Origin of the sequence: Bartonella sp. AA126HLJHH (assembly GCF_042197425.1) — a bacterium.
GTDB lineage: Bacteria > Pseudomonadota > Alphaproteobacteria > Rhizobiales > Rhizobiaceae > Bartonella.
Genome location: NZ_JBHIRU010000014.1, coordinates 1 through 55,942, shown reverse-complemented (window position 1 = coordinate 55,942; position 55,942 = coordinate 1). Strand labels below are relative to the sequence as shown.

General features: G+C 40.5%; 60 protein-coding genes and 1 pseudogene. 9 read left to right on the top strand and 52 right to left on the bottom strand.

The features are described 5' to 3' along the window. From ACFIQC_RS07495 to ACFIQC_RS07440, 12 genes are all read right to left on the bottom strand, one after another. Positions 1 to 692 (bottom strand): DUF4815 domain-containing protein (locus ACFIQC_RS07495; protein ID WP_375706962.1); only part of this gene is annotated, 692 nt, incomplete at its 3' end. 1 nt (position 693) lies between these two features. Further along, a complete protein-coding gene (locus ACFIQC_RS07490) occupies positions 694 to 1,800 on the bottom strand; it encodes a phage tail protein (protein WP_375706961.1) in 1,107 nt (368 codons plus the stop codon). Next, complete coding sequence (locus tag ACFIQC_RS07485; protein ID WP_375638668.1) at positions 1,800 to 2,681, bottom strand: baseplate J/gp47 family protein; 882 nt, start codon at positions 2,679 to 2,681, stop codon at positions 1,800 to 1,802. Before ACFIQC_RS07485 ends, ACFIQC_RS07490 begins: the two co-directional genes overlap by 1 nt. Then, entirely contained in the window at positions 2,674 to 3,054 is a 381-nt protein-coding gene (locus ACFIQC_RS07480; protein WP_375633729.1) for a GPW/gp25 family protein, read from the bottom strand. Before ACFIQC_RS07480 ends, ACFIQC_RS07485 begins: the two co-directional genes overlap by 8 nt. 3 nt (positions 3,055 to 3,057) lie before the next feature. Further along, positions 3,058 to 3,258: a hypothetical protein gene (locus tag ACFIQC_RS07475; protein ID WP_375681057.1), complete on the bottom strand. Its 201-nt coding sequence runs from the start codon at positions 3,256 to 3,258 to the stop codon at positions 3,058 to 3,060. A 12-nt stretch (positions 3,259 to 3,270) separates the two neighbouring features. After that, positions 3,271 to 3,864 (bottom strand): baseplate assembly protein, encoded by a 594-nt coding sequence (locus ACFIQC_RS07470; protein WP_375682931.1) that lies wholly within the window; start codon positions 3,862 to 3,864, stop codon positions 3,271 to 3,273. Continuing rightward, positions 3,861 to 4,382: a hypothetical protein gene (locus tag ACFIQC_RS07465; RefSeq protein WP_375662569.1), complete on the bottom strand. Its 522-nt coding sequence runs from the start codon at positions 4,380 to 4,382 to the stop codon at positions 3,861 to 3,863. Before ACFIQC_RS07465 ends, ACFIQC_RS07470 begins: the two co-directional genes overlap by 4 nt. Further along, complete coding sequence (locus tag ACFIQC_RS07460; protein WP_375633726.1) at positions 4,379 to 4,873, bottom strand: phage virion morphogenesis protein; 495 nt, start codon at positions 4,871 to 4,873, stop codon at positions 4,379 to 4,381. The genes ACFIQC_RS07465 and ACFIQC_RS07460 overlap by 4 nt, the downstream gene beginning before the upstream one ends. A gap of 1 nt (position 4,874) precedes the next feature. Next, positions 4,875 to 5,297: a gp436 family protein gene (locus tag ACFIQC_RS07455; protein WP_375612327.1), complete on the bottom strand. Its 423-nt coding sequence runs from the start codon at positions 5,295 to 5,297 to the stop codon at positions 4,875 to 4,877. 15 nt (positions 5,298 to 5,312) lie between these two features. After that, positions 5,313 to 6,278, bottom strand: coding sequence for a capsid protein (locus ACFIQC_RS07450; RefSeq protein ID WP_375633725.1), 966 nt, complete (start codon positions 6,276 to 6,278; stop codon positions 5,313 to 5,315). A gap of 12 nt (positions 6,279 to 6,290) precedes the next feature. Beyond that, on the bottom strand, positions 6,291 to 6,632 hold the full coding sequence (locus ACFIQC_RS07445) for a hypothetical protein (protein WP_375693678.1): 342 nt from the start codon (positions 6,630 to 6,632) through the stop codon (positions 6,291 to 6,293). Continuing rightward, positions 6,629 to 7,627 carry a phage protease gene (locus ACFIQC_RS07440; protein ID WP_375693679.1) on the bottom strand — a complete coding sequence of 333 codons (999 nt, stop codon included), beginning with the start codon at positions 7,625 to 7,627 and terminating at the stop codon, positions 6,629 to 6,631. The genes ACFIQC_RS07445 and ACFIQC_RS07440 overlap by 4 nt, the downstream gene beginning before the upstream one ends. Before the next feature lie 202 nt (positions 7,628 to 7,829). On the opposite strand from ACFIQC_RS07440, the gene ACFIQC_RS07435 reads away from it, so the two are divergent. Further along, positions 7,830 to 8,147, top strand: coding sequence for a hypothetical protein (locus ACFIQC_RS07435; protein WP_375706960.1), 318 nt, complete (start codon positions 7,830 to 7,832; stop codon positions 8,145 to 8,147). Positions 8,148 to 8,312: 165 nt separating this feature from the next. Here the strand turns inward: ACFIQC_RS07435 and ACFIQC_RS07430 are convergent, their stop codons facing one another. The 22 genes from ACFIQC_RS07430 to ACFIQC_RS07325 form a co-directional block, all read right to left on the bottom strand. Further along, complete coding sequence (locus ACFIQC_RS07430) at positions 8,313 to 9,518, bottom strand: phage minor head protein (RefSeq protein WP_375629070.1); 1,206 nt, start codon at positions 9,516 to 9,518, stop codon at positions 8,313 to 8,315. Continuing rightward, complete coding sequence (locus tag ACFIQC_RS07425) at positions 9,511 to 11,091, bottom strand: DUF935 domain-containing protein (protein WP_375629072.1); 1,581 nt, start codon at positions 11,089 to 11,091, stop codon at positions 9,511 to 9,513. The genes ACFIQC_RS07430 and ACFIQC_RS07425 overlap by 8 nt, the downstream gene beginning before the upstream one ends. A 12-nt stretch (positions 11,092 to 11,103) precedes the next feature. Continuing rightward, entirely contained in the window at positions 11,104 to 12,726 is a 1,623-nt protein-coding gene (locus tag ACFIQC_RS07420; protein WP_375706959.1) for a hypothetical protein, read from the bottom strand. After that, entirely contained in the window at positions 12,719 to 13,300 is a 582-nt protein-coding gene (locus ACFIQC_RS07415) for a phage protein Gp27 family protein (RefSeq protein ID WP_375706958.1), read from the bottom strand. Before ACFIQC_RS07415 ends, ACFIQC_RS07420 begins: the two co-directional genes overlap by 8 nt. Beyond that, positions 13,263 to 13,619 (bottom strand): hypothetical protein, encoded by a 357-nt coding sequence (locus ACFIQC_RS07410; protein WP_375637064.1) that lies wholly within the window; start codon positions 13,617 to 13,619, stop codon positions 13,263 to 13,265. The genes ACFIQC_RS07415 and ACFIQC_RS07410 overlap by 38 nt, the downstream gene beginning before the upstream one ends. Continuing rightward, the gene (locus tag ACFIQC_RS07405; protein ID WP_375607966.1) at positions 13,616 to 13,930 is read right to left on the bottom strand and encodes a DUF2730 family protein; all 315 of its coding nucleotides are present in this window, start codon (positions 13,928 to 13,930) and stop codon (positions 13,616 to 13,618) included. Before ACFIQC_RS07405 ends, ACFIQC_RS07410 begins: the two co-directional genes overlap by 4 nt. Further along, positions 13,927 to 14,169, bottom strand: coding sequence for a hypothetical protein (locus tag ACFIQC_RS07400; protein ID WP_375646427.1), 243 nt, complete (start codon positions 14,167 to 14,169; stop codon positions 13,927 to 13,929). The genes ACFIQC_RS07405 and ACFIQC_RS07400 overlap by 4 nt, the downstream gene beginning before the upstream one ends. Continuing rightward, positions 14,135 to 14,473, bottom strand: a complete 339-nt coding sequence (locus ACFIQC_RS07395; RefSeq protein ID WP_375613746.1) for a hypothetical protein — start codon at positions 14,471 to 14,473, stop codon at positions 14,135 to 14,137. Before ACFIQC_RS07395 ends, ACFIQC_RS07400 begins: the two co-directional genes overlap by 35 nt. Continuing rightward, complete coding sequence (locus ACFIQC_RS07390) at positions 14,466 to 14,753, bottom strand: hypothetical protein (RefSeq protein WP_375693657.1); 288 nt, start codon at positions 14,751 to 14,753, stop codon at positions 14,466 to 14,468. The genes ACFIQC_RS07395 and ACFIQC_RS07390 overlap by 8 nt, the downstream gene beginning before the upstream one ends. Further along, positions 14,750 to 15,331 carry a glycoside hydrolase family 19 protein gene (locus ACFIQC_RS07385; RefSeq protein WP_375613744.1) on the bottom strand — a complete coding sequence of 194 codons (582 nt, stop codon included), beginning with the start codon at positions 15,329 to 15,331 and terminating at the stop codon, positions 14,750 to 14,752. The genes ACFIQC_RS07390 and ACFIQC_RS07385 overlap by 4 nt, the downstream gene beginning before the upstream one ends. Before the next feature lie 87 nt (positions 15,332 to 15,418). Then, complete coding sequence (locus ACFIQC_RS07380) at positions 15,419 to 15,826, bottom strand: helix-turn-helix domain-containing protein (RefSeq protein WP_375613743.1); 408 nt, start codon at positions 15,824 to 15,826, stop codon at positions 15,419 to 15,421. Positions 15,827 to 15,832: 6 nt separating this feature from the next. Next, on the bottom strand, positions 15,833 to 16,450 hold the full coding sequence (locus tag ACFIQC_RS07375) for a regulatory protein GemA (RefSeq protein WP_375613742.1): 618 nt from the start codon (positions 16,448 to 16,450) through the stop codon (positions 15,833 to 15,835). A 10-nt stretch (positions 16,451 to 16,460) separates the two neighbouring features. Next, positions 16,461 to 17,084: a DUF3164 family protein gene (locus tag ACFIQC_RS07370; protein WP_375613741.1), complete on the bottom strand. Its 624-nt coding sequence runs from the start codon at positions 17,082 to 17,084 to the stop codon at positions 16,461 to 16,463. Between the two features lie 14 nt (positions 17,085 to 17,098). Further along, positions 17,099 to 17,350, bottom strand: coding sequence for a hypothetical protein (locus tag ACFIQC_RS07365; protein ID WP_375627417.1), 252 nt, complete (start codon positions 17,348 to 17,350; stop codon positions 17,099 to 17,101). Continuing rightward, positions 17,347 to 17,610 carry a hypothetical protein gene (locus ACFIQC_RS07360; RefSeq protein ID WP_375672104.1) on the bottom strand — a complete coding sequence of 88 codons (264 nt, stop codon included), beginning with the start codon at positions 17,608 to 17,610 and terminating at the stop codon, positions 17,347 to 17,349. The genes ACFIQC_RS07365 and ACFIQC_RS07360 overlap by 4 nt, the downstream gene beginning before the upstream one ends. Beyond that, positions 17,607 to 18,638: an AAA family ATPase gene (locus ACFIQC_RS07355; protein ID WP_375613740.1), complete on the bottom strand. Its 1,032-nt coding sequence runs from the start codon at positions 18,636 to 18,638 to the stop codon at positions 17,607 to 17,609. The genes ACFIQC_RS07360 and ACFIQC_RS07355 overlap by 4 nt, the downstream gene beginning before the upstream one ends. Positions 18,639 to 18,984: 346 nt before the next feature. Next, complete coding sequence (locus tag ACFIQC_RS07350) at positions 18,985 to 20,964, bottom strand: transposase domain-containing protein (RefSeq protein ID WP_375706957.1); 1,980 nt, start codon at positions 20,962 to 20,964, stop codon at positions 18,985 to 18,987. Further along, entirely contained in the window at positions 20,961 to 21,419 is a 459-nt protein-coding gene (locus ACFIQC_RS07345) for a hypothetical protein (protein ID WP_375681125.1), read from the bottom strand. The genes ACFIQC_RS07350 and ACFIQC_RS07345 overlap by 4 nt, the downstream gene beginning before the upstream one ends. Beyond that, entirely contained in the window at positions 21,416 to 22,363 is a 948-nt protein-coding gene (locus ACFIQC_RS07340; protein WP_375637261.1) for a ParB/RepB/Spo0J family partition protein, read from the bottom strand. The genes ACFIQC_RS07345 and ACFIQC_RS07340 overlap by 4 nt, the downstream gene beginning before the upstream one ends. Further along, positions 22,363 to 22,761: a hypothetical protein gene (locus tag ACFIQC_RS07335; RefSeq protein WP_375675574.1), complete on the bottom strand. Its 399-nt coding sequence runs from the start codon at positions 22,759 to 22,761 to the stop codon at positions 22,363 to 22,365. Before ACFIQC_RS07335 ends, ACFIQC_RS07340 begins: the two co-directional genes overlap by 1 nt. Beyond that, positions 22,745 to 22,885 carry a hypothetical protein gene (locus tag ACFIQC_RS07330; protein ID WP_273755279.1) on the bottom strand — a complete coding sequence of 47 codons (141 nt, stop codon included), beginning with the start codon at positions 22,883 to 22,885 and terminating at the stop codon, positions 22,745 to 22,747. The genes ACFIQC_RS07335 and ACFIQC_RS07330 overlap by 17 nt, the downstream gene beginning before the upstream one ends. A gap of 73 nt (positions 22,886 to 22,958) precedes the next feature. Then, positions 22,959 to 23,252 (bottom strand): helix-turn-helix transcriptional regulator, encoded by a 294-nt coding sequence (locus ACFIQC_RS07325; protein WP_183194530.1) that lies wholly within the window; start codon positions 23,250 to 23,252, stop codon positions 22,959 to 22,961. 151 nt (positions 23,253 to 23,403) lie between these two features. Here ACFIQC_RS07325 and ACFIQC_RS07320 point away from each other — a divergent pair, with 151 nt between their 5' ends. After that, positions 23,404 to 23,934, top strand: coding sequence for a helix-turn-helix domain-containing protein (locus ACFIQC_RS07320; protein WP_375706956.1), 531 nt, complete (start codon positions 23,404 to 23,406; stop codon positions 23,932 to 23,934). Positions 23,935 to 24,015: 81 nt separating this feature from the next. After that, complete coding sequence (locus ACFIQC_RS07315) at positions 24,016 to 24,534, top strand: helix-turn-helix domain-containing protein (protein WP_375706955.1); 519 nt, start codon at positions 24,016 to 24,018, stop codon at positions 24,532 to 24,534. A gap of 538 nt (positions 24,535 to 25,072) precedes the next feature. Here ACFIQC_RS07315 and ACFIQC_RS07310 read toward each other — a convergent pair. Further along, positions 25,073 to 25,273: a helix-turn-helix transcriptional regulator gene (locus ACFIQC_RS07310; RefSeq protein ID WP_375632493.1), complete on the bottom strand. Its 201-nt coding sequence runs from the start codon at positions 25,271 to 25,273 to the stop codon at positions 25,073 to 25,075. 1,027 nt (positions 25,274 to 26,300) lie between these two features. Between ACFIQC_RS07310 and ACFIQC_RS07305 the strand changes: the two genes are divergently transcribed. Together ACFIQC_RS07305 and ACFIQC_RS07300 are read left to right on the top strand one after the other, a co-directional pair. After that, positions 26,301 to 26,963: a lysozyme gene (locus ACFIQC_RS07305; protein ID WP_375612387.1), complete on the top strand. Its 663-nt coding sequence runs from the start codon at positions 26,301 to 26,303 to the stop codon at positions 26,961 to 26,963. Then, on the top strand, positions 26,960 to 27,187 hold the full coding sequence (locus tag ACFIQC_RS07300) for a hypothetical protein (protein WP_375618608.1): 228 nt from the start codon (positions 26,960 to 26,962) through the stop codon (positions 27,185 to 27,187). The genes ACFIQC_RS07305 and ACFIQC_RS07300 overlap by 4 nt, the downstream gene beginning before the upstream one ends. 1,798 nt (positions 27,188 to 28,985) lie before the next feature. On the opposite strand, the gene ACFIQC_RS07295 is transcribed toward ACFIQC_RS07300, so the two are convergent. Beyond that, positions 28,986 to 29,315: a hypothetical protein gene (locus ACFIQC_RS07295; protein ID WP_375612385.1), complete on the bottom strand. Its 330-nt coding sequence runs from the start codon at positions 29,313 to 29,315 to the stop codon at positions 28,986 to 28,988. Positions 29,316 to 29,657: 342 nt separating this feature from the next. Here ACFIQC_RS07295 and ACFIQC_RS07290 point away from each other — a divergent pair, with 342 nt between their 5' ends. Further along, positions 29,658 to 29,783 (top strand): hypothetical protein, encoded by a 126-nt coding sequence (locus tag ACFIQC_RS07290; RefSeq protein WP_375612384.1) that lies wholly within the window; start codon positions 29,658 to 29,660, stop codon positions 29,781 to 29,783. 1,158 nt (positions 29,784 to 30,941) lie between these two features. Here ACFIQC_RS07290 and lldD read toward each other — a convergent pair. Then, entirely contained in the window at positions 30,942 to 32,093 is a 1,152-nt protein-coding gene (gene lldD, locus ACFIQC_RS07285; protein WP_375612383.1) for an FMN-dependent L-lactate dehydrogenase LldD, read from the bottom strand. A 1,149-nt stretch (positions 32,094 to 33,242) separates the two neighbouring features. Continuing rightward, positions 33,243 to 34,331 (bottom strand): 2'-deoxycytidine 5'-triphosphate deaminase, encoded by a 1,089-nt coding sequence (locus ACFIQC_RS07280; RefSeq protein WP_375621066.1) that lies wholly within the window; start codon positions 34,329 to 34,331, stop codon positions 33,243 to 33,245. 238 nt (positions 34,332 to 34,569) lie between these two features. Here ACFIQC_RS07280 and mutL point away from each other — a divergent pair, with 238 nt between their 5' ends. After that, complete coding sequence (gene mutL / locus ACFIQC_RS07275) at positions 34,570 to 36,423, top strand: DNA mismatch repair endonuclease MutL (RefSeq protein WP_375630303.1); 1,854 nt, start codon at positions 34,570 to 34,572, stop codon at positions 36,421 to 36,423. 109 nt (positions 36,424 to 36,532) lie between these two features. Continuing rightward, complete coding sequence (locus tag ACFIQC_RS07270) at positions 36,533 to 36,769, top strand: DUF2093 domain-containing protein (protein ID WP_375608064.1); 237 nt, start codon at positions 36,533 to 36,535, stop codon at positions 36,767 to 36,769. Between the two features lie 19 nt (positions 36,770 to 36,788). Here ACFIQC_RS07270 and lpxK read toward each other — a convergent pair whose 3' ends face one another. The 8 genes from lpxK to ACFIQC_RS07230 form a co-directional block, all read right to left on the bottom strand. After that, a complete protein-coding gene (gene lpxK / locus ACFIQC_RS07265; protein WP_375706954.1) occupies positions 36,789 to 37,829 on the bottom strand; it encodes a tetraacyldisaccharide 4'-kinase in 1,041 nt (346 codons plus the stop codon). Further along, positions 37,819 to 39,141 carry a lipid IV(A) 3-deoxy-D-manno-octulosonic acid transferase gene (waaA, locus tag ACFIQC_RS07260; protein WP_375640980.1) on the bottom strand — a complete coding sequence of 441 codons (1,323 nt, stop codon included), beginning with the start codon at positions 39,139 to 39,141 and terminating at the stop codon, positions 37,819 to 37,821. The genes lpxK and waaA overlap by 11 nt, the downstream gene beginning before the upstream one ends. Before the next feature lie 1,370 nt (positions 39,142 to 40,511). Further along, positions 40,512 to 40,757, bottom strand: coding sequence for a DUF4170 domain-containing protein (locus ACFIQC_RS07255; protein WP_375621070.1), 246 nt, complete (start codon positions 40,755 to 40,757; stop codon positions 40,512 to 40,514). A 46-nt stretch (positions 40,758 to 40,803) separates the two neighbouring features. Further along, complete coding sequence (locus ACFIQC_RS07250) at positions 40,804 to 41,610, bottom strand: 3'(2'),5'-bisphosphate nucleotidase CysQ (protein ID WP_375612376.1); 807 nt, start codon at positions 41,608 to 41,610, stop codon at positions 40,804 to 40,806. Next, positions 41,597 to 42,928: a TldD/PmbA family protein gene (locus ACFIQC_RS07245; protein WP_375706953.1), complete on the bottom strand. Its 1,332-nt coding sequence runs from the start codon at positions 42,926 to 42,928 to the stop codon at positions 41,597 to 41,599. The genes ACFIQC_RS07250 and ACFIQC_RS07245 overlap by 14 nt, the downstream gene beginning before the upstream one ends. Before the next feature lie 1,199 nt (positions 42,929 to 44,127). Then, positions 44,128 to 44,577 (bottom strand): hypothetical protein, encoded by a 450-nt coding sequence (locus ACFIQC_RS07240; RefSeq protein WP_375621073.1) that lies wholly within the window; start codon positions 44,575 to 44,577, stop codon positions 44,128 to 44,130. A 543-nt stretch (positions 44,578 to 45,120) separates the two neighbouring features. Next, on the bottom strand, positions 45,121 to 45,687 hold the full coding sequence (gene rsmD / locus ACFIQC_RS07235) for a 16S rRNA (guanine(966)-N(2))-methyltransferase RsmD (RefSeq protein WP_375706952.1): 567 nt from the start codon (positions 45,685 to 45,687) through the stop codon (positions 45,121 to 45,123). Further along, positions 45,668 to 47,068, bottom strand: coding sequence for a pseudouridine synthase (locus tag ACFIQC_RS07230; RefSeq protein ID WP_375693286.1), 1,401 nt, complete (start codon positions 47,066 to 47,068; stop codon positions 45,668 to 45,670). Before ACFIQC_RS07230 ends, rsmD begins: the two co-directional genes overlap by 20 nt. 269 nt (positions 47,069 to 47,337) lie before the next feature. Between ACFIQC_RS07230 and ACFIQC_RS07225 the strand changes: the two genes are divergently transcribed. Then, positions 47,338 to 47,784: a nucleoside deaminase gene (locus ACFIQC_RS07225; protein WP_375632591.1), complete on the top strand. Its 447-nt coding sequence runs from the start codon at positions 47,338 to 47,340 to the stop codon at positions 47,782 to 47,784. Between the two features lie 649 nt (positions 47,785 to 48,433). Here the strand turns inward: ACFIQC_RS07225 and ACFIQC_RS07220 are convergent. The 6 genes and pseudogenes from ACFIQC_RS07220 to ACFIQC_RS07195 all read right to left on the bottom strand — a co-directional run. Then, on the bottom strand, positions 48,434 to 48,925 hold the full coding sequence (locus ACFIQC_RS07220; RefSeq protein ID WP_375612104.1) for a hypothetical protein: 492 nt from the start codon (positions 48,923 to 48,925) through the stop codon (positions 48,434 to 48,436). Positions 48,926 to 49,103: 178 nt separating this feature from the next. Next, positions 49,104 to 52,019 (bottom strand): isoleucine--tRNA ligase, encoded by a 2,916-nt coding sequence (gene ileS / locus ACFIQC_RS07215; protein WP_375706951.1) that lies wholly within the window; start codon positions 52,017 to 52,019, stop codon positions 49,104 to 49,106. Between the two features lie 248 nt (positions 52,020 to 52,267). Next, positions 52,268 to 54,055 (bottom strand): porin, encoded by a 1,788-nt coding sequence (locus ACFIQC_RS07210; protein ID WP_375706950.1) that lies wholly within the window; start codon positions 54,053 to 54,055, stop codon positions 52,268 to 52,270. A gap of 684 nt (positions 54,056 to 54,739) precedes the next feature. Then, complete coding sequence (locus ACFIQC_RS07205; protein ID WP_375608402.1) at positions 54,740 to 55,099, bottom strand: hypothetical protein; 360 nt, start codon at positions 55,097 to 55,099, stop codon at positions 54,740 to 54,742. Between the two features lie 176 nt (positions 55,100 to 55,275). Further along, on the bottom strand, positions 55,276 to 55,677 hold the full coding sequence (locus ACFIQC_RS07200; RefSeq protein ID WP_375630831.1) for a hypothetical protein: 402 nt from the start codon (positions 55,675 to 55,677) through the stop codon (positions 55,276 to 55,278). Beyond that, positions 55,674 to 55,942, bottom strand: a pseudogene (locus ACFIQC_RS07195) (hypothetical protein); the annotation flags it as partial. The pseudogene ACFIQC_RS07195 and the gene ACFIQC_RS07200, both read right to left, overlap by 4 nt.

The window sequence follows — 55,942 nt, the reverse complement described above, 5'->3', positions numbered from 1 at the left end:
TTGCGTTTAAAGCCATTGATATTGGCTTCTCCTTCTTGAATACTAAACACTTGGCAACCGTTATTGGCTCCCAATGCACTTACACGGCAGCCACTCACGATATAATGCCCATGGGCGCGGTCGTACGTCGCAATAGCTTGCATGGCGGGTTCAAGCAATGAGGGGGATTTTTGATCAATCAGAACACCATCTTGTAAGATATAAACCGGAAAGAAAGCCCCTTGCTGCGCATCCTCTTTTAGTGCCCAAACAAGCTTTGCTGTTTCGCGTGCCGCTCCAGGCTCTCCTTCTGCTAAGGTGCCAGGGACTTGCCCCAAGAGCTCTGGATCATCTTCGTGTGTTATCCATTTTTTTTGCAGCTTCACACCAATTTCCAAGCGCCCAATCATAGCAACATTGTTGAGTACAGCGGGTGCAACGGGGAAAATATCGCCTGCGATATAAATCTTGCCATCCGTTAAAGTGACGGTCCTTGTCTCTTTGTTGACAAAAGCATCAGCCCGTTCAACGCGGTCTCCTTCTTGTGCCACAAGGCGCCCCAATCGGTCATGCCGTCCCCTTATAATGGTTTGAACTTCATTCAGTTCACCACTTTGAATAAAGGGACGCGTGCCATAAAAGACAACACTTTGTTGTTCCTCTTTGCCGCGAGATCTGTCAATTGCAAAGGGTAAACCACTTTCATGCTTCATATTAAAACCTCAATAAAATCTTGAATTGTTCGCGAACATCGGCACGCAAAGGAATATTGATAGGCGTTTTGAGTATCTCTACACCGCCATTTAGCTCATCAGCCCCTAACCAAAGTTTGCCAAGAGGGGTTTGTTGTGCAAGACAGCCATGAACGAGAAGGGAAACAGCGGCGGCTTGTTTGTCCTCAACATCTTCAAAATCTGTGCGGGCTGCAAGAAACAACAGAGTGCCTGTTGTAGAAGGGTTAAATCTGTTGCCACAATGGTTGTAAACACCCTCTAAAACCTGCTCTACAGGCTGGACAATGTTGCATCGGCGATACCCAATCAGAGTATTGTTTTCGTCTCTTAAAGCCAAATAAAGGGGACGATTTTGGAACCACTCTGCCATGAGTATATCGCGTTCATGTTTTTTGACCGAACACCACGGAAAATTTGCCATGTCCCATGGATAATCGATTTGTTCCCAGCTTAACTCTTCATCCCCATCATCTATCCAATTACCAATAAGCCTGCCTTCTTCTCTTGTGAGCGTGTGATTGATCTCTGTTGTGCGCCCAAAGGAAAACAAAGTGCCCCCAGCTGTTAAGCGAACACCGCTTTCATACTCCAACATGCTGTCATCAAGGCGTGACATATTGCATTCAACAGCTTGCACATTATAACCATAGGTCCCACGGCGAAAATCAGAGCGCAAACTTTTGGAAAGATCTGTGATTGCTTCAATGGCTTCAAGGCTTTTGCGTTCAGGCAACTGATCAAAATCAAGTTGAAAGGAATTCCACCATGCTCGCCCCGTCCAGGCGGGTTGAAAGCGTGCCGAAATCCCTAGCCATTCAAGCCCTATCTCTATTGCCGCAAGGGAGCCGCGAATATTTTGCCATGCAAGACCCTGATCAATTAAATCATAAAGGTTAGAGAAATAAGGGGTTAATTCTTGTAAGCCATATTCGTCTATTAAAAAGGGCAACCAAGAAGGCGGACGCGTGATAAATTTCGCGCGAGGTATTTCTTCGAGTGCCATTTTAACGTGAGGGTCAAGAGCCATTGCTTCTGCAAAACAACGTTCAAACAAGCTCGAATTTGGGGGCAAAAGTGAGGAAAGCATCAATAAGCACGCCCCCGTTCAGACAAGACAATATCCCCTAGTGCGACGGCTTCATCCGGTGCGACCAAAATATCCTCACAAGGTTGCGTTATGTTCACATGGTGAACGCCCTCAACCATCAAGCGGCTTAGTATCCAACTTAAAGACAAATCACGCCCAAGCCTCCATGCACGCGCCCATTCTGCTCTTAAATTCTGCTCCGCTCTTTCCAAAACAAAGGAGCCTTCATCCGGTAACAACCAAAAATCAGCAGAAACATTGATCATCCGCTGTACCGCGCTTTTCACAAGGATGTGGTCATTGGTCATTTTAACATGGGGGGCATCAAGGGCGGCTTGCACCTTGGCAATTAAAGCTTCATCTGCCACCCCTGATGGGCTATCACTAAAAAGAGCCACATGAATAATCGGGCTTTTACCCTCACGATAAACAAAAGCATCTTTGACATGGATATCGCTTGAGAGGGCAAAATATTGATAACGTGGCGCTGTGCCCCCTGTGGAATGTCCTTGTCTATTCAAGCGAATGCGGCGGCGAAACCGCTCATCATCTTCATCCAAAAGGCGCGTGACCCCATGAAAATCCCCCAAATGATCTAAACTTGTTCCACGCGCAAATGTGAGTAAATTATCCCGCGCCACTTCATTAATTCGCTGGCGCAATAGAAACTCTTCATAAGCCGCCGCTTGCAATTGAATGACCACGGGATCATAAGCCGTCTTTTCCACATTATAAGGAATATGATGCGCTGCAAAAAGCTCAGTCAAACGCGTGATCTTTTGCTCTAAAATTGCTTCAACAGAAAGCTCTTCAATAATTTGTGGCAGAGGGAGTTGTGGAGGGGGAATCTGTGAAAAGGATAAAGGTTCAAACTCAGTCATCACCAACCTCTAAATTGATGCTCATTGGCTCTTTGTGTGACCAATCCCCCAAATGCCCATTGGGATAAAAAACACCCGTTAAAACAAAATGGAATGTGCCTTCACGCGTTGCTTTTGTCAGATCAATCCTCTGCAACGAGAACCCAGGCTCTCCACACTCTGGATCATCGAGTGCTTCAACAATTGCTTGATAAAGCTGCATCATCGTCGCAGGATCAGCATTGGCATCTTGGAATGCTCCAACATCACATCCATAATGACGACGCAAAACCCGTGTCCCAATTCTTGTCGTCAGACATTTACGAAGTGACTGTTGACAATGCGCAAAGCCATATAAAAGAGAGCCATCCTTTTCGCTCATCCCGCACCGCATGGCTTATGCCCCTTTGCTTGTCTTTGTGGTAGAGACCGTTGGGGCCGCAGCAACAACAGGGACTGGTTTTTCAGCGATCTGACCAAGCAGCAACGGATATTTAGCCGCTTCCTCACTTAAACAAATTTCCTCACCCTTGCCCGGTGAACGCTTGCCTGCAACAAAATCGGCATTGGTTAAAATAACATAAGTGTTCTCACGCATGATAAAACTCCTTTAAAGAGGGGAAGAGGTTGTGGAGGGACCCATTTTGACCCCACCGTGTTTGTGGCTTGCGCCAACAGATTTTTGATTATGCTGTAAATCTTCTGCTTGAATATGCACACTGCCCGTTAATTCAACACGGGTTGATTGATGAGAAAGCACCAAACCTTTTTCACTCAAATGAATTTGATTTTCCCCATGGGAGAGAATAAGTTCATCTTTTGTCATCCGCAAAGCGCCACCGGCATAACAGAGCGCCAACTCTTGCGGCGAGCGTGCGGGATTAGGCGCATCCTCACTATAGCTATCGCGCACCACCAGAGAGGCAGAGCCAATTTCGCCATGGGGATTTAACAACCGCACCGGATCACCAACATGGAGGGGCATATTGCTTGAGAGAGCGCCAGAAGCTTCTTGCGCTTGCAACCAAGGCGATAAAACCGCTTGTCCATTGGAACCCTGTTCGGAAAGTTTCACCCGCACCCTATGGCCATCAACTTGCACAACCCGCCCGATCATGTGCTGGTTGGCAAGACAGCGTTCAAGCGCATCAAGACGCTTCATGATTTGTCGAAAGGTATCACTTAAGAGATGTGCATCATTCATGCCCCCACCTCATTGTCCCATGAAATCAAACCACTTTTGAGTTGTCCCTCATCACAAAAAATATCCTGTCCCAACTGATGCAAATCTTGGTGCCATTCCACCACGCTTATCGATACACCACGCTGCTTAATCGCCGCAGAGATAATCGGTTCAATTTGCACCTCACGCGGGGCACTCAAATGCGTTAGTCCCCACAATTGCCCGCTATGACAAAGCACCGCAATGGCTTCTGCTAAAAGCCAACTGGAAACATCACGCTCTTTACCTGTGGTAATAATAAAAGCCCCTAAATGAAGATCAGCACTCATCTGTCCACTTGCTACAGGATTCAAACGGCTTTCTAACACCGCAACCCGTATTGCTGGAGCCACCAGCATCTGTGTTTCAAGCTCTTCTAAGTTAAAACGTCCAAATTGACAGCCGCAATCACGCACATCCGGTAAAGCGCCTTTAAGGCTTCTTATCACCGCTTCACGAAACTGATTAATGCGCCCAGCATTTTTAATCGTTTGACTCATGCAAAGACCCTTTCCAGCCAGTCTTCTGTCGCTTTGACAATTTCCACTTTATTGTGCTCTGAAAGCCCCAAATAAGGGCGTGCGGGCATGGTCACTTGATGCACACAAACAAAGCGGTGTGCATTGCCGCTTTTAAGAAAAAAGCGCAGTGTCTTGCCATTTTTCGGGTGAATAACCCCACCTAATTGATGAATCCGCGCATAAACCAACCCAGAGCCCACAATCACCTGTTCTGGTGAAGCTTTCATATCAATGGAGCGTGAAAGCGCCCCACTGGCATAAAGAATGGAGGTGCGGGCATGATTGTTTTTCCACTTCTCTCCTTGAGCAGACATTTTTTCACTTTGAATCCGCCGCCTTGTGCTTTCTTGAATGAGACGCCCAACCCCTTGTGCCAAAGTCCCCATCGAGCGATCAGCTCCCTTTTGCAAAAAGGATAAAGCCGCTTCAAGCCCTGTCTCTTTAATCTCAATATGGGTTGCAACAGACATATTATCTTCCCATCAAACGCGGCTTGGCATGGAAGAAAGCCCCATCACGCACGGGACCATCTTCGCTCATAATTTTAGGTTCATCTATGCCTAAACCCGCTTTGCCTTCGGCAATACGTTTCAGCAAATCAACCGCCTGTTTGTAACGATCTTCAATAGTCGTGGTCAGTGCCGTATGGCGTATGGCTAAATTATAAACAGCAATATTGACACAGATCATACCCAGAGCCGCTGGCTGTCCAGCAATGGGGATTGAGTAGCGATGAGACAAATGCACATCAATCTCACCACTTGCCTGTTCGAGCGCGCGGGCAATGGCTTGCTCTGAAAAAACTGGATCAGAGTTCTCATCCATCCCACACAAATCATCCAAGAAGTCATCACCCCAGAGCTCTTCAATCAATGTTTTGCTTGCATAAGCCATGTTTAAAAGTTTCCCTTAGACAACTTCTTGCAACAAAACACCGGCATCTTTTGCGGCAACCAATTCACACACACGTTCCCCCACACGCACCCGTTTGCCGCCTGATAAGCCGATATCTGGATCTTGGATCACTCCAGACAAACGTTCGCCCAACTGGGCGCTAAAACCCCAACTGATCACCGAACCATCTGCCTGTTGTTTGGTAGGGTCAATATAAAGCAGTGCAATCTTATTGCCCCACACGCGTGCCAATTGTGCCGAACGCCCTTTACGTGCCAAATTCACTTGCGATTCACCAATGAGTAAACGATCGGGGTGTATTTCCATCAGATCAGCAAATTGCGCCTTGGTGACAAAACCATCAGCAGTGCCACCCCCTTTAACAGCTTTGATGATTTTGGGATGACGTTTGAGTTTTGACCAAACAACTTTGCCCATAACAATGGTGTTGGGCGTATAGACGAGACTTTTATCCATGGCCTCATCTAAAACAGCATAAGGATCAGATTTCTCATAATCGCTAAATTTATTCTCACCTTTAAGTGTTATCACCCGCTCTGGTGCATAATTTTCACTTCTTTGCACAAGCGCTGCAACACGCACTTCACGCCCCAATTCTAGCAAATTGGCAAGTCCCTCTACAGCTGTCTTTTCGGGGTTATAACGAGAGCGCTTTTCTGCTCGTGCGCGTGCCGCTGCTTCAATATCTGAATTGGGGATAAGATCATCAAGTCCGTAATCTTTGACACTGGCTTCCCGTTCAAAGGCAGAAAATTCCACCACATTCGGGCGCCCTTTCCGCCCTATCTCAAGCTCAGGCACGGTAAAATTTTCCGCTAAGGGAAATTCACTATATTTAAACACCTCACTTAAAACACAAACGCGTGGCAAAACTCTATCGCCAATAAGAGAACCTGCTGGATTGCGATAACCAATAGCAATAGCGGTGAGTGTTGGATCAATGGGAAAAGGTCTGTTCATTTTATGCCTCGATTAATTAATTTTAAAAGAAATAACATCACCAGCAGAACCATCACTCATGGCAATACCAATGGTGCGATCTGCTGCTTCTGCCCTTATGGCGTGCCCCTTTGGGTCAGAGGTCAAAAAATCACCAAAGGAAACATTGCCTCCACAAACCACTTCGCCCCAACCACATTGGCCAACATCAATCATCTCACCAGCCTTGGCACTCAATGACCCAGCAGTCCCTAATAATTTATCACCCTTACCAGAAGCCGTTGCCACCATTCCATCACCGCGCGCTGCAATAATGCAATAAGGTGAAATCACATCTATGGCGCGAAAAGATTTAATTAAAATCATCGTACTCATGATTGGCGCTCCTTTTGTTCGCAAATATAATCAACTGCTTGGCTAATGGTGATGTCGAAACCTTTTTGCTTCTGCTCTTCCTTATAATGGCGTGCCGCAACAGCAACCTCTTCTGGCGCAAGCTTTGGTTCTTGCGCTAAAGCACACACTTCTAAAGGGCTTGTTGAGGCAAGCGCCGGCAACTTCTCGACCAAACTTTTAAAATGTTCCACACCCCCTTCAAGGCTACAGAGTGCACGATATTCCTCGCGAGCAGCCGGCAAAATCTTGCCCTCTTCAATGGCCTTGTCTAAAAGGCTCTCAATAGCTGTATTTTTCTGCTCTTCTTGCAAAAGCGCTAAATCTTCTTGCATCTTTGTTAATTGGGAATTTAATTCCGCGCGTTCTTTTTCGCGCGCTTTAAGCGTTGCTAAAATCTCATCCGCTTTAGCATCTTCTGCCAGTGATAGTGCACTGGCAATGGCTGTCAAATCCATCATTTTCTCCGTCAAAGTTATAGGGGAAGGCTGTTCACGGCTTAAAGCCGTCATGACAAGGGCTGGACGGTTCACCAAACCAGCACCGGCTAAATTTAAAATTTCACCTTTCTTGGAATGGCGAAACTCAGGTGAAAGATAGCGATATTCTTGGGAAACAATCTTTTTAGCGGCCATATCGGTCCATTTAACACGCCCCCAAATCGCACCATCCCGCTCTGCTAATTCTTCAATCCAGCCACTTGCAGGTGCTTCTAGACCATTTCTCGCACGGTGATGTTGCCCATGCTCATAATCAATCACAAGCGGTCCTTTATTGGCTGCAAAGGCTTTTAAAATAGTTTGCGGGTTATAATGCCATTGTCGTCCATCACGTGCCTTCACATGGGGCGCTTTGGGCAACAACTCTACCCATTCAGGCGCTTGGCTAACGGTAGCGTCTTGGCAAAGATCTATTAACGCAGCATGAAATGTTTCTGCATCCCCATCTTTTTGATCTTCGTGAAATTCCTGTTCCATACATTGCCTATTGCTTTACAATTGTCATTGGCAATACAATGCATGAAACTTACTCCCACTATAAGTCTGACACTGTCAGTCAAAAGAGCATTTCTCAAAAAGCACTCTTTTCCCTATTATTCTCCTTGTGAGAGAAACCCCCGTGCCAAACCATCCCATAAAATCGTTTTCAAAGGCACTTCAAAGGCGATAGAGCGCCGTCGTGAAGTTAGAGGTACAATTTATCGTCTTATACAAAAAAAGCCCCTCTCAAGCCGTTTTTTTAAAGATTGCTTTTTGGCTTAAAAACATTATATCATTGGAGGTAAGGCGTGAGCCAGTTTTGCCAGGACGGTTTTACCGGATCTGCGAGGAGTTGACCGCCCTCCACGCCTTCTCTTTTCACAAACACCAACAGAGCTTTACGGTGTTTTCTTTACAACAACCGTTCATCCTTCTTTTCCCTTTTAAAGAAAACACCCCCAAACACTCTTATAAAATTGTTTTCAAAGACACTGGCGACAGAGCACCATTTTTTTAAAGATTGCTTTTAAACTTTTAAACTGTTACATTATCCGCGAGGCGTGAGCCAGTTATACCAGGACGGTTTTACCGGATCTGCGAGGAGTTGACCGCCCTCCACGCCTTCTCATTTTCCTCGCCTCTTTTCCATTAAGAACAAAAGACTTTCTTCCTGTTGTTTTCTTTACAACAACCTCTCGCCCTTTTTTTCAGCCGCATCCAATAAGCGTCCAATTTCTCTAGAGCTTTTTTTATGCATGGAGGTCAACCACCATTCTTGTTTGCTTGCCACGAATTTAACTGCTAAGCGCCACCATACCCCATCATTTTCACCCAAAAACACAACGCTCGGTACACCTTTTCGCCTGATAATGCCATGGGGGCGGATGAGCGTTTGAATGGCGCCCCGAAAATCATCCAAGCGAAGATCACGCGCTTGATGCTCTAACAAAATATGTTTCACACTGTCTGCGGATAAGCGAATAAGAGAATTTTCCGCTGCAAAAACATCACGCACCTTTTGGATCATTGGGGCAATGGGAATAAATCCACGCGGCATATGTCCTTCAAACATGGCTTCCAAAAGTGGTGAACCCACAATATCTTCAATGGCAATGCGTTTGTCATTGTCCCCCATCACAGAGACTTTATCACTCAAAAAATTGCTTAAGTTTTGCGCGCGATGTTTCCCAGGGTTCAAATGCCAACCAGGATCAATCCCCTTTGGTATCTTCTCAATTTTCCCCGTTCGCTTATTGTGCCAAACCTGCTTTTCAACATGAAGTGGCTCTGCCCCCTCTTCATAGCCTAAATCTTCTGCTTCATAACGGCTTACCTGTCGCACACTGCATTTACACCGCCAACCATTGGGCGGATAAAGCCAATCCCAAACCGGATCATCAACAGGTGCGGTAAACCCCACCCAACTTTCATGTTCTAAACGCTTATGTTCTGAACTTGACAAAGCATAGGTGAGATAGGGCAAAAATTCTTTATTATTTTGTGTGCGCTCCCACTCACCTGCCGCATGCGCACTCATGGTATTGGCCCAATAGACCGTTTCTAAACGCCGTGGGCTGCCCAATTGTACCACGCTCTTTTCACCAGTTTTGGGGTCAATGCTGGTCTTTTTACCCCACCAACCCTTTTCCTGTAAAATCGGCATCAAATTTTTTTGAAAATCTTGAAAAGGAACTTGATGCTTTATGGCTTCTCCAACCGCTCGCTTAAAATCCTCCAAAATATCATAGCCTAGCGATTTTGCCACCGTAAAGGAAAAGGCATGTTCTTCTGGTGCTATATCACGCCAATCAAAGCTTGGAACAAGTGCCTTGGCTTCAAAATAACGGGTGACCTCTTTAGGGGCGGTTTTAAAAAGTTCCTCATCCATGATACCCAAGCCCACGTGCAATCATTTGTACTTTTGCCAAGCGCGCTGCTAATGCGTGATGATCCATCTCACCTAGCAATTCATCTAAGCCTTTAAGGATATCCTCATAACTTTTTGCTTCTCTCACAAGCTTTTTAAAAGGCTCTAAAAGGGGTTCTAAGTCCTCTTCCCAGTCGCTTAAAGCTTCTTGTGAAAGTCGGTCCAATTCGTCGTGATGTTTTCCACCCTGCTCTTTTGCACCCTTGTCCTCTCTTGTCACAGAAACATCAAAAACACCTCCACAATCAGCACAAACATGAGCCTTTTCTCCCCTCTCATCATCAAGCGCATTATCAGGAGCCTTTAAAACATCCTCTTCCTTTTTTGGTTGCGAAAAACCAATCTTATTGCGCACTTCTTGCGCCCCAACACGCAAACCCAAGGGCACAAGTTTTTCCAGTGCATCACTAATCGCTTTAATATCTTCATTTTCCGAAATCGGCCAATAGACAAGGGGGGCGCGCTCTTGGCGTCCAAAATTAATCTCAACAAAAGGCACAATCAAATCACGATTAGCCGTTAAAGCTAATTGGCGTGCATCAGCTCTGGCAATATCATGGCGCACATTTTCATGAATGCGCGCTTGCGAAAAGGACGAACCATCATCCGTCGTCATGGTTTGCCCCAACACACCTTTAGAAATTTGTCGATCTAAATATTCCGCCTTAGAAGCAAACACCGCATTGCCACTGCCCCCTGCCGCTTCAATAAATTCAATCTCCATCTCTTTGGGAATAATCGCTGCCGCATCACTGGATAAATCACGCACTGCTTGAATGAGAACCCGTCGCTCCTCATGAGAAGAGCTTGCCCCATATTTACCCACACGCAAAGGCATGCCATAAACTTCTAAAAATGCCATCCAATCTTTTAAGGTATAAGATTTAAACAAAAAAGCCCAAGCTGCAAGCCGCGCAAGCCCAGAACGAATAGGCAAACCGCTTTTTAACTTGGGTCTGTGAATAGAAAATTTATAAGCAGGCAATTCACTTCCATTAAAAGACCCCTCTTCTTTTAAACGCAAATGAAAACCATCCCGCCGATCCAATTGAAAAAACCGCTGGTCACGCCATTTCCAAGCAACCGGCCACCATTCCTTGGCACTCTTGTCCCACAAGGTTTCTACAACCGCATAACCTTTCCCCAAAGCATCCAATAAATCCGTCACATAATCATCAACAAAGGTAGGCGCACTAATCACTTCCCGCACCGCATCTGCTATCTTTTTGTCCTGTGCACTATTGCTTGCGGCAATCACTCCAGGCTCCACCCCTGTGAGAGCATTTTTACGCATGCCAAGCACAGCACGATAATGCAAATCACGCTCTTCCATATCATCGGCAAGTTGGAAAAACTGCTCTGGATGACCCTCTGCTGCCTGTTGTAAAATATCAGCAAGTTGCGCAGGGGTCAGACCACTGACAATGGTTTGTGACCACACATCACGAACACCGCCAACGGTAGGGCTTGCAACTTCTCGCTCCAACCCTTTGATATTAAGCGCCCTGCCCCACTGATCTAAAAGTTTTACCATCTCATCATCCCATCAATAAATTTTTGATCGCATTGTTGAAAAAAAAGGCGTTGAAAAGAGCGAGCTTTCATCAAAACGATAAGCCTCTCTCACAGGTGTATAATCATAAATTTCAGGAGTTTGGCGGCTGGCAAAATAAGCCAAAGCGCAAGCAATCGCGCTATCACCATGACGCATAAAACCATCACTGCCTTTAAAACGATGATTGTCTGGAATTTTCACAATGCCATTGACATAAGCAAGCGCTTGATGATCGGCAACAATGTCACTATCGCGCGGCAAAACAATCGTCCCATCCCCAAAAGCTTCTAAATAAGCCGGCATTTCCTTGCCATACCAACTTTGTGACAAGGGCACTTCCTTCACACAAGCCCCATAACGCTGCGCCGCTTTTTCGGCTAAATAAGCCCCATTGCCCCGCGCATCTAACGCGCCGCCCATCAAACGCGGCAAACCATTCACCCCATAAAATAAAATCTCTCTTTGTTGATCAAACGGCGTATTGCGCAATTCCACCATAAACCGTACACGGCGCACCAAATCTTGTCCCACCTCCATCACCACAATCGATGTCGCATCGCCACTCCGCGCAAAATCAACACCAAAAACATGTTGGCGCCGCCGGTCAAGCCCAGCATGAAGAGGTTTTATATGCTTCTCACACCAAGCAAAAGCAGCAACACTTCGTTGATGTTCCGATTGATTTTTAAAATCATCCACACAAGCAAAACGCAACAATGCAATGTCAGGCGCGCAACAATTTTCAATCTGCAAACGTGTTAAAGCCGCCCCTTCTTGATCGGCTGGTATGGCATCTAATTCTTGGCGCATCGCAGCCAAACGCACCCCATAAGAGGCACGAATTTGCTCTTCCCATTGTTGCTCAGATGCTAAACTCCACACCTCCCCCTTCATGGCACAAACCCGTTTAAACAAGCCATTTTTAACAGCAACACCAAAGGGGTAACAATGCACCGAAAAAGGCACTTTTCCCGCTCGCGCCTCACGGATCAGTTCATTGAAAGGATTGAGCACACCATTATGGGTGGAGATCACACGGATTTTTCCTCCCCAAATGAGCAAAGCATTGACAGCATCCAAAACAGCGCGCACATCTTGATGAAACGCCGCCTCGTCAATCACCACAATACCTTGTAACCCACGGATATTTTCAGGGCGGCTCGAAAGCGCCTCAACCCGAAACCCCGAAGCAAAACGCACCCGATAAGCAGAGATATATTTTGTTGAACCATCCGCCCTTTGATCAGAGAATAAAAATTCCTCAACATCCCCACTATGGCTCGTAATTGCCGAAGCAAAATTGCTCACATAGCCAATAAATTCCCGCCCCTTGTCTTTGGTGTCACCAATATAAAAAACATTATCGCCCCTCGCTTCACGTGCCGCCGCTGCAATCAGTGTATCATCCAAAGCTTCTGCAAAAGTAATGCCGGTCCGCCGCCCCTTTTCAACCAATTTTAATGGGGACTTATCTTCAATCCATGCCCGTTGATGCGCCATCAAAACACCTTCCGCTAAGGGATCACTCTCTTTGGGAAAAGTACTTCTCTGCCAAATATCAAAACCACTCTGATGATCAAAGACATGACTTTTTGAAAAGGGCTGTTCAGCCATTTTTAACCCCCAACACCTGCGCACGTATAGCCCGCGCTGTTTCTTCTGAGAGCCCCGCCGCTGCTGCTGCAGCGTCAACCGCTTTGCTTGCTTTGCTGGTAAAATCTTTTTCCAACTTTTGCCGTCTGGTGGTCGATAAATGTTCAGCCGCCAAAACCCCTTTAAGCGCATTGGCTAATTCTTGTGCTGCTTTTGGCGAAAGGTTTTTCCCACTGCTCAACGTTGAAAAAATCAACTCCTTAATCGCTGCCGCCGTCAAAAGAGTGATATTATCAGAAGCTTTGGCATCAAAACGCTTGGAAAGACTTGCTGCAATTTCTCTTGTCTGTTCTAGGCGCCTTGACATCACGGCTAGCCGCAAAGAATAACGATTAAAACTGGAAAAAGAGGGAATAGAAAAGCTGAGACCCGTTTCCTTTCGTAAAGCCTTCAAAGCCGCTTTAAACTCACCATAAATAGCCATTTGCGTCTTCTCACGCCCATTTAAAGCCTCAGCAGCAGCAGCAATAATTTGATCACAAGCTTGCGGCAATAAATCAATCGCCGTTAAACGTCCACGCCCGACCTTGCGCATCCTTCACCTCGTCTTTTATTGATGAACGTTTAGGCCGCTTAATCCCCTCAATGGAAAAGCTCCGGTCTAAATGACGCGCTCCCCGTTCTGTTAACGCTGCAAGAAAAACTGAACCCACCTGTTTTAATGTGACAGCACCTTGATCTTCCATCCATGCCAATTCATTATGCACAAAATCGCGATCGCGCCTGATGCCATAACTGTATAAAAGCCGCTCAATCATCGCACTCGATAAAGTTTCACTGCGCTCACAAGCAAGCCCTTTTAAAATAATCAACCGCGCTTCTTCACGGATGATTTTATCCATATCTGCTTTCATTTCTTGGCATTCTCCAACAAAAACTCTTGCAAGCGCTCACCAATAGCTGCCACCGGTTGTAATTGTGCAGAAAGCGTGTTGAGACGACCATTCAATTTCTCCATATTCACTTCCAATCTTTGCAGCGCATCACGATCAGGCAAAAAGTCCATCTCTGTTTCTAACTTTTGCACACGCTCTTTAAGCGCCGTGATATCTTTCAGCATTTCCCGCGCACCTGAAGAAAAATAGGCTCTCAAAACCCCACAAATCGCAATAACCGATAACAATAAAGACAACCAGCCATTGGCAACACTGATATCCAAATTCACTTAAAAGTCCCCTCTCTTTTGCCTAAAATCGCCCGCTCCGCAGCTTTTCTGCGCTGTTCACAAATCAATAAAGCAGCACGATCACGCCCCCAATAGTGCACCACTTCACGCGCATTCAAAGCACGCTCTGGCAATAAAGCTGGGCGGGCACACGCCATGCGAACAACAGGCGGCAACTCAACCGATAAAAAATGATAAGAAAGGCTACCCACCGGCTTGTGTGTTGAGCAAGCGCACACGCTCAAGCCCAATGCCACCGCCAGTAGTTGGCAATACTGCATTGACTTCCTCCATTTTTGTAAGCTTTTGTTCCAAAGCCGAAATCACCCCTTGCGCTCGATGCTCAGCTTCCAACGCTGCTTGTCTTTGTCGCTCTTGTACAAGCAGTGCACGTGCTGAAGCCTTGGCAATCTCCAACTGCCAATACAAATCACGCGCCTTTTCCGCTTTTAAAATTTGCGCTTTCATAAAGCCAAAAGCCGCCAACATCACACTGACCAAAAAAAGCAGACCAAAAGACAGTTTTGAAAGTGGGCTAAACATTGCTTTTATCTCCCCACCTCGTTATCTCCACCCCATCATAGGAGCTGCTATGCCGCTTATGGGAATGTTTCCTATTAGAAAAATCCAACGAGCCAAAGCCACGATGCACCCCCAGATTGCCAACAATAATCGCCACCATCGAAGGAATAGAAATGCTCGCCATATCAATAATATGCGGAACCCCCCACAAACCACCAGAAACGAGCAAAAAAATAACCCCCCAAGCAAACCAAAAAGACCACCATAAATAGAGCCTAGAACCACGATAAGAGGGCTTCATGCCTTTACCTCGCCTCCAAGTCCCAAAAGCTTTTTGGCGCGGTTCAAATAAATCAAACGTTGCACAAGTCCATTTCTTCCCCCATTTATCGCCTTGGTAATCCCTAAATAATCATCTTGATCAGCCAGCCTATTCAAGCCTTTCATTTGCCAAAACCAAACAGCAGACCAAAGCGCTGCTGGAAACTTTTCCAGCTCTTGCGGAAATGCCTCACAATCAACCGCTTGTTCATCGACTAAGCGCCAAAACTTCGTAAAACGACGATAATTATTGCGCCCCGTCAACTGGATCAAACCACGCCCCTTAAAGTGCACCCCATCCCCAGGGTTGACATTGCCTAAATCACGCCGCCCCTCATAAGCGCGCCCTGAGGCATATTCACAAACGGTAAAAAAGCCATCACTCTCATGGGCACATTGGCTTAAAAAATGGGCAATACGCAACGGTGTTGTGAGTGCCCCATAAGATAAAGCTTTAGGCAACACGCGTGCCATTTCAACAATAATAAAATCTTGGCGCGCATGATGCGCCAATTTAGGCGCAAGGCGATGAAGAAAAGAAGCATCTATTGAAACCATAACAAACCACTCAATGCATAAAAATCCATGCGCAGTTTATCGGATTTCAAACCCCCAATATAAGCCTGACACTGTCAGTCAAAACTCTCAATACTCATAAAACTCTGGAAATAATAAACCTTGTGGTTCTTTTGAAGAAATTTTCTTCTTCAAGCGATAGGCTGTGCGCACATGCATACCAGAAACAGCAGCTGCAGCATCAACCGACCAGCCTTTTTGCAACGCTTGCACCATTTTTTGCCGCCGTTCAGCATCTCTGCCAAGGGGGATAAGAAGGCGCACACCCGAACCATTAAAACAAAAATGGTTGATGAGTTGCTGCGCCTCTTCAAACCCAACAATTTCAATCAACCAATCCGCACTCTCAAGACGCCCGGGTATATAAACTTCTCGTCCACCAAAAGCCCGCATCATATTCCATGCTGCTTCACTGCCCGCAACATCAGCTATTTCACGCAATAAGGCAGGAAAATCGCTATAGATTTCCTCTTGCATACATGCTTACCCCTCGCTTTTAACACCTTTACGGATTTTCCGCCCCCAAACATTCATCACTTCTCTAAAGTCGCCCCCACTCATCTCACCAAAAGCTTTACCACTTAACGCCATAACACTTTGATGAAAAGATTCCACATCAAACACAGCATCGGGATTCAAACACTTCCATTGGGCACACAAAATGGAAATGCTTGGTTTCTTCCTCCATGAATCTTCGCGGTTTTTTCCTCTCCAGTCAACCCCACCCTCACGCTGCAACCAACCTTTCAATGCCTCAATAGCTCTGCATGCATCATCGCTATCGCGTAAAAAGCGAATATGATCAATCCCTGTCTGTCTTTTCACAAAGGCAAGCAACGCTTTATCTGAACGATCACGAATAATGCCAAGATTCCACCCAGCAATCCAAAGCGCCTGGAGCTTCTTAGCATATTTACCCTCTAAACGCTTCCCATTCGGCTTAAAACCAAACGCTTTCATTTCAGCGATAACCAAGTGCTTTTCTGAAAAATTCAAATCTTTCGCCGATTGCTTGCCTGTCAAGCGATAGAGCAGTGCGCGATAGGTCTCATCATCAAGACCTAACGCGCGTTTTCCCATATGAAGGACAGCTAAAGACATCTCTCCCCCCTCATGTCTTCGCCAGATCAATGGTCACAGCACGCCAAGCGCTTTCTAATGTATCGCGCTCATAAAAACGCACATATTCCTTAGATGTCGTCACACGGATCGCTTCACGAATGGCACGCATCGCCTCTTTCCAGCGTGGATCATCAATATCCAAACGCAACAGCATAAAGATCTCGCCCCGATTCACCTTGCCTTCTTTATCCGTATTAAAAGCACGCGTAATAATCGCACGGATTTCAGGACGCGCATCCGCAGACCATTCATTCAAACATTCATCAAGAAGGCTTTTGGCAATTTGCAATTGCGGTCCAAAATCAACACTTTCCTGTACCTGCACCTTAATGCGTTGCAAACCATCAAAGCTTGTGTAAGTACAATTGCCCTTTTTGCCACGCCGCTCCACACCATATTCTTGCGCAAGCAAGCTATCAAAATCACTCAAATCCGCAATCGTATGGTTGTTAAAACGCGCAATCCTTGCCGATAATTCTTTCGCAAAACCCATAATTTTGCGCACCGTTTCATCCTCTAACAAATCCGCAGGGCGGATCAAACTTACCGGCACCAAAGCCCCTTTCGCATCCTTCATATAACGCGTACCTTCAAGTTCAATTTGTGGATTCATCACCAACTTCCTCCTTATGTTTTTTGAAACCGACGAAATGGCACAACATCCCCTGAAGAAGGCGCACATCCCGCTTTCAATTGCCAACGACACCGCATAAGCTCATGACCTAAAACGTGGTTATAGCCTGCCAAACGACGCAAATACTCATTCAATTCTCGAACATCTTGTCCATGCATAAAAATGCCATTCACCTCATACTGTAAAAAGGCAGAGCGCAAAGCAATCAAGCACTCTCTCACCATATAGGGGTTACGTTCCATCATTTGCTTCCTCCAAAATCCATATAAATCACACGATTGCTCTCATCCGCATCAGAGCCTTCACACTCAGCCAAAACTTCTGCAACTTCAGCTTCCAAAACCGCATCCGCTTCCCCCAAACGATGAACACTCAACTCCAATTCAAGCAATAACGCCAAATCAACACACAATTGAAGCTTTTCTCCAATATCAAAACCGCATTGATAATCGTCATAAAGACCAACAAGCGTATCGGATAATTCTTTGTCGCATAAAGAGATCATGCCAATTCCTCCACGTCACGGTTTTTCCATGCCGCTTTGACATGTTTCAAAGTCACCTCACACCCATCTCCAAGCGCTGCCATGCGTGCCAACATCATGGTTTTGTCAATTTGCCGCAAAGCTCCAGCCTTTAAGCCTATCCCTGTCAAAAACTTTATCGCACCAACATCTTCAATCCCCCAATCATGAATGCGCGCCGCAATATCCTCACTATAAGGCTTGCGCCGTTTCAAATGCATCGCCAATCGGCTTTTAATTTGCGCATAAGAGGGACCATTTTGACGATGAACCAACCGTCCCGAGATCTCATCATTCCCAACCAAAGCCAACCCCGTGCCATTGATATCAACAAAATGGCGCAACTGATTAATCGCCTCATCCGTTAAATTTTGCGCCTCATCAACAATCAACAACGTGCCACTGCCCACGCGCTCTAACTTTTTGCCAATCGCACGCGTTAAGCGGGTGGGATTATATTCCACCACTTCCAATTCTGCTGCCATATCATTCAAAATACCGTGAACACTGCGCGTATGTGGGCTGGCTGTCACCAGATAAACATGCGGGCGGGTAGAGCGATAATGGCGGCAAGTTTCGGTCTTGCCACTGCCCGCATCAAGCGTAATCATCACCATATCCCCCGTACTTTGTGCCAGCGTTAAAGTATCAATGATCTCACTGGCAATTCGATTCCTCTGAAAGGCTGGTTTTTCAGGGATCTTCTCCAAAAACCCCGCCGTTTCCTTTAAAACCTCAACCCATTGTTGAACCTTTGCATTTTGCTTACCCAATTGCCCCGCATAACTGCCTGCATACCATTGCGAAAACGTCCCATCCGGCATCCCTATGCGCCGCGCCACCTCTGCTTTCGACCAATCATTCATTTGCCCCAAAGCTCTCACCGCATCCACAAGCTCATTCCATAAAGCAATGTCATCACTGTTGCGGTTTTGTGCTGTTCCATTAGGCTGGATTTTAGGTCGCGCCCAAGGATTTTTATCGACCGTTGCATTTATCGCGTTTTTCATGTATATTCCCCTCTCGTATTGATTTTAGACTGTTGATAAGGGGAAGGGCTCCCACCCGCCCCTTATCTTTTGTCTTTAGAATGAACATTTAAAAGCCGTACGCGATACTAAAACGGCTAACCTTGCAAATCCCCTCTCTTTCTCACACATCAGGGAACTTGCTAACTCCACGCATCTCACCCGATCAGGCAAAGACACCTAGAAACTTCATGTATTGATTAGACTTTTAAAGGATTAAGATTCCTCCCCCCTTTCTTTGTTAACGCTTCAAGCTGATACGCGATACAAAACCAGCTTCCTTTTGAGAATTCTTATAATCCCCCCTCTCTTTTCCTATTTCCTTATTCTATTGCTTAGGAAACTTGATCACCTCACGCCCCTCATCAGACGCCGAAAGCTTTCTCAAAGCTTTATGCAAGTGTTGACTAAATTCTCGAGCCCCCAAAGCCTCATCATCGTCTGCTTTCAAAGCTAAATTCCCCACATTGTTTGGCATCAAGCGGCTCACCTTTGGCTTTATCGGAAGCTTAGATTTGAACGCTTCATCCTTTTTCTCAAGGCGACCATAAACATCGGCCAAGTGATCAGGCGCAAGCTTTGCCGCTAGCTGTTTTTCTGCTTTAACAGCCTTCACATATTCTTTACGCAAACGCCCATTCAAGCGCGCCGCCTGCTGGTCATAAAAACCTACATCAGAAAGGCATGGTGCCAAACAAAGCAACCGATTGTTCAAATCATAAACCCGTAAATCTTGATGCAAATTATCCGGATCAAAGCGTACAATCACCTTTTTCCCCGCATGCTCATTCAACGCCCTTGCCCAATAACGATTGCCATAAAAATGGATCTCGCCCGTACCCTTTTGCGCACGCAATGCCTCAGAGGTTAAAAGCCATAAAGCCCGTTGTGCTGCACTCGCTTGCCGAATAATCGTCCCCTCTGCTTGCAAGCTCTCAGTAAAGGTCTCATCAAAACTGCGCCCCGCACAATTAACCGCCTTACGCCCTGCTTGCGCATTATGCGCCACAATTTGCGCACCAACATGGGCTTTAAACGCTTCAAATCCTATCGCGCGCTTGCCATAATCTTCAGGCTTGGCATCCGGTTTATTGCCCGTATAAGCCCCCGCACAAAAGGGATGTTTCGAAATCGCTTCTGCCAGATCACGCCATGCCCGCTCAATCGGTTTAGACTGTCCGCTATAAGGGGTGGTCCATTGCAATTGCACCCCCAAACTCGTCAAAAGCCCTTGCGGATCATCCGGCTTAATCTTAAAACGAAAACGGTTTTGCACACCTCCAGAAATCCACTTGCTGGTAAAAGCGCGCCCATTATCCAAGGTCATACGCTCTGGTATTCCATAAGCTTCCACCATGTCCCCAATCACCAAACGCACGATTTCCCAAGTCTCAGCATCCGATAAGCGCCACGATAAAATCTTGCCAGAATAAAGATCTTGAATGGCAATCAGATAAAGCCGCACAGGCTTTTCTGTCCAAGGAACGCTCACAAAAACATCCAGCTTATGCCCGTCCATATTCACAGCTTGCAGTGCATGCAGGCTCGAGCGATCACGCCGTTGGGCTGGATAAAGCTTTTTTGCCTTTTCTTCTCCCTCACGCGCTAAAACCACAACCGCTTTGGAAATTTGCGCCTTAAAACGACGCCGCAAAGCCCGCTCAGAAGGAATGGGCTCAAAACCCCGCTCCTGCGCCACCGAAACCATGCGCCGATAACATGCCGAAAAAGCAGGTTTAGAGGGGCGCAAATAATCCGAACAAAAAACCTCCCACGCCCCTTCATGACACGGCGCAAATTGCGAAACATTCTCCTCACCATAACAAGGCGCTAAAGCTGCCAACCAATCAGGGCGCTCATACCCTTCAACCATCTGCCGCCAATTAAAAAGCGACATCCGGCTCACACCAAATTGCACAGCACACAAACTTGCCGCATCATGCACCCCCATACCGGCATGGAGCAAATCTTCCCAAAAGCAAAGTGCCTTCAAACGCTCTTCACAGCGCCTTTTATGCGCCTTGGAAAGCCCCTCATAACGCACCCAAATACTTGTCTTTTGCTCCCCTTGCGTTTGTTTCACATCAACAGCCCCACCAAACCGCACCAACAATGCCGCCCGCGCCCCCTCCGGCAATAAGGAAATGTGAACTTCTACAATAGGTCGAGAAACCCCTTTAACTTTACGTGTCAAACCACTTTGATGACGCCATGTGGTCGCCAAAATCTTACGCAATCCGCCCTTACTCTTAGGCAACCCTGGCAAAGCTGCTTCAGCCAATTCGGCAATAGTAAACCATTCCTTCATGGCTGCCCCCTTTTAATGCAAACCGGCGTTGCGCGCATGGCTTTCAATTGCGCTGCAATCTCCCGCTGTTCCTGCTGAAGCCGCGCAATCTCTGCTAAACGCGCCTCATCCCCTTGCAACAGCAACAATCCATCTTCACTCACCACCTCATCCCAGAGCCAAAATGCCTCTGTCGCCCGCACAAATGCCTTAAACCGCGGCAGGGAAATATCCACCTGCTTACTTTCCGCAACATAAGCATCCAAACTCGCCTTACTTAAACACCCAATCCCTAAATAATGCGCCATACGCTCCGCAATCACACTGCGCTCATGCCGGCATTCACGCAAAGCCCGCGCCATCGCTCGCTTAATGCGTGAGCGAAACCGCCCTAAATCAATCTGCGCAACGGGTTCACGACAGGGAAAAACCGGCTTTTGGAAAAAATCAAGCTGCCCGCAACCATGCCTCTTCATGACAGCACCTCCCCCGATTGCTTGTTCAAATAATCATAAAACCGCGCCTTTGTCTGCGCATCCGCCCTCTGCCACACCCCTAATAACTGAGCAAAAACCCGCTCTTGTTCATTAATTTGCGGCGGCGTATTAATCCCATTGACCAAATCAACAGCCCGCCGTAAATCCCCCTCAACCTGTTGCAAAGCAATTGCCACCCGCCGTTGCGCAACCGGCTCCATCTTCGCCAACTTCAACAACTGCGCTTGATTATCTGCCAAGGCTGTCCCCCGCAAAACAGAGCGTAATTCTGGCTGTAAATGTCGAGAAATGCTGTTAAGACGTCTTACTGATTTTGGAGACAAACCAATGCGGTCCGCCACATGTTTGGCAAAGTGCAAACTTTGCACTTTGCCATTTAAGTCACCATCATTTGGCAAAGGGTCAACTTGTCCCTTTGCCACTTTGTCCCCTTCACTCCCGATTTTATTGTGATCTGAAGTTGCATTGCTGTCCCTTTGAGCAATTGGGACAACTTGTCCCAATTGCTCTTTTTTGACTTTATGTTGATTACTACCGTCCCCACCACGCTTAATTTCCCCATACTTCTTTTCCCACAATTCGCGGTAAGTCTGGACAAAAAGCGCACGATCAATAACAGACAATTCATTACGAAAAAGGTTTTCAGCCACTTCTAAAAGCGCGGCATTGTCCTTATCAGCCTGCACCACAACGGCATCAATGTCACTATAGCCCAAAAGCTCAGCAGCACGAAGCCGATGCGCACCAGCTATAAGTGTGTAATTACCTTCCTTAGCATTGGGGGTATGGCGCACCGTAATCGGATTCATCAATCCCTCCCGCGCCATTGATTGCGCAAGTGCCTTGGCATGCTCATCATCCACAGGGCGTATACGCTCCGGCACCACAATCACATCAAGAGCAAGCTTTTGAAACTGTGCCATCACGCCACCGCCTTTCTGATCTCTTTAAAGAATAAATCCATCGCACGCCCCGCCCATCTTCGATAAGCTTTCGCAAAAACGGGTTCTTCCAAACGCCGGTTAATCACTTGCATAGATAGAGAAATAGAAGTCCGCTGACGTGCCTGTATCGCAACAATACGCCGCCGTGGCACCTCAAACTGATAATGCAAAATATGAATAACAATCTGTCGTGCTAACGCCGCATCAAATAAGCCATGCGGGGGGTCAATAATATACCGGATTGGCAGATGCTTAAATCCACTACTCACGGCTTTTAAAGAACAGGAAAGCATCACCTGTAAACGTTCAACTTCTGAATAAGGATTAACGATATCGTTTCTGACATCTGGGGTCCATAAATTACAAGCAGCAACCATAACCACCCCCTATAAAAACAATATGACCACCATCTAATCGCCAGAACCAACCCATGCAAACGGCTGTTCTATGATGCAACTCTATGCAATTTATCTTGCCTATTTCGTACTGATCTTTAGACATTGATAAACCTTTTTATCTTATGGTATTTAAATTCATGGCAAATGCGCAAAAACGCAAAGCCGTGTAACGAAGTTCAAGCAGCATTCCCACGCAAAGCAGAATGCGCACGCGAATCTGTGTTGGCATGTTTTGCTGCTTTAAAAATGCGACGGCGACTTTTGGGGTAGCGGTCGCTAAAAACCTGCTCGACGGGCAAACCGATAAAATCGGCAATAGCGCGTTCGGCTTTCTCGTTAGACCGTGTCCAGATATGTTGAACACTGGATGACGATAGTTGATAAGCTTTCGCGAGCTCTGCCAAGGTCATATTACGGCGGCGTAGCTCGGCTAAAATACTATGGCGATCCCATACTTGTGTGATAGTCATAAACTTCGCTCCTGCTTCAAACGGATGCTCCCACATCCGTTTTTTGTGGGGTTAATTGTAAAATATCTGCCCTCTATATCGGGCGGTAATTAGATGTATAATTCGCTTTTGTGAATTAGTCAACCTAAATGTGGATTAGGAGTGATTTTTTTTGGGACGTCCTAAAAAAGAACCTAAAACAGAACTGGCAAAACGATTGCGTGAAGTACGGCTTGCCCTTGGTTTTTTGGAACGCAAACAATTCGCTGATCATCTTGCAGTACCTGAAAGTACTATGAGTAACTACGAAACTGGTTTGCGCGAACCACCTGTATCAATGTTGGTAATTTACAAAAATATTTGCGGTGTATCTGTGGAATGGCTAGCTACAGGTGAAGGTGAGATGTTTACAGACGTAGCAAAAGCGAAAACAGCGGATTTTAAGACACCCACCATCCCTGCTGGTCTCATGAAAAAGCTTGGTCGCATAGCTTATACAACCTATCGCGATGCTAAAATAAAACTCCCCCCTGAAGATATAGCGGAACTCGCGGCGGAACTTTATAGAAAACTGCAAGAGCTTGTTCAAGACATCAACGACATGGAAGAAGTCGAAGCAACTTTCTCTCTTCTTAAAATTCATTTAAAGCGTCAAATAGAGGCTGAAAAAGAACACTCCAAAGCTGCACAAAATACGGCTTAATGCTACTCTAAAATGAATGGGGGAATCTCTTTTTTAAATCCTGTAATTTAAAACAAACCTCAATATGAATAAGGAGCATTTTTGGCACGCCCCGAACTAGAACCTAAAACACCATTGGCAAAACGCCTACGTGAAATAAGACGAGTACTCGGAAATGAAGAACGCGGTGCTTTTGCGCAACGGCTTAATTTACAACGTGGCACCCTTGCCAATTATGAAATTGGAGCACACGAACCAACATGCTCAACAATTAACGCCTATCATAGAGTCTATAACATTAATCCTCATTGGCTCGTTACGGGTGAAGGTGAAATGTTTAGTGACATGGCAAAAGCGAAAGCAGCAGGTTTTAAAGCACCAACCATACCTGCTGGTCTCATGAAAAAGCTTGGTCGCATAGCTTACACAACCTATCGCGATGCAAATATAAAGATCCCCCCTGAAGATATAGCGGAATTAGCGGCGGAGCTTTGTATAAAGTTGCAAGAGCTTGTTCAAGATATCAACGACACGGAAGAAGTAGAGCTTATTTTACCTCTTCTAAAACTGCATTTAAAGCGTCAAATAGAAGCTGAAAATGCGCATTCAGAAACTAAATAAGATACGCCTTAATGCCTCTCTAAAATGAAAAATGAAAGTGGAAATCTTTTTACATTAAAAAATTTATATAAATTATTGATAAAAAATGCTTTTTACTCAATTTTTAGAGATTTCCACGTATATATGGAAATCTTTTTTGCTTTTTTGGTTATTTTTGGCTGATTTTGACGTCAATTGAACTTTTGGAGTGATTTTTTTCACAGGGTCTTCAAAGGCGGTTTTCTGGGCTTTCACAGACTTTTCAAAATTTTTCACAGGGTTTTCACAGACCTTTCAAAGCCTTCTCTCATTTTTACCATGAAAACGCACTTTTTTCTGATTTTCGCTCTTTTTAGCTCTTTTTTACAATTTTAGGTGTCAAAATCTATTTTGACAAAACGCGCATTTAATGCTAAATTTTATACATAAAAACAACAAATTACCACGTATTCCTACCTAATCCCACCTTTTCCCACTTAGTATAAAACCTAGTGTCAAACTACAATATTTTTTTAATTATCTGTTTGAAGACCACCTTCTAGGGTTTATACAATTTTATCTAATCTGTTGTTATTTGCTCCGTATTTTTCTCTGGAGTAAATGCTAAAATCTCTTTCTTTCTCCACCTCACTGCTCTCGCTAGCTTATATGGCTCCGGCCCCCTCTGAAGCACCCAATTGCGAATCGTTGTTGTGGATATACTAAAAAGCTGTGCACACTCACGTATTGTTACATATCTATTGCCATCATCAAATATCATCTCATTGCCTTTTTATTTTTTATGTTATGTGAATGGGCTGGGATGCTAGGAGGAGAGAGCTTCCTATATTGTCAAGCAGCTTTTTGTCAAAATCTTTTGTGTCTCTTGTGCTATTGCCTCTAAAAAGATTTCAATAGCTTGATTGATTTGTTTAAGAGGCTGCTGGAAACGTAGCCAATACAACACCAGGCAAAGATGATACCATTGGACCCGAACGCCCTACCAAATGCTTCATATGAAAAAGAAAATATATGAAACCGAACTAATTGTTCAAATTTATTACAGTACAATATTCTTAAAAAAACTATCAAATATCATTGGTCTATATATTGAATATGCTCCACTAATATATTGTTTCAGTTGGAAACAGACTGTAAGAGAGGAGAAACATCCATTATGTTTTTTATGTAACAGTTTATTTAAAATCCTTCATAAAGGTATTTTTTAATGAAATTAAGCAATTAGGGAAAAAAACAAAGAATAATTAAATTAACTATAGATTTTTTTATTAAATATGTATAACACGTTATGTATATGTTTTATTGATTCTAAGATGAGTTTTAGATGTATAATGTTAAATTATAATGTTTTTTTGTTTTTATAAAAAAATTCTGTGGTGCAATTTATGACTTTTGAAATTACTTAAAAATCAACACCTAATTATTTCATTAATTATTATGTCTCTTATTTTTTGTTAAAAATGCTTTTTGTCATTGGAATTATTGAAGTTTTTTCAAGTAAAGTTCTTCTAAATCATTCTGGATCAACTGTAAGAATTTATGAGTGAAATCTATCTGATTATAAATGGATTTATTATAAAGTTATTGTCTTTAGATGGAGATCAATTGCTGCAAAATGAATAGTATTTAGCATAATCTTTATTCAAAAAAATGATATAGATCTTAAAATAATCCACTATGGATGTTTTGAATTTATTATGCCCTTTCGCTGTTCTGTTCTTAAAAATGAGTAGATGTAAGTTTTTAATTCATATCCTGCTTTGTGTAGTTTTTTATAGGTAAAAATAATGCGAAAAATATCAAAAGAAGGGCTTGTATTGATTAAGCAATTGGAAGGCTTGCGTTTATCAGCTTATGAAGATTCTGGTGGTGTATGGACAATTGGTTATGGACATACAAGTGCTGCTGGTGCCCCAAGCGTTCACAAAGATATGCAAATTACGGAAAAAGAAGCTGAAAAAATCCTTTGTCAGGACTTGAGGGAGTATGAAGCTGTTGTTGAAAAAGCCGTTACCGTTCCTTTAAACGATGAACAATTCGCGGCATTAGTATCATTTTGCTATAATGTAGGAATCACAGCATTTCGCAGTTCTACACTTTTAAAAAAGCTTAATAAAGGTGAATATGAAGCGATACCAACCGAATTGCAAAAATGGACAAGAGTGGGAGGAAAACGTATCCAAGGTCTTGTCAATCGCCGAGCAACCGAAGCAGGATTGTGGGCAAAAGGAGCTCATGTTGCCCCCAATTATCATGTAGTAGAACCAGAAGGCGTAACAGGTATTTGCAAAGTAGAAGCTCTTGCACCAATCATAGGTTCTTTTTCAGGGCTTGGAGGTCTTTTTGCAGGAAATGGTCCTGTTCAATGGGTTCTAGCAGGCATTATGGTTTTAGCCGCTTGTACAGCTATGATATACATTGCTAAACGTTTTCAGGAACACCGCCTATGATTTTATGGATAAAAAAATATCTGACAATGACGTCAGCGCTCATAGCAGCTTTTCTTATAGCTTTAGTCAAAGCCTTTTTTCTTGGGAAAAAAGTTGAGAAGCAAAAGCAAACAAAAGAAGATTTCAAGATAGCGACAACACGGCTTGAGGTAGAAAATGAAATTAATAAGAAAAGTGATGCTGATGTGCGCACTAAGCTTTCTAGCTGGTTGCGCGACGAATGAACGAACTTCTTGTATTGGATGGCTGCCAATTTATTTGAATCGACAAGATATCAATGTCATTAGTCCAAATTTGGCGAGAGATATTTTAAAACATAATGAACAAGGTGAACGTTTATGTGGTTGGAGAGATAAACGGAAAATAAAGTGATAAAAATATAATTCCTCTGAAACATCAATCAATGAAAAGATTTGAAAGAGGTGGATACATTCAGATTAAAAGTAAAAGCACTTAAAGGATTAAAACACTCTGGTGGTCGATTAGTTTTAATTAGAGTAACGGAGATGTCTGAGTTGAAGCGAAAGGATTCAACAGATTATGTTTGTGTAAAATGATTGAGTCTATTGATGTATTCTATGGGCATCTTTGTTATCCTATCAAAAGAAGATGAGAAAAGATTTTATGGATTGCACTACTATCGTCGTTCAAAGAACTGATCATACACAAAGGCTCTGTTTTCAACAAAATAACATCTAGGAGCTGGCATGCTTGAAGAAAAGAAATCTACGGAGCTATATAATGAATAATGGTAAGGCTTTTATGTGATTTGTAAATGACGTTGCTTCAGCTTCCTAATTATAATAATGATGTTGACGATAAGGCAAATACTTTCGCACTGTATCTGCTTTTTCATGCTAAAGTGGCGGGAAAACATTGTGAATGATCTTGGCTGTTAATTTTTCTATAGGTAAATTCCCTATGTGGGAAATGACATGCAACTCCAGTCGAGAAAACCAGCAACCATTTTTGCTTTTATTTTTTAACTTAGCTTTTTTACTTTCAAAAGTCGCCTAGCAATTTCTTGAAAAATATTGCTTTACTATTTTAAGATAATTTTTTTCTGAAATAAAATCCTTCTTTTAAAATATTACGGTAATATCTTGCAAACTCATGTACTGCTTTTAGAGAAAGTTTGTAATAAGACCGTGCCTTTCACGGCTTTTATTGTGATGTGTATAACGGAAAAATTAAGAGTGCGTATTATCTTTTCGAACATTCAACTACAATCTTATTTCATCACAATATTTATCTTGAGAAGATACTTTTACAAAGATACTGATAATCTATAAATCACTCTCCCCTAATTCACCTTCTCGCTCATCCTTCCATGCATTGCCTGTCCACCTTTTAAACCACCTTAAATTTTTGATATAAAATTTTTTCTTTAATTTTTATTTTTTATTGAATCATAAAAATGATATGTCTCAATCTCACCTCTATGCATCTTTATACGCTCTGATTCTTGTTTCTAAAGCCCAGATTGCCTACATATCGTACTGTTTTTATATTTAATGTATATTTTTAGATTTATTCCTAACTTGTTAGAAAAGTTGCTATATTTTGATAGAAATATCTTCTATCAGTTCACTTTTTTCAAAAGATTCTGAAAGGATTCTCAAAAAGTCTGTAAAGTTAAAGACTATTTAATACGTATTGTTTTTTTTAGAAATCAAAATTGGTGATGCCCCATTCCTTACCAGCAATTGTGTTATTTGCAGAGAAGTCTGTATAAGATGGTGTATAAAGTTAACTAAAGTTTTTTGAATTTCTAGCATATTGTTTAAAGACAAAAAACTCCCTCTTATTATGCAAGCAGCTTAGACATCGGCTGATAATCCTCCCGCTTATAAAAATCCTTTCTTTAATAACCTTCAAAACCACAATTAAAGTGGTGAAAGATAAAACAAGATTTTTAGGCGATCATAACGCACAATAAAATCAGACCAGTCTAAATGTTCAATGCTAACACCTGCTAAACAGTGGAAAATAAGTTTTAGCACGCATTCAAATTGGAAGGGCTTAAGCCCCCCGCGCGCTACGATGGTTTTCTACTCTCATCGTACGATTTACATTCCCTCTAAAACTTAATCGCTGTAAATATAAAAATCTTGAAGCCCGTTCTAAATCCGTGAGAGTTTCTGGATCTTGCTGTATTAAACGTTGAAATTCCTCACAACTGCTCATCTGAAATGCTAAATTTTTCATAAAAGGACGATAGTGGCGTTGTAACATCCCTAAAAAGTTTACGACATAACCTGAGAGATTATTGCTGATTTCAGGAGATAGAATCAATTTCTGTTCAAAGAAAATATCACTCATACCAACAAAAAGGTTTAGTTTACATGCCATGAGGAATGTCCTCAAATAATTTTGATATTTTTTTGATCAAATTTCTTTTGTTACCAATATCAGCAGCAACTGGTGTGGAATTAACAGAATGATAATTTTTTAACTTAAAATGTATCCATCATTTTTTACATTCTTTCATCTATCTTAGCCTTCTTTTCACAGCTTCAAATGATAAAAAGTAACTGCAATGTTAAGTCGTTTTGCATCGAACAAATTTCTCGCAAACTATCCCTATTGGCTAGATGACAATCCATCCTCTATTTAAAGAGAGAAAAACTTTTCTTTTTTATTCAGCGATAAAGTAAATATTATCCAATTACTTACGAGTAGAAATTCGATCAAATGGAAACTGTAATTCTTTCTACTCTGAGTAATCTTGTACCTATTTATATAGGTTTAGGAAAGCGTGCTGTTATGAATATTCATAAAAATGCTTCAAAAATTGATATCAGCAAAACCTCTGTTTAAAAAAGGAAAAGATGTTCTCTTACTTGCTACTGAAGAAACTGTTCAGATTTGTCTTGATGTTGCTAAAGAGATTCAAAAAACATGAAGTTATCCCAACGCTTACAAGTGTGCCAACAATTCAACTTTGAGATAATAGATCAGTGCTAGAGTTATGCCAATCTCACCAATCTGTTGTTGTCTATGAAGAGCATAGTATCAAAGGAGAAGCTTGGAGATGCAATTGTTAAATCGCTTATGGAACAAAACATTCTATGCCAATTTGTATCATTAGTCCCCCCACCATCCCCATCTGCAATAAAAATGAACTGGATATTTTAACAAGTTATAAAATCAATCGAGAACGCATAAATAGTGTTAGAAATGACATACTATACAAAAAATATTCAACTGCTTCCTAATATGCTTGCCAGTTCAAAAACATCATAAATCATTGAAAATACAAGAAAATAAGAAAGAAAAGCATATTAATTCACGCAGTTTTGCTCTCAGTAAACGAGCTTTTTTAAAGATAGTACGGATATTTTTTCATTGCTTAAAAACGTACTCCATAAAAACAATATCATATCCATATAATATATTATCCAATGAACTTAATATAAATAATATATAGATTATAGAAATATTATTTATTAGATACATTTTTTATTATAATTATAGATTAAAATAAATACATATTGACATTTTTAATAATTTTATTTATGTATAATAATTAATATTATTCTATATTAAAATAAAACTAAATGGATTTTATAAATTTACGTTTTATGCCAATGTGGAAAAGAAGTAATTAATATATTATATTTTAATGTTTTTTATATACAGGAGGGAAAAATGCTCACAGCATTATTTATAGCTATTTTTTCTATATCAACAGTTGTTTTACCTTTAATATCAGCACTTGTTCCTTTTTATCCGTAGAATGAGATTTTAATAAAGTAAATAAAATATGTATGCAATGTTATTATTGTTTTTTTTCGTGTTAATTATTATCAATAATATTTAATATTATTGTAGTTACTGAGTATTTTCTGTGATTTTATAGAGGAGCTTATTGATCTTTTCTATTTAACTTTAACTGTCAACATATTTTTAAAATATATAATTATGCTCCTCTATAAAAAGACTTTCTTTTTCTGAAAGAAGTATAACATATTGCTTTCATTGCTTAAAAACATCTATATTTACTAAACTCTTGCGTGTAATATCTTTGATTATCTGAGTACCAGTCAGTGTCATAGCTACCCGCATTTCATTGGCAAAAAGATCAAGGAGATGCATAACACCTTTCTTACCTGCTGCTGCAAGCGCATAAACAAAAGCACGGCCAATCATAACAGCATCCGCGCCTTGTGCTATCATGCGTATAACATCAAGACCAGAACGAACACCTGAGTCCACTAAAATAGTCAAATAATCCTTTACAGCATCCGCAATTGCAGGCAATGCTCGTGTTGTTGATAATACACCATCAAGCTGACGTCCGCCGTGATTAGAAACAACAATACCATCCGCACCAAATTTTACTGCTTCTCGAGCATCTTCTGGATCAAGAATACCTTTCAAAATCATTTTTCCTTTCCAAAAATCGCGAATCCATTGTAGATCATGCCAACCAATTGATGGATCAAAATTTGCACCAAGCCAACCAACGTAATCATCCAATGCAATTTTCTTTTTGAGATAAGCAGAGACATTTCCAAGATCATGAGGGCGCCCCATAACACCAACGTTCCAAGCCCAATATGGATGAGTCAAAGCTTGTAAAAAACGACGTAAACCAGCATAAGGACCAGACATTCCCGAATGCGCATCACGATAACGTGCACCAGGAATTGGCATATCAACTGTAAAAACCAACGTGCGTACACCAGCCAACCAAGCCCGTTCTAGTGCATCACGCATGAAACCGCGATCTTTGAGAACATAAAGTTGAAACCAAAATGCACCTCCAACCGCTTCTTGCACTTCCGCAATAGGACAAACTGAAACAGAGGATAGAGTAAAAGGAATCCCTTTTGCCGCTGCGGCACGCGCTGCTTTTACCTCTCCACGACGTGCATACATGCCCGTTAGCCCAACAGGCGCAAGTACAATCGGTAAATCAAGTGTCTGATCAAAAAGCTTGATTGAAAGATCAACTTCACCAACTTGCCTTAGAATCCTTTGACGCAATGCAAGTGCTTGAAGATCTGTACAATTACGTCGCATCGTTTCTTCAGCATAAGCCCCACCATCAATATAGTGAAAAAGAAAGGGAGGAAGACGACGCTTTGCTGCCTTACGATAATCAAGTGTTGAAGAAATAATCATTGATGGCACCATTGTTTCTAAATGAAAAGAGAAAACATCCTAAAACGCATAAAAGCGAATCCATGTACCTACCTATTCGCTATTCTCCCAAAGCACTCTATTGAATAGATAGAAGCAACAGAGACTGCAACTTTCTAAAAAAACTAATTGATAAAAACAACGTCTTTATTGCTCTTATCCAAATTTAAAATCTCACAGTATGAAGTATCATTAATAACGTATCTACTCATATATTCTTCATGTGCAATTAAAATGTTATACTCTCTTTAAAGCAATCCCTTTTCGAAAGCGATTGCTCCGTAGCTTAATTAGTTATAATTTAAAGTCGCTTCTCCCTCCAAAGATCCTTACATTATCAGTTATTAAGAATATAGAGTGTCATTAAGTATAAATCATAATCTCCCCCAAAAGATGAAAAAATCCTTTATTAATACTGGAAATAAAGCTGTCGCATACATGCAGAAATCTTCTTATATCAATATTCAAAACTGAGATCTGTTACTTATTCATGAAAGTTTATAAAAATATATAGTGCCTAATTCATATAAAGCATAAAAACTTTTAATGTTCATACCAATAGAAACCTTCATATTTAATTGAATAATTTTCTAGCAATATTATATCTTGAGGCTATAAATGAGTTACTAAAATTAGAACAATGTTTATTGAAAATAATTGTTACTAAACTGGAGTGAAAACTTATCTATTAACGCTTAAGGATAATTTTTATGCGGAATAAAATATACTGGTTATTACACTCTAGAAAAATTGAGCCAATTGCAGCATCCAATCTCGCATATTTACTTTGAAAAGTGAGTAGCTACTGTTATATTGAATTTTATTAACCTATTGATTTATTATCATAAATATGAACAACATATTGAATATAGTAAAATTCTTTTATTGTAAATTTTGTCATGATGAAATAATCAAAACTATTCTTTTGCACATCATAAATGGAGTTCGTATAGATAGAACCTCTTGAAAAAAGAAGTAAAAATGCCTCTCATACCCTCTCAAATACAAGAGATGAGATAACCTTGGAAATTAAAAATAGAATGCATGACGCCGGTTTTGCGAAGCACAAAATTTTCTTTTATCTAAAATACGTTTTCTGCATACATGTTATCAAAATTCGTGGTTCCCAACTCATTTAAAATGCTTGGACAACTTTAAACCCTGTGCTTGATAATGTGATCCAACATCATGTCCATAAAGGGTTGATGGTCGATTAAGCATATGCTCATAGACCAAACGGCCAATAATTTGACCATGCTCTAAGATAAAAGGAACTTCATGGCTCCGCACTTCTAAAACCGCTCTTGCTCCTTTTCCACCCGCCTCCTTATGCCCAAATCCTGGATCAAAAAAGCCTGCATAATGCACCCTAAACTCGCCCACTAAAGGATCAAAAGGTGTCATTTCTGCGGCATAAAGCGGAGGCACATGAACAGACTCTCGTGAAACTAAAATGTAAAATTCATCAGGATCAAGAACCAACTCCCTTTGACCACGATCAAAAAGAGGTTCCCAAAAATCTAAAACGTGGGCAACGGCACGTTTATCAATATCAATAACACTTGTATGATGTTTACCACGATAACCTATAAGCCCGTTTTCGTCTCCCTTTAAATTAATGGAAAGACCAATACCACCAACACTAATATTAGGAAAATCATCCGATATCAGTGTTTCTTGCCTTTGCAAAGTGTGCAACTCTATTTCATTTAAATAACTTTGCCCTTTTCTAAACCGAAGCTGTGATAAATGTGAGCCTGTATGCACCAAAATTGGAAATGTGCGTGGACTAATTTCCAAATAAAGTGGACCATGATAACCAGCACAAACTTTATCAAACTCTTGAGCATTATCCGTAATGACACGTGTAAAAATATCTAATCGGCCTGTAGAACTTTTGGGATTAGCAACAGCAGATAAAAATTCTGGTAAAGCTAAACTTTCCAAAAGAGGAACAATATAAACACACCCCGTTTCCAAAACGGCTCCACCTCGTAAATCAAACTCATGCAACTTTAACCGTTCAAGCTTATCCAAAACTTTTGTATCAGGTCCCGGCATAAAAGAAGCACGTATACGATAAGCTTTCTCCCCTAAACGAAGATCAAGGCTTGCTGGTTGTATTTGAGATCTATCAAATGGATACTGAGCCTTGAGAAAGTTATTCTCAATCAAAGCTTGTATATCACTATCTGCTAAAATACCGCTTATACGCGCCATATATATTGCCTTCCCTTTTTACATTGTTTCTTTTTTGACCTAGATGATAAACTGGTGCAAGCTATTTTAAAGTGATAAAAACTATTTTTATGTTTTTTCCAACCGACTTGTTAACATAAAATAAAATAGGAGGTATTGTAAAAATAATACCTCTCATGTTCTCTTATTCTTGAATGTCTCGCAAATGATGTTATCATAATTTTCTATAGAACCCTTAAGATTCCTGTTAGAATTTATTATGATTATACGCCATCTTAGCGAAAATATTATTAATCAAATCGCCGCCGGTGAAGTTATTGAACGACCAGCAAATGTTGTCAAAGAACTTGTTGAAAACGCTATTGATGCTGGTGCAACACGCATTGAAATTATTACAGCAAATGGGGGAAAAAATTTTATAAAGGTGAGTGATAATGGTTATGGAATTCCTGCAGATCAATTAACTTTAGCAGTTTCTCGCCATTGTACCTCAAAGATTACCGATGACGTACACAATATCTGCTTCCTTGGATTTAGAGGAGAAGCCCTCCCTTCTATTGGTTCTGTTGCTAAACTTAAACTCATTTCACGAACAAAAGATGCTGAGAGCGCTGCTGAAATTTCCGTTACTGCAGGAAAAATTGTAGGACCCAAACCAGCTGCTGCGAATCTTGGAACAATTGTTGAAGTTCGTGATCTTTTCTTTGTCACACCGGCACGATTAAAATTTATGAAAACTGATCGGGCTGAAACAAGTGCTATTAGCGATATGATTAAACGAATTGCTATCGCATTTCCACATATCCGCTTTTCTCTTTCAGGACTAGACAGAACATCTATAGAACTGTCTGCTACAGAAAATAATACTCAAGGACAATTACAACGTATTACGCAAATTATGGGAAAAGAATTCGCCCCTAATAGCATTACACTGAATGCTGAACGCGAAGCAGTGCGCTTAACGGGTTTTGCTTGCTTGCCATCTTTTAACCGAAATAACAGCCTACATCAATTTGCTTATGTTAATGGGCGTCCCGTGCGTGATAAATTTCTATGGAGTGCACTCCGAGGTGCTTATGCTGATGTTATGCCCCGTGATCGTTATCCTGTCGCTATTCTTTTTATTGATCTCCCACCTGCTGAAGTAGATGTTAATGTTCACCCAGCTAAAGCTGATGTACGATTCCGTGATCCAGGATTAATTCGTGGTTTAATTGTTGGAGCTATTCGTGAAGCATTGCAGCAATCTGGTATTCGTCCGACTTCAACCCGTTCTGAAGCAATGCTTACTGCATTTCAAACACAACAACCATTGGCACAACAACCATTAGGCAATTTTAAGAACACGCACCAGTTCTCTTCTTATAACCCACAGCCTCATCATTTTACCAGCGCTTCAATGGTTCACAAACCCCTAGATATTACTAGCTCTTTTGATTTAAAAGAAGATGCTACTCCTATTATGGAGGGCTTAAATATACCAAGTGGAGATGCATACATTCCAAGCACTATACCTTCATCAGAAGAGTTATCTTATCCACTAGGAGCGGCCAGAGCACAAATTCATAAAAACTATATTATCGCCCAAACACAAGATAGTTTGATCATTGTCGATCAGCATGCAGCTCATGAACGATTAGTTTATGAAGCACTCAAAAATGCACTTTATTCCAAACCGCTTCCTTCACAGTTATTACTTATTCCTGAAATTGTAGAACTCTCTGAAGAGGATGCAACATGCCTTTTAACGCATAAAGATGCTTTGCAAAAATTTGGATTAGGAATAGAATCATTTGGACCAGGAGCAATTGTTGTGCGTGAAACCCCTTCCATGTTAGGAGAGATCAACGTCCAAGCTCTTATTAAAGATCTTGCAGATGAAGCCGCTGAGTATGATACAACAAACAATTTAAAAGCAATGCTTGATTATGTTGCAGCAACGATGGCCTGTCACGGTTCAATACGGTCAGGGCGCCTTTTACGCCCCGAAGAAATGAACACACTATTACGACAAATGGAGGCAATACCTAATACAAGTACATGTAATCATGGGCGCCCTACTTATATTGAACTCAAATTGGCAGATATAGAACGTCTTTTTGGCAGAAAATAAGCTCTTCATCATTTTTACAAGAAAAATATTTTAAAATTAACTCTCGACTTTATAATATATTTTATGGCACTTTTCTTGAATCTCTTGTATCAAGTAAAAAGGAGTTATAATGTTTCCCAATGGTGAACGCGAAGCAAAAATTCATTATTCTAATAACGGATATGACATTATAGAATATGGTACCTATACCATTTGTGCTGTTAGCGGGCAAAAAATCCCTATAGATGATTTAAAATATTGGAATCATCACCGCCAAGAAGCATATGCTAGTTGTGAAATATCCTATCAGCGTGAACTTGAGTGCAACCCATATCTCAAGCAATTATTAAAAACAAAAGAAAAATAACCCCTCGAAAGCTACAAATTTAGCCTTTGCCTTTTAGACAAGAAAATTCAAGGGAACGTTTTCTAAAGCGGGTCATGACCTCTTCAAGGACCATACGACAGAAGTCTTTTTGAACAAAATCGACATTCACATCAAAGACAATAAGATTTTTCAAACCTTTTTGCGTGTGAATTGTCTGTATACGGATATAATCTTTAGCTGTTGTTGCTAGCCATAAATTGTGCATTTTAGCCTTTTGTATAAGGCTTTTTAAATTTTTATCTGTGAAAAAATAGTGGTCTGGATATATGTAAGTTTGCACCACATGACCGGACAATTCTTTAATAGATTTAAAAAATTTATCTGGATTGCCAATACCAGCAAATGCCAAAAATGATTTTCCTGAAACCTCATCAGAGGCACTGGCTTTAAGATGAGCACGATATAAAGGCTTTCCAGTACGCGAAACAAGAAAAGCGACATTATCAAGCGCATCGGAATGACCAATCAATAAAACACTATCCATAAAAGAAAACTGCGTTTTTAATGGTACGCGCAAAGGTCCTGCTGGAAAGACAGCTCCATTACCAAAACCGCGCATCGCATCAACAACGAGTAACGCATAATCCATATAAAGACGGCGACTTTGAAATCCGTCATCCATTAAAATAAGATTACATCCCTCTTGTTTAAGCCGTTGTGCCGCTGCATAACGATTAGGTGATACAGCTACAAAAGCATGACGTGCAAGTAAAAGTGCCTCATCTCCGACACTATATGGAGTATCATATTTCTCATTTACAAGATGTACCCCTTTAACTGATCCACCATAACCACGAGATACAATACCAGGTACGAAACCAAGTTCTTTAGCCACTTTTGTAAAAGCAATAACAACCGGCGTTTTACCCGCACCGCCACATGTAAAATTTCCAATACACAAAACTGGCAGATCAATCACGGGAGGCTGTCTTGTCATAAAACGACTTGAAAAATAACCATACCCCCATGAAACTGGAGCTAACACAAAACGCAAAAAGCTTTTATTTTTCCACCAAAAACGAGGGGCGCTAATATGCATATCTACCCTGACGCTGACGTAAACCTGTTTGTATTACAAGGGGTTGTAAAAATGGATCTAAAATCTTTAATGTGCGCTCAAATGCACCTGCCATACCTGTCGCCACTTCATGAGCCTTATCAATCATTTCTTGCCGCAATGTTTCATTTGTTAAAAGCTTATACACCTGAATAGCAAGCTGTTTTGTATCTTGAACCATATATGCTGCATCATGCGTTAGAAATTGTTTGAACATCTCTTGAAAATTTGAAACATGAGGCCCTGTCAAAATAGCGGAACCAAGCAAAGCCAATTCCAATGGATTGTGTCCACCATTTCCACATAACGATTTACCAACGAAAGAAACTTTCGATAAGCGAAGAAAAAGTCCCATTTCTCCAATGGTATCTCCCCATAAAATATCGGTATTCATGTTTGGAACAACATCTCTACTCCTACGAATAAAACTTAACCCCTTATTATCGCATTTTCTGATAAGATCTTCTGAACGTTCAGGATGACGAGGTACAATAATTGTTAATAAATCTGGCAAATAATTTTTAACAATTTTATGGACCTCAAAAGCAATCTCCTCTTCCCCTTCATGCGTTGAAACAGCTGCCCAAACTGGGCGATTGCCGATAGCATTACGATAACGTGCAAGCAATTCTTGATTTTCAACCAGAAAAACATCAGCCTTGAGATTACCAGAAAACGTAACAGATTTTACGCCAAGTGTATGGTAATAAGCTACATCTCTTTCGTTTTGACCAATCGCCAAATCAATATCCTTAAAAATATGTTTGGCAAGAACGCGTCGTTTTTGCCAAGCTTTAAAAGAACGTTCAGACATATGGGCATTAACCAAAATCTGCGGAATACGCATTTTTGCAAGTTCTTTAATACGAAGGGGCCAAATTTCTGATTCACAAATCAAGACGAGATCAGGCTTCCAATGACTAATAAAACGGCGCACTGCAAAATCTAAATCCAAAGGAGCATATTGATGAATCAACCTATCACCAAAATGTTTTTTCACAAGAGTCGAAGAGGTCACAGTCCCTGTTGTCATTAATACATTGATTTTCAATGATAAAATATAATTTACAAGTGGAAAAAGTGCAAGTGTTTCTCCAACACTTGCTGCATGCAACCAAACTAATGAACCTTGGGGACGTACATGAGAACTTTTACCTAAACGCTCTTTTTTGCGACACCACTCTTCTTTTCCACGAATAGCACGAAAGAACAAATAAAAAGGAATAACAGGACATAAGCAAAAACCAATTATCCGATAGCTTAAAAGAGCCGTATGTGCCTTTAATTCTACCATTTAAAATCACCTCATCCAGCTATTTTAAGATATCTATATACTTATTTTGTTAAAAAAATCATCAACGCTATTGGTTGCATCCATATTTTTTAATATCATCCATATCTTAAATAAAAAAAGCTTAATCCATGAGAAAATTCAATACATATACACATTATTTAAATCTCTTTTAATTAAATTTTGTAACTTATATCGATTTTATCACTTCATTCTGCACCCTATAAAAAATCTTACTCAAAAATAACAAAACTACATTTCAGTCGATTATAATTTTTAAAATATAAATGATAAACCTATGACATAGATTGTATCAATTTTTTCAACTCACTGAATAAATACTTCTTATGATTTTAATGAGACTTTGAATTTTGCACGTTGGTATTTTAGAGAAAAAGCTTATTTTTACATATGTTAGGTATTGTCAATTTTTCAAAAAATAACCCATATAGACATTACAACCTAATATAAATACAACAAATAAAATGTGTTTAAAAGAAAGCTCAATCTCTATTATTTCATTTCAATAAAATGAATATGTCAAACTAATCTTAAAAACTTTTGAATAGTATAGAGTTCTCATTTTAAATTGTGATATAATCTCTTAAAGGTAATCTAGAAAAATCTAATCTCGTTTAATAGAGAATTTCTTAAAAGTCTTAAAGCAATTTAAATAAGAGTTTTCAAAATTTTAAATCCTCTCTTTTCAGGAGGTCGCAATGATATATTATTCCTTTTAAGATTGTATATAATCAACACAAAATGATTAACTTATAGATTGTAGTTTTAAATGAGTACTCAAGAAATCCTTATGAGGTAAGTTAACTTCATAAATCTATTCAGTTTCTCTAAGTTTCTAATTTTGGTAAAGTTTCTAACGACTTTCATGGTTTCTAAGCTTATAGTAATAACTCGTTTAAAAAATTCCAATAGATAAGTAACGAGTGCTAATAATCTCAACAGAGTAGTAATTGCTATCATTAATAATGCTACTCTTTTTATTAATCTTAACGCATTAGTGTCTCATACCCCATTCAAAAGCAGAGTGACTATTCACAATATAATCATAAACTTCGAGTGATAGCTGTCATGATAATATTGCTGTTGTAAATAGGTTGATAGAAACTGTCTTGCATTTTTATTAAGCGTAAAGATGGTGGTGCAATAATGGATTTTATACCTTGCACGGACACTATTATGAAATGGGCTTGGGTGCTTTGGGAGATGTTTCTTAAAAAAACATATGAATTTTAAACAACAAGCATATTCTTTTTTACGGCATTCTATTTTACCCGAAGAACGTACCTATGAAAAGGACGACTAAACAAAAGCATGAAGCAATCTACAGGTTATAATGACCAAATATTCAAGCTTTATTCTGCATCGCCTAACTCAGCATCAAGAAACTGATGCAAATCTACAATGTAATAACGTTGTAATGCATTATCTACACTGCTTTGTGCTTTTGCCTGCCATGCTTCTTGAGCGGATTGATAATCTGAGAAAATACCAACCACATCTAAATCATCAGGATTCTTAAATTGATTACTGTTAAGATTTTTTAATTCCCCACCAAATACAAGATGTAAATATTGTTTTTTTTCTTTGGTTTCAGTCATATGTGCCTCCATATCATTTAGATTATCTTAGCGCGCTTTTACGTGATTAAACTAACTTTGTTTGACGAACAACATCTATCATATCTTGACAGCAATTATTTTTACCAGCAATTAAAAGTCCATACTGGTAAGGTTCAATTCCATAAGATAGTAAAGGGGCATCAAGCGATAAAAAACACCCTCCACACTCCTGCAAAATAAGATCAGCAGCGGCAATATCCCATTCATGACAATTTGGACGAACTAATACGATATCAATTTCATCTTGAGCAACAAGAACAATACGATAAGCAAGAGAAGGAAGATAATGGTAAAGACTGACTTGATTGAGAAAATCATCTGGTAATTTTTGTGCGAGCGATTTATCAAGTGAAATTTTATATTTTCGATGAACCTCAAAGGCTAAACGAGGAAGTTTTATCCCATTTAATGTTGCCCCTCCACCTGTTACAGCTGTATAAACATCTCCTTGAGCCGGACATTGTAGAACGCCCACAATAGGACGCCCATTCTCAATAATGGCAACCGAAATACACCAATAAGGATTGCCAGAAAGAAAACCACGCGTTCCATCAATAGGATCAACAACAAAAGAGCGCTCATAATAATCTTGTTTTTCTCGATTATCTTTTGTTTCTTCTGAAATCCATCCATAATTTGGACGAGCTCCAAGAAGCCTCTCTTTCAAGAAATGATCAACAGCAAAATCTGCTTCACTAACTGGGGAATTACCTTCTTTAATCCAGACATCCAACGTGCATCCAAAATACCGCATTGCTAAATCTCCTGCCTCTCGACAAACATCACGCAAAAGATTTAAATCAGAAGAATGATGCGTGTTATTTTCCTGCAAGTGTCATCCCTTCAATTAACAATGTTGGAGCAGCTGTACTATAACGCCGATCAATATCATTGGCAGGTGTTAAATGTGCTAACATATGAAGCAAATCAGAACCTAGCGTTACTTCACTTACCGGATAAGCAATTTCACCATTTTCAATCCAAAAACCGGAAGCCCCACGACTATACTGACCAGTAATAAAATCAATGCCATGACCGAATAATTCGGTCACATAAAATCCATTTCGCAAATCTTTTATCATATCGCAAGGCGATACTAAACCCGGTTCAATAGCAAAATTTGTACTGGTCGGCTGCACTAATGATGCCGAACGCATACCGTGTCCATTTGTTTTAAGTCCCAATTCACGTGCTGTAGATGATGAAAGAAGCCAATTTTTTAAAATACCATTTTCAATAATATTGAGTGTTTGCCCCTCTACCCCTTCTCCATCAAAAGGATGAGAAGCATTTCCACGTAATCGCAAAGGTTGATCGGTTACATTAACATTAGGCTTCATCACTTCCTTGCCTAGGAAATTCTGTAAAAGACTCGTTTTTCGAACCACAGAGGCTCCATTGACCATAGATGCGATATGCCCTGCAATTCCACGAGCCGTACGCGGATTAAAAATAACATCAACGCTCCCAGTCGCCGCACGAACTGCACCCAAACGTCGAACAGCACCAAGCCCTGCATTCTTTCCCACAGTTTCTGCTGCCTCTAAATCAGAAAAATGTAAGGCTGTTGTATAATCATAATCCCGCTCCATCTGTGTTCCTTCACCTGCAAGAGCACTACAAGAACGTGAAAAACAACTTGAGCGATAGGCTCCACAAAAACCATCGCTGGTCACAAGAATAAACCCACTACGGCCATAAGCTGTTGCAGCGCCACCAGAATTGCTTACACCTTTAACATCAAGAGCTGCTGCCTCCGTTTTTAAAGCATCTTCTGTTAAAAAATGACTGCTGGGTACAAAATTATCAAAAAGATCAAGATCTTTAGGATACTTAACCAAACACTCTTTATCTGCCAAACCTTCAAATAAACTATCGGGAGAAGCTTTAGCCATCGCAACAGCACGTTCCGCAAGTTCTTGCGGATAAGATCCTAAATTAGCAGAAACACTTGCTACTTTTTTTCCAACAAAAACCCTTAGAGTAAAATCATTGCTCTCTGCTGCTTCTGTCGATTCGACTTTCCCAAAACGAACTGATACACTGGTAGAATGAGCATGAACAATAACAGCATCAGCAGCATCTGCCCCAGAACGCTTTGCTGCTTCAACCAGCGAAACAGCTTTCTCAATCTGGTTTTTGTCAGTCATTATAGACTCCCTAAAATATTTTATTATTTACATTGATAAGCATTCTGACAAATTTATACAAATCAGAATATAACTCTTGTGTATTGATTCATAAGATTATGCACATTCATGCATTCTTTTTCTTTTAATGCATTAAATCATTTCCCTTTTAGCTTCTTTATGAAAAGACGTAATATGCCGTATATGCCGTAAAATCTCTTTAGTTTCAAGATTTCTCATGGGGCCCTTATCATTTTAGGAGCCAAATCTCCACTGACAATCAAATCAACAGAACAATTGGCAATTAACAAAAGTCTTAGCAATAACACTTGAATTTAAGCCAAAATCCTCAAAAATTCGAAAAGCATAAAATGATTTAAATCACAGGTCTTCCTTCCTCTGGGTAGTAAAAAACTTACCTCATATCTTTCCTATAGCATTCTTTTATTTCCAAGCAAGAATCAAGAAAATGCCTTATATTTGTATACACTTCTTTGCTTCTATAAACTCTCTCATAATGAGACGGCACTCTTGTAAATGAAACAAAACTTAAACAGAGTAAAAAATATTTCCTTCCATTATGGTTTCAACAAAATGAGCAGTCATAAACTTCTTTACCCTAATGGACGTAATATCATAAAGAACTCATTTTTATATTTAAAAGTAATCAAGAAATTATCTTGTAATCTTTCAATAAAATTAACAGTTTGATTTATACTTATAATTTATTGTTTTGTAATTTGTATAAAAAAGCCTAATATCATAAAATTCTCTCTGTTTCGAACCTATTCATGTTGAGTCAATCACAACTATTTGCGAGCAAATCATAAGTAAGGAGCGTATGAATGAAAACCATTTAAGAAGAAATCAAAATATCTCTTATGAAGGTTTTAAATGCAAAAGCTATCGCAACATTAGAAACCAGCAAATATCATGACAATATGGACCTACATCATAAGAGAAGCAATGAGCTTCTGAAACTTTCTCATTTTCAACGAAGAGAGCATCTTATAAGCTTTTATATATAAAAAATTCAATGAATTTCATAAGATTTTTAGCGCAAAATTAATCCCGTAAGATGCTTTGACACGATTTCAACAGCTAACTAAAACCAAATCATAGCTCATCAATTTGCTATATACTCATAACTGATTTCATTCTAACAAGGCTAAGAGTTCTGCACCTTTTAAAGGTATTAACTTCTTTATAAATGTACCCCCTTACAAAATGCTTTTGTTTTCAGTAAGAGCACGTCTACTCATTTCAATCATTGCATCCCGAAGATGTAACTTAATTTTTGATCCAATAATCATTCCAAATAAAGGAGCAAGTAAACCAGACATGATTACAGTATGACGGATTTTGTTATTTGAAGAACCAGTTTTTGTTGAACAAATATATTCATGATTAAAACTCATACGTGTAAAAGGAAGTTTAGCATAATCAGAAAAACAAACATTTTTTATAACTTTATCAAGCGTAAAAGTTACTGTAGGTCCCTTTTTAGGTTTCATGCGTCCTATAGCGCCTTCTTTGAAAGGACCAGAAAGTTCTACCCACTCAAGTTCACTATCCCAGCAAGGCCATGATGCCACATCTTCCCATATAGCCCAAATTTGCTCAGCACTTGCTTCTGTACTAATCTCTTCACTATATATCCAATTAAACACGACAATCTCCCCTTTTTTACAAATTACTTATCTTTAGTGATAAAGAATATTATAAAAAAGTACCCTTAAAGCTGCACAACGATAAGATACTTAATACTCTTAGATTTACTTACTATGTAATGATTAAATCAACAAGGGATACTACTAAACTAAACAGACAAATACTCAGGATAAATGAACAATATTTTCAATACTAAACAAAATATCTTTTTTAAATTTATACAATAACAAAAATAGAAGTTACGCATCATATAAGATATAAATGCAAACTGCACAGCTTAAAGCTTTCAACTGCTGATGAAATGTGATGATTAAGGTATAGCAGAAAAAAATTAAACAAAAAAGATCATAACTATTATCGAGGAATATATATCCTATTGGAGAAAAAACATCCTTCTGTAGTAAAGCTAATAAAAATTCATCAATTCCTTTAACATTAGAATCTTTTATTGATTTTCTACTTGACCTTTTAAAAACCATATAAAATGAAGAAAACTGTGTAAAAGCATTTTTTCATCCTATCGGATAAAAACAAGAACTTTCTCAAGATGTAAGCGATCGTAATTTATAGAGACGTACTGCTGTCTCACCATAAAAACGCTCATCGTCTAGATAAAAGACGTTAGGTAAATAAATCATTGTATCTTTCTTTTCTTCAAGTATGAAGAGTGTATCAGCTTTTGCCCACCCTCCTCGCAAAGCTTCTACAAAAGCACGTTCACCTAAACAACGGCTATAGGGAGGATCAGCGCAGATAACATCAAATGGCAGCATTGTGCCAATATTGCCAAGTTTGGTCGCATCACGACGCAAAATCCGTCCTATCGACTGTAATTCAAAGGCTTCTATATTTTTTTGAAGCAACCCACGCCCCTCAACCGAGTTTTCAACAAAAACAGCCGCCTTTGCTCCACGCGAAAGTGCTTCGATGCCTAAAGCACCAGTACCAGCAAAAAGATCAAGAATGCGTTTATTGGTCCAAAATTCTTCTTCACGGCTAGAAAGAATATTAAAAAGGCTTTCACGTGTACGATCACTCGTTGGGCGAATCGACTGATTAACAGGCGAAAACAAAACACGCCCAGCAAATTTACCGCCTATGATCCGCACGTGGACCTCCAAATCGCTTCGAAGTTTTTGCAGCGTCCCTATGTGGTTTAGATTTTTTCATAGCACCACCAAACGATTTTACCTTTTTCTTTCTCTCAAAAGAATGTTCATCATGATCACCTTTTATCATTTTCTCTTTATCCTTTAAAAAGCGATCTTTCTTACCAAAGGGATGCGTCTCGTCATAAGATATTTTGCCATGTTTTTGAACAAAACTTTCCCTCTTCTCTTTGTATGACGGATCTTCTTTTAGTTTTTCCTTGCCTCGATGAAATGATTTTCTACCATCCAAATCGCTCTTATGACCATGCGATTTCTCCTCACTATAAGAAGGCTTTCTACGTGCACTTTGCGGACGTGCACCAGGAGCCATCCAAACATTAGCTCGGCGAGAACGCGGTAGAAAACGCTCTGCTTTTCCTTCTTCACTTTTCTCCTTCTTTACATTCTCATGAGACTTTGTACTTAATCCTGCGCGACTATGTTCAACAGAACCATCTCTTGGTCGGCGTCGTATCGCCCTTTCACTTGAGAAAACCCAACCATCATTTGCAACAGAAAGATCTTTCTGGCTTTGCTTTTCTGCAACAACTGCAGAATTTGAAAATGGCTTAAGAATAGGAGCATCAAAATCTGCATTGGCTTGCATAATTAAACGCTCCCCCAACTGATCTCGTAACATCCGCCCTTTTAACTCTTGCACGGCTCCTTCTTCTAAATCAGAGAGATGAAATGGACCATAAGATACACGTATTAATCGATTAACTGATAATCCCAATGCCCCTAAAACATTCTTTATTTCACGATTTTTTCCTTCTCGCAAAGCGACAGAAAGCCATACATTCGACCCTTGTTCGCGTTCAATTGATGCTTCAATCGAACCATAAAAAATACCATTAATCGCAATACCATTTTTAAGGTTATCCAACGCGCTCTGCTTGACTCTTCCATGAGCACGGACACGATATTTGCGGACCCACCCCGTTACAGGAAGCTCTAATACACGCGCTAAGCCACCATCATTGGTTAAAAGCAAAAGCCCTTCCGTGTTAATGTCAAGCCTTCCAACAGAAAGAACACGCGGCATTCCTTTTGGTAAATTACTAAAAACTGTAGGTCTGCCTTCAGGATCACGGTTCGTGGTGACAAGACCTGCTGGCTTATGGTAAAGCCATAAACGCGTTCGTTCTATAGGAGGTAAAGGTTTGCCATCAACTTTAATAACATCAGAGCGGCTAACATTAAAAGCAGGCGTTGTCACGACTTTACCATTCACAGAAATACGACCTGCAACAATCATCATTTCTGCATCTCGACGCGAAGCAATACCAGCACGCGCTAACCTTTTAGCAATTCGTTCACTCTCATTATTTTCATTCATTTGCGTTTCAAACCAATCTTTGCAAGTATGTTCAGAAAATTATTCACATGCACCATACCGCTTATCCTGAAAAAGGAAGTAGCATAATCATTTATCATTTTCTATCCTTTAACGACAATAATGTATCTGTCGACTTGCAAGTTTGTTTTAAACTCTTAAAAAAATAGAGGTATTCTTTTCATTATAAAAGCGTAATAAATTATTCATTCCATAGCATTCCTTATCGAGATAACCTTTAGATTTTCTATACCTTCAGTAGAAAGAATATTATGACTTTGACGCCCATGGAAATAGCCCTTTTAGAAGCGCAAGAGGCTGCAAAAAAAGATGAAGTTCCCGTAGGTGCTGTCATTACACGTGGAAAAGCTATCATTGCACGCGCTGGTAACTTTATAAAATCTGCATATGACCCTACAGGACACGCAGAAATACGCGCAATCCGTATGGCTTGCGAAACATTGCAAAACGAAAGGCTTCCTGATTGCGATCTTTATGTAACACTTGAACCTTGTGCTATGTGTGCCGCTGCCATTTCATTTGCACGCATACGACGTCTCTATTATGCAACAAATGATCCCAAAGGAGGTGCTATAGAAAATGGCCCACGTTTTTATCAGCAACCAACCTGCCATCACAAACCTGAAATTTATTCTGGTTTCAAGGAAAAAGAAGCAGCTCAATTACTTAAAGACTTTTTTATACAAAAGCGATACTAAAAATAATTCTTCTTCCATAACTTTCACTCTTTAAAACTATCCTACTTCTCAAAAAAGACTGTTAATTCTTCTGACATATATATATAGCAAAAGCTATTTCGAAGCATTTTTTCTCTCTTTTAATTCTGCATATTGTTTCTATTAGATGATACATTCATTCAAAAGAATAATTCATTATTTTGTATATAAAATATAAAGTCCAAAATATCGTAGATATACTCTCATTTCAAATTACATTGAAACAGTAAAAATCACTTTCTTGCACATCATAAGCGGAATTATCGTCTGGATAAAGAACGTTTTAGAAAAGACTAAAAATGTCTCTTATGAAAGCTCTCAAATGCAAGAATTATCGCAACATTGGAGTCTGTAAAATAAAATGATGGTATCCACTTTCTCCTTCCTAAGCATAAAGTATTGGAGCACAATAGATTTTACGTTATACTAGCCACATGAGCAATGTTGTAAAATGAGCTTGAGAAATGTTTCGTGTTAAGGAAACGCATAAGGAATCTCTCGATGCTGTTGTCATATTGCTATTTCATGAGAACACCCCCCTCCTACAGCAGCATTATAACTGCGCGCGAATGAGAGCTTGGTATCATAAGTAATTGGAAAAATACTTTACTTTAAATGTTTTGTCTTTTCCCTATCGACCAATAGGTGCGGTTTTTGCCGGTTGGCGATAACTTAAAGGTGGTTCAGTGAGATAGCGACGGTATTTTGAACTTCCAACTTGTGCTCTCTGACGACGTAAATATTCCTGTCGTTGCTTCGCATTCAACTGTGAAGGATTTTCTGAACCAACGCCATTAACTGACGATCCTTTGTGAGGAAAAGGAGTATTTCCTTGATGCTTCTTCGATGCTGCCATTTCATTGACAGATCTATCTTGTTGTGGTACCGGCAAAAATCTGCGTGAACTAGGGCTTGGTATTACAAGTTTTGGATGAGGTTTCATAACAATCTGGCTGCTGTTATTTGTTGGTGTTAATGAAGTGATATTAGCAACATCTTCAAAAAACTGTATTGAAACTGGTTTATTGGTACCATAGGTAGGAGCGGATAAATTGCATCCCGTTAAAACAAAGCACATCCCTAAAATTCCTATTGGAAATATTTTTATTTCACGTTTTCTCACTGCCTATTCCATTTCCTAGGTGTATGGCTGATTAATATTCCCGTTATTTATGAGAGAACGGTCCATACACAAATTTCCCCCCCTGCAGATAAAACAACGGAATTTTTTTCGTACCACAAAAAACTATATTCATCAATATGAGAAATTTACTTGCATTTCTTTCCTTTGATCTAAAACTTTAAATCTTGCCAAGAATCTGCAATTCCCGCAAAGCAGCTGCATCACGAGCAGATACATCCGGATAAGCTGGATCACTTCCAACATCTTGTGTATAACGCCATGATCGAGCACATTTTTTTCCTAATGCCTTCTCTGGATATACACCAACACCTTCAACATCATTCAAAGTAAAAGCATCAGAAGGTATCGTGTCCTGCGTAATTGTGAGTGCACTGGTAATACAGATCTCCGCCATATCCACATTTTCTAATGCCTCTCGTAAAACCAGATTGGAAATAAAAACAATAGGCGCAGCTTCTAAAGAGGATCCAATATGCTTATTAGCACGTTCAAGCTCTAAAGCACCTGTCACAACTTTACGGACCTGCCGAATTTTTTTCCAACGCTCAGCCAAAGATTGGTTTTGCCATTCTTCTGGTACAGAGCGAAATTGTTCCAAATGCACCGATTGGCTTTCTGGATAACGCTCTAACCAAGCTTCCTCCATAGTAAAAGGCAACATTGGAGCAAGCCATGTGACCATACGCTCAAAAATCTCACGGACAACCTGCAAGGAGGCCTTGCGTTTTTTTGATGAAGGCGCATCACAATAAAGAGAATCCTTGCGGATATCAAAATAAAATGCCGATAACTCAATGATTGAAAAATCCAATAATGCACGCATAATCTTTTTAAAATCAAATTCATCGTAAGCGCGATTAATCAACTGATCAAGTTCAAAAAGCCTATGCAATATAAATTTTTCAAGATCCGGCAGTGCACCATAAGATACTTCTTCTCCATCATCATGTGCTAAAGTTCCTAGCATCCAACGAATTGCATTGCGTAGTTTACGATATGAATCCACATTTGTTTGAAGTATTTTTTTGCCTAAACGCTGATCTTCCCAATAATCGGCTGTCATAACCCAGAGACGAAAAATATCAGCTCCAGATGTTTTAATGATTTCTTGCGGAACAACCGTATTGCCTAAAGATTTAGACATTTTCTTACCATTCTCATCCAAAGTAAAACCGTGTGTGATCACGGACTTATAGGGAGAACAAGCACGCGTACCACAGCTTTCCAAAAGAGAAGATTGGAACCATCCGCGATGTTGATCTGAACCTTCAAAATAAACATCAGCAGGCCATTTCAAATCAGCCCGATCTTCTAACACAAAGCTATGGCTGGCTCCAGAATCAAACCAAACATCCAAAATATCATAAACCTGTACCCAAGGCTCATGTGCACGCTCACCTAAAAAACGTTCACGTGCTCCTTCAGCAAACCATGCATCTGCCCCTTCTGCTTCAAAAGCCCGTAAAATACGCTCGTTCACACCTTCATCTTTTAGAATAACACCATCCTCATTCGCAAAAATACAAATAGGAACCCCCCAAGAACGCTGACGAGAAAGAACCCAATCAGGACGATCCTCTATCATAGAAGCTAGGCGGTTTTGCCCAGAAGATGGCACAAAACGCGTTTTTGAAACAGCTTCCAAAGCCCGACTACGTAAAGTTGAACCATCCCCAAAATCTTTATCCATTGAAATAAACCATTGCGGTGTATTGCGAAAAATAACGGGTTTTTTTGAACGCCAACTATGGGGATAGGAATGCTTTAAACGCCCCCGTGCAAACAATCGATCTGCTTTAATTAAAGCGTTAATGACCTCTTTATTGGCGTCACCCATTTTTCCATTATCATCAATAACACGTGCAGGTCCTCCTTCACGATCTGGTCCTAAACCTGGAACATCTTTCGTATAGAACCCTGCATCATCAACAGGAAACGGTATAGATGAATCAATCCCCGCTTGCTCCAGTAAGGACTTATAATCATTCCAAATTTCAAAGTCCTCACGCCCATGGCTTGGTGCTGTATGGACAAAACCTGTACCAGCACTCTCTGTTACGTGTGAACCATCAAGCAATGGAATTTTATAATTATACCCCCCAGCCAAACCTTTGAGTGGATGAGAAAGAACAAGAGCTTTCAATTCCTCAGCAGAAATAACACGCAAACGCTTCAAAACAAGTTTGGCTTTTTCTCCACAACTCATCGCTAAAGCGTCTGCAAAGAGAAGCTTTTCTCCCACTTGAGGACCAAAATCATTTTCAGCACTTTCAACTTCGTAAATACCATAAGAAATCTGTGAAGAATAACTCACTGCACGATTGCTTGGAATTGTCCACGGCGTTGTTGTCCAAATGACGACATAAGCACCATATAAATCATCAGAATTTGCTTCAAAAACAGGAAACTTAACCCAAAGCACCTCTGATTCATGATCATGATATTCAATCTCAGCCTCTGCCAAAGCCGTACGCTCCACAACAGACCACATCACTGGCTTGGAACCACGATAAATCTGATCTGACATAGCAAATTTTATCAATTCACTGGCAATGCGTGCTTCTGCATGAAAAGCCATTGTAGTATAAGGCGTGTTAAAATCTCCCACAACACCAAGGCGTTTAAATTCTTCACTTTGAATAGTTACCCAATGCTGTGCAAATTCACGGCATTCTTGACGAAACTCGTTAAGAGGTACCTCATCCTTATTTTTTCCTTGTGCTCGATATTTTTCTTCAATTTTCCATTCAATTGGAAGCCCATGGCAATCCCAACCAGGTACATAATTTGCATTAAAACCGCGCATTTGGAATGAACGGACAACCACATCCTTTAGAACTTTGTTTAAGGCATGCCCGATATGAATATGACCATTTGCATAAGGCGGACCATCATGAAGAATATAAAATGGACGATCTTTTGCTTGTTGACGCAATTGCGCATAAAGCCCCATATTTTCCCAACGCGCCATCAATTCAAGCTCTTTTTGCGGAAGCCCTGCACGCATAGGAAAATTTGTCTGTGGGAGATAAAGAGTTTTTGAATAATCTATTGTTTCATTTTTCACAGCCATTGTGAAATATCCCTGTCCACTTTTACGATTTCATTTTTGCATAACTTCCCTGAACCCTGCAACTCTGGTTTTTATCTATAGGGAAAGCCGAGCTTATCATTCGTATTAAGCAGCGATCAGGAAAATATATTATCACACTCTATGGGCTTTATCATGAAATTCACAAGAAAAGAAACCAAAAAGTGATCTTAAAAAAAATAAAGGCTCCACTAACAGTGGAGCCTCTTAGAAATTTACTCTTTAAAAAATTAGAATTTATAAGCTACACCAACACGGAAATCATTGGTTTTGTAGTTAACTTCAAGTTTTTCCTTTGCAAATTTCTTTTTACCAAAATCAGAGTAACGATATTCTGCACGTACAATCACATTATCCAAAAGCGAGAAATCAACGCCACCACCAAGTGTGTAACCAATCATGGTTTTTGTTTCATCAGCTAAGTTCTTAGAAGAAACGACTCTTCCATCCTCATCCTTAACAGATATTGATACAGTGTCTTGGAATTGCCCATAAGCAATACCACCAGCAAGATAAGGCATAAAGCGATCAGCAGCAAAACCAATACGTACCCGTGTAGCACCACCCCAATTTTGCTTGAAAGTATGACTTAAAGTTTCAACTGCATCCTCTTGATCAAGACCAAGTTCAGAAGCCATCTTTTTTATTTGTTCTATACCATATACACTGGAAGCGTTCTTATCCACCGCTTGTGTACTTTGTGCACCGTGTCCAGCCATATTCTGTCCACCATGAGAACGAGAAACATGTGGATTAGTACCATTCGGATGAGCACCAGAGCTATGCCCACCTGCATGAGGTGCACCATGCGAATTAGCATTTCCGCTACCATGGGAAGAACTATGATGACCTCCCTGTTGGGCTCCGCTTGTTCCATTAGAAGCTTTTGTCTCTGAACCAGAGGATGATCCTGATCTCGCAAGTACAAGTGGTCCGCTCGGTACTGTTTTTTCTGCTGATGGTTGTACCAATGTAGGTGCTTTTGCTGCTGGCTGTACTGCTGGTGTGGTTACAGTAGGTTTTACTGGTGCAGGCACTACTGATACAGTAGCTGATCGCGATGCTGACTGCACTGATGTTCCTGCTCCTGTTGTAAGGGATGTCGATTTAGGTGCAGCTGATTGTGATCCACCTACCGATGCCCCTCCTGTATCTGATCTTCCTGATGAGGACGATGGCAATTGCACTGATTTTGTCCCTGCACTGGAGAGTGTTAGTTTAGATGTATCAGCTGCTTGTATTCTCTCGCTTAATACTGTCGTTGTAGTCGTTCCTGCTTGTGGTTTTGTTACTTGATTAGCGGAAACTGCTTGTACTCCTGACAATTCAGATGTTAACGTTTTTGATGGTAGAGATGACACTACTGGCGTTTTTGTTGAATTAACATCGCCTGTTTGTTTGGATTGCACTGCTTCTGAAGCTGCTGGTGTAGGGTTTCCTGACGCAGATCCTGTTGCTGGCGTCCCTACTACTGCAGCTCCTGCACCAGCAGGTGTTCCTGCACCTGCAGATCCTCCTGAAGCGGATTTTGCTGCTTGCGTTTGTGCCTGTGTTCCTATTGCTTCTTGTGTTGGTTGAAGCGTTGATAGGCTTGCGGATCTGCGGGATCTTACGACTGCATTTTCTACTGTAGTGTTATCAGCCGCTCCTATGGTAATGGTCTTTGTGTGTTTTTTTCCAGATACCATTAAATCCGTATCGATGCCAAAAATAAAGTTATCACCGAGATCAATATTAGAACCTGCATAAAAACCACCTACAAAACCTGAAAGTTTAGGAGAGAACTCTTTATCTAGTGGTAAACTCTTTTCTTGACCAACAAGAGCCATATCAGCTTTGCTCGAAAAACCACCAGCTTGGACACCTAAATAAAGACCTGTCCATGAAAAAGTAGGTGCAACAATGGTAGAAGCAGTCGATGATGCTGGCTGATGAGGAATCATAACATCAGCAGCTAGTGCTGTAGACGCTGAAATTAAAGAAAAAATAGACGCTGTTATTAAACGTTTTGTATTCATAAAATCTCTCCAAATATCCAAAATGAAATTCATATAGAGCATCTTTTCTGAAATATCTGTAGCAAAAATGACACACTCACAAAAAAATAAAGAATTTTTGCAAATAAGGCTTCTTAAACTTTTAATTTTGCATTCAATAAGAATTTGTAAACTAAATCACACTAAAATTATGTGTATTAAAGTTGGATTCATTTTCATTAAAGTTTCGCATAACTGTTAATGATAATATTCTTTATAAATTTCTTTTACCAAAATCTAAATAACAGTATTCTGCATACAATAAACTATTATCTGTTATTGCAAAATCAATACCAGCGCAAACAGTGAAATCAAATATGGCCTTTTTTAAAACCAAGCGCCATCAAAGTTTCATCTATTTACCAGCATGATCTACTTTTAGTACTTTAGCAATAGTATTTTGTATCTAAAATTCAGAAAAACAAAGAAATTATTCAAACACTCGCAAAAAAACTTTTAGATTCTTTGCATAAACATCTTCATCCTGCTACATCACATTGATTTATAAAGATAACTTATTGTTTTCATGTTGAATGAAAAAACTAATTCTGTAGGATTCTATCATTTAAAATCTGTTCCATGTTGTATTAATTAAAATCACTTGCTTGCACGTTACAAGCGAAATTTTCGTAAGGACGGACAAGGCTTTCTCTGCTGAAGCAAGACCTAAGGTTTGCATTCAAGTTGTTCTGAATGCTTTTTACAATAAGGGCTATTTAAGCGTCTCTCAACACTTCGCTGAGGCATAACAGCACCAGGACGACATATGGGAAGATTATCCGATTTATGGTTCTCACACCAATCTTGTATTGTAAAGCTAGGACGAAAACCTGATTGCGCCATACACATTTCAATACTGGCAAATTGATTCAAATCTAGCGCCACAACCTTATTAAGGTCCGGTACTCCACATTCTAAAAGTATTTTATTTCTCCATAATGCTGGAGAAAGTGAGGGAATTGAGTTAACACATCCAGTGATACTTAACAGAGCTATACAACTCAACAGTTTTAAGATTTTCTTCATTCTTCCCCTCTTTCAATGGATTTATTTACAATAAACAGCTCATAAGCTTGTTGATATTTTCTGTCACCGCTGTTTAAACAACGGTGAACAATATTGAAATGGTTGCTTGAGGAAACAATCCCGCACAGGCATGTAAAAACGTGAGTGTGGGGATTGTCGGTCATCACAAACAAAACTTAAGGTTTGCATTCAGGTTGTACTGGACTTCTTTTACAAAAAGGGCTGTTTAAGCGCTTTTCGACACTTCTCTTCGGGATGACAGCACCAGGCTGACAAATGGGAAGGTTTTCCCTCCAATGATTCACACACCAAGATGGACCGCCATATCTGTCACGGAATCCTGCTTGAATCATACAAGCATAAATTGTTGCATTATCATTATTGCTGAGCTTTTGATTTTCAGCCTCAAGATAATTAAGGTGTGGCATGCCACATTCTAGCAATGCTTTTCCTACCTCGGTAAAGTCTGCTCCTGGCTTGATCCACCCATATACTTCCCCTGGAGGAGATTTGTCCATATCACATCCAGTAATACTTAATAGAATGAGCAGGCTCAATAAGTTAAATCGTATTTTCATTTTTTGTTCCCTGTTCTCGTGGAATAAAATTTTATAAAATCAAATGAACCGTAATCATTTTTACACTTAGCACTTGCATCAGCATAACAATTATGGGTACTAGGATTATAGCCGATGATCGCTCCCCCCATCTCTCTGAGGGGTAGAATTAACGGATGTAATGAATCATATGGTTTGGAACGTACCCCATAAGCCGTAGGCCAATTGTAACCAATCACTGTACTAATGGGGTCTAACATATGACCTTGTATGTAGATATAATTTT

Excerpts from the sequence above, each read along its gene's own strand:
- ACFIQC_RS07490 (WP_375706961.1), bottom strand. The coding sequence starts at position 1,800 with ATGCTTTCCTCACTTTTGCCCCCAAATTCGAGCTTGTTTGAACGTTGT.
- ACFIQC_RS07485 (WP_375638668.1), bottom strand. The coding sequence starts at position 2,681 with ATGACTGAGTTTGAACCTTTATCCTTTTCACAGATTCCCCCTCCACAA.
- ACFIQC_RS07480 (WP_375633729.1), bottom strand. The coding sequence starts at position 3,054 with ATGCGGTGCGGGATGAGCGAAAAGGATGGCTCTCTTTTATATGGCTTT.
- ACFIQC_RS07475 (WP_375681057.1), bottom strand. The coding sequence starts at position 3,258 with ATGCGTGAGAACACTTATGTTATTTTAACCAATGCCGATTTTGTTGCA.
- ACFIQC_RS07470 (WP_375682931.1), bottom strand. The coding sequence starts at position 3,864 with ATGAATGATGCACATCTCTTAAGTGATACCTTTCGACAAATCATGAAG.
- ACFIQC_RS07465 (WP_375662569.1), bottom strand. The coding sequence starts at position 4,382 with ATGAGTCAAACGATTAAAAATGCTGGGCGCATTAATCAGTTTCGTGAA.
- ACFIQC_RS07460 (WP_375633726.1), bottom strand. The coding sequence starts at position 4,873 with ATGTCTGTTGCAACCCATATTGAGATTAAAGAGACAGGGCTTGAAGCG.
- ACFIQC_RS07455 (WP_375612327.1), bottom strand. The coding sequence starts at position 5,297 with ATGGCTTATGCAAGCAAAACATTGATTGAAGAGCTCTGGGGTGATGAC.
- ACFIQC_RS07450 (WP_375633725.1), bottom strand. The coding sequence starts at position 6,278 with ATGAACAGACCTTTTCCCATTGATCCAACACTCACCGCTATTGCTATT.
- ACFIQC_RS07445 (WP_375693678.1), bottom strand. The coding sequence starts at position 6,632 with ATGAGTACGATGATTTTAATTAAATCTTTTCGCGCCATAGATGTGATT.
- ACFIQC_RS07440 (WP_375693679.1), bottom strand. The coding sequence starts at position 7,627 with ATGGAACAGGAATTTCACGAAGATCAAAAAGATGGGGATGCAGAAACA.
- ACFIQC_RS07430 (WP_375629070.1), bottom strand. The coding sequence starts at position 9,518 with ATGGATGAGGAACTTTTTAAAACCGCCCCTAAAGAGGTCACCCGTTAT.
- ACFIQC_RS07425 (WP_375629072.1), bottom strand. The coding sequence starts at position 11,091 with ATGGTAAAACTTTTAGATCAGTGGGGCAGGGCGCTTAATATCAAAGGG.
- ACFIQC_RS07420 (WP_375706959.1), bottom strand. The coding sequence starts at position 12,726 with ATGGCTGAACAGCCCTTTTCAAAAAGTCATGTCTTTGATCATCAGAGT.
- ACFIQC_RS07415 (WP_375706958.1), bottom strand. The coding sequence starts at position 13,300 with ATGCGCAAGGTCGGGCGTGGACGTTTAACGGCGATTGATTTATTGCCG.
- ACFIQC_RS07410 (WP_375637064.1), bottom strand. The coding sequence starts at position 13,619 with ATGAAAGCAGATATGGATAAAATCATCCGTGAAGAAGCGCGGTTGATT.
- ACFIQC_RS07395 (WP_375613746.1), bottom strand. The coding sequence starts at position 14,473 with ATGTTTAGCCCACTTTCAAAACTGTCTTTTGGTCTGCTTTTTTTGGTC.
- ACFIQC_RS07390 (WP_375693657.1), bottom strand. The coding sequence starts at position 14,753 with ATGAAGCCCTCTTATCGTGGTTCTAGGCTCTATTTATGGTGGTCTTTT.
- ACFIQC_RS07385 (WP_375613744.1), bottom strand. The coding sequence starts at position 15,331 with ATGGTTTCAATAGATGCTTCTTTTCTTCATCGCCTTGCGCCTAAATTG.
- ACFIQC_RS07380 (WP_375613743.1), bottom strand. The coding sequence starts at position 15,826 with ATGCAAGAGGAAATCTATAGCGATTTTCCTGCCTTATTGCGTGAAATA.
- ACFIQC_RS07375 (WP_375613742.1), bottom strand. The coding sequence starts at position 16,450 with ATGTCTTTAGCTGTCCTTCATATGGGAAAACGCGCGTTAGGTCTTGAT.
- ACFIQC_RS07370 (WP_375613741.1), bottom strand. The coding sequence starts at position 17,084 with ATGAATCCACAAATTGAACTTGAAGGTACGCGTTATATGAAGGATGCG.
- ACFIQC_RS07365 (WP_375627417.1), bottom strand. The coding sequence starts at position 17,350 with ATGATGGAACGTAACCCCTATATGGTGAGAGAGTGCTTGATTGCTTTG.
- ACFIQC_RS07360 (WP_375672104.1), bottom strand. The coding sequence starts at position 17,610 with ATGATCTCTTTATGCGACAAAGAATTATCCGATACGCTTGTTGGTCTT.
- ACFIQC_RS07355 (WP_375613740.1), bottom strand. The coding sequence starts at position 18,638 with ATGAAAAACGCGATAAATGCAACGGTCGATAAAAATCCTTGGGCGCGA.
- ACFIQC_RS07350 (WP_375706957.1), bottom strand. The coding sequence starts at position 20,964 with ATGAAGGAATGGTTTACTATTGCCGAATTGGCTGAAGCAGCTTTGCCA.
- ACFIQC_RS07345 (WP_375681125.1), bottom strand. The coding sequence starts at position 21,419 with ATGAAGAGGCATGGTTGCGGGCAGCTTGATTTTTTCCAAAAGCCGGTT.
- ACFIQC_RS07340 (WP_375637261.1), bottom strand. The coding sequence starts at position 22,363 with ATGGCACAGTTTCAAAAGCTTGCTCTTGATGTGATTGTGGTGCCGGAG.
- ACFIQC_RS07335 (WP_375675574.1), bottom strand. The coding sequence starts at position 22,761 with ATGGTTGCTGCTTGTAATTTATGGACCCCAGATGTCAGAAACGATATC.
- ACFIQC_RS07330 (WP_273755279.1), bottom strand. The coding sequence starts at position 22,885 with ATGTCTAAAGATCAGTACGAAATAGGCAAGATAAATTGCATAGAGTTG.
- ACFIQC_RS07325 (WP_183194530.1), bottom strand. The coding sequence starts at position 23,252 with ATGACTATCACACAAGTATGGGATCGCCATAGTATTTTAGCCGAGCTA.
- ACFIQC_RS07310 (WP_375632493.1), bottom strand. The coding sequence starts at position 25,273 with ATGATATTTGATGATGGCAATAGATATGTAACAATACGTGAGTGTGCA.
- ACFIQC_RS07305 (WP_375612387.1), top strand. The coding sequence starts at position 26,301 with ATGCGAAAAATATCAAAAGAAGGGCTTGTATTGATTAAGCAATTGGAA.
- ACFIQC_RS07300 (WP_375618608.1), top strand. The coding sequence starts at position 26,960 with ATGATTTTATGGATAAAAAAATATCTGACAATGACGTCAGCGCTCATA.
- ACFIQC_RS07295 (WP_375612385.1), bottom strand. The coding sequence starts at position 29,315 with ATGGCATGTAAACTAAACCTTTTTGTTGGTATGAGTGATATTTTCTTT.
- ACFIQC_RS07290 (WP_375612384.1), top strand. The coding sequence starts at position 29,658 with ATGGAAACTGTAATTCTTTCTACTCTGAGTAATCTTGTACCTATTTAT.
- lldD (WP_375612383.1), bottom strand. The coding sequence starts at position 32,093 with ATGATTATTTCTTCAACACTTGATTATCGTAAGGCAGCAAAGCGTCGT.
- ACFIQC_RS07280 (WP_375621066.1), bottom strand. The coding sequence starts at position 34,331 with ATGGCGCGTATAAGCGGTATTTTAGCAGATAGTGATATACAAGCTTTG.
- mutL (WP_375630303.1), top strand. The coding sequence starts at position 34,570 with ATGATTATACGCCATCTTAGCGAAAATATTATTAATCAAATCGCCGCC.
- ACFIQC_RS07270 (WP_375608064.1), top strand. The coding sequence starts at position 36,533 with ATGTTTCCCAATGGTGAACGCGAAGCAAAAATTCATTATTCTAATAAC.
- lpxK (WP_375706954.1), bottom strand. The coding sequence starts at position 37,829 with ATGCATATTAGCGCCCCTCGTTTTTGGTGGAAAAATAAAAGCTTTTTG.
- waaA (WP_375640980.1), bottom strand. The coding sequence starts at position 39,141 with ATGGTAGAATTAAAGGCACATACGGCTCTTTTAAGCTATCGGATAATT.
- ACFIQC_RS07255 (WP_375621070.1), bottom strand. The coding sequence starts at position 40,757 with ATGACTGAAACCAAAGAAAAAAAACAATATTTACATCTTGTATTTGGT.
- ACFIQC_RS07245 (WP_375706953.1), bottom strand. The coding sequence starts at position 42,928 with ATGACTGACAAAAACCAGATTGAGAAAGCTGTTTCGCTGGTTGAAGCA.
- ACFIQC_RS07230 (WP_375693286.1), bottom strand. The coding sequence starts at position 47,068 with ATGAATGAAAATAATGAGAGTGAACGAATTGCTAAAAGGTTAGCGCGT.
- ACFIQC_RS07225 (WP_375632591.1), top strand. The coding sequence starts at position 47,338 with ATGACTTTGACGCCCATGGAAATAGCCCTTTTAGAAGCGCAAGAGGCT.
- ileS (WP_375706951.1), bottom strand. The coding sequence starts at position 52,019 with ATGGCTGTGAAAAATGAAACAATAGATTATTCAAAAACTCTTTATCTC.
- ACFIQC_RS07210 (WP_375706950.1), bottom strand. The coding sequence starts at position 54,055 with ATGAATACAAAACGTTTAATAACAGCGTCTATTTTTTCTTTAATTTCA.
- ACFIQC_RS07205 (WP_375608402.1), bottom strand. The coding sequence starts at position 55,099 with ATGAAGAAAATCTTAAAACTGTTGAGTTGTATAGCTCTGTTAAGTATC.
- ACFIQC_RS07200 (WP_375630831.1), bottom strand. The coding sequence starts at position 55,677 with ATGAAAATACGATTTAACTTATTGAGCCTGCTCATTCTATTAAGTATT.